Source organism: Marinobacterium sp. MBR-111, from assembly GCF_040547585.1.
Lineage (GTDB): Bacteria > Pseudomonadota > Gammaproteobacteria > Pseudomonadales > Balneatricaceae > Marinobacterium > Marinobacterium iners.
The window spans coordinates 1-57,671 of sequence record NZ_JBEPQA010000019.1 but is presented as its reverse complement, the minus strand read 5'-3'; the positions used below and the strand labels follow the sequence as shown (position 1 = coordinate 57,671).

The 57,671-nt window shown below is 56.7% G+C and carries 49 protein-coding genes and 1 pseudogene (1 of these 50 running past the window's edge); 26 read left to right on the top strand and 24 right to left on the bottom strand.

All coding sequences use genetic code 11. The features are described from left to right. A protein-coding gene (locus tag ABIE61_RS13375) for an NAD(P)H-hydrate dehydratase (RefSeq protein WP_354410281.1) crosses the window boundary here: on the bottom strand, nucleotides 1-1,290 show its 5' portion. Its footprint begins 216 nt before the window's first position; the window shows 1,290 of its 1,506 coding nt (coding positions 1-1,290); it begins with the start codon at nucleotides 1,288-1,290; its stop codon lies beyond the left edge, outside the window. Between the two features lie 71 nt (nucleotides 1,291-1,361). Between ABIE61_RS13375 and queG the strand changes: the two genes are divergently transcribed. After that, nucleotides 1,362-2,492 carry a tRNA epoxyqueuosine(34) reductase QueG gene (gene queG, locus ABIE61_RS13370; RefSeq protein WP_354410278.1) on the top strand — a complete coding sequence of 377 codons (1,131 nt, stop codon included), beginning with the start codon at nucleotides 1,362-1,364 and terminating at the stop codon, nucleotides 2,490-2,492. Between the two features lie 19 nt (nucleotides 2,493-2,511). On the opposite strand, the gene orn is transcribed toward queG, so the two are convergent. Then, the gene (orn, locus tag ABIE61_RS13365) at nucleotides 2,512-3,054 is read right to left on the bottom strand and encodes an oligoribonuclease (RefSeq protein WP_354410275.1); all 543 of its coding nucleotides are present in this window, start codon (nucleotides 3,052-3,054) and stop codon (nucleotides 2,512-2,514) included. A 96-nt stretch (nucleotides 3,055-3,150) separates the two neighbouring features. Here orn and rsgA point away from each other — a divergent pair, with 96 nt between their 5' ends. The 7 genes from rsgA (at nucleotide 3,151) to ABIE61_RS13330 (ending at nucleotide 10,112) form a co-directional block, all read left to right on the top strand. Continuing rightward, complete coding sequence (gene rsgA, locus ABIE61_RS13360) at nucleotides 3,151-4,176, top strand: small ribosomal subunit biogenesis GTPase RsgA (RefSeq protein WP_091827817.1); 1,026 nt, start codon at nucleotides 3,151-3,153, stop codon at nucleotides 4,174-4,176. Between the two features lie 23 nt (nucleotides 4,177-4,199). Further along, a complete protein-coding gene (locus tag ABIE61_RS13355; protein WP_354410272.1) occupies nucleotides 4,200-5,816 on the top strand; it encodes an HDOD domain-containing protein in 1,617 nt (538 codons plus the stop codon). A gap of 71 nt (nucleotides 5,817-5,887) precedes the next feature. Beyond that, nucleotides 5,888-6,718 (top strand): sulfurtransferase, encoded by an 831-nt coding sequence (locus ABIE61_RS13350; protein WP_206835588.1) that lies wholly within the window; start codon nucleotides 5,888-5,890, stop codon nucleotides 6,716-6,718. Nucleotides 6,719-6,730: 12 nt separating this feature from the next. Beyond that, nucleotides 6,731-7,594 (top strand): archaetidylserine decarboxylase, encoded by an 864-nt coding sequence (gene asd / locus ABIE61_RS13345; RefSeq protein ID WP_354410268.1) that lies wholly within the window; start codon nucleotides 6,731-6,733, stop codon nucleotides 7,592-7,594. 76 nt (nucleotides 7,595-7,670) lie between these two features. Continuing rightward, the gene (gene ygfZ, locus ABIE61_RS13340) at nucleotides 7,671-8,672 is read left to right on the top strand and encodes a CAF17-like 4Fe-4S cluster assembly/insertion protein YgfZ (RefSeq protein WP_354410266.1); all 1,002 of its coding nucleotides are present in this window, start codon (nucleotides 7,671-7,673) and stop codon (nucleotides 8,670-8,672) included. Nucleotides 8,673-8,871: 199 nt separating this feature from the next. Further along, on the top strand, nucleotides 8,872-9,540 hold the full coding sequence (locus ABIE61_RS13335) for a hypothetical protein (RefSeq protein ID WP_091827821.1): 669 nt from the start codon (nucleotides 8,872-8,874) through the stop codon (nucleotides 9,538-9,540). A gap of 17 nt (nucleotides 9,541-9,557) precedes the next feature. After that, nucleotides 9,558-10,112, top strand: a complete 555-nt coding sequence (locus ABIE61_RS13330) for a FlgO family outer membrane protein (RefSeq protein ID WP_091827822.1) — start codon at nucleotides 9,558-9,560, stop codon at nucleotides 10,110-10,112. Between the two features lie 152 nt (nucleotides 10,113-10,264). Here the strand turns inward: ABIE61_RS13330 and ung are convergent, their stop codons facing one another. From ung to prfB, 3 genes are all read right to left on the bottom strand, one after another. Beyond that, entirely contained in the window at nucleotides 10,265-10,954 is a 690-nt protein-coding gene (gene ung, locus ABIE61_RS13325) for a uracil-DNA glycosylase (RefSeq protein WP_354410263.1), read from the bottom strand. A gap of 89 nt (nucleotides 10,955-11,043) precedes the next feature. Further along, on the bottom strand, nucleotides 11,044-12,558 hold the full coding sequence (gene lysS, locus ABIE61_RS13320) for a lysine--tRNA ligase (RefSeq protein WP_354410260.1): 1,515 nt from the start codon (nucleotides 12,556-12,558) through the stop codon (nucleotides 11,044-11,046). Between the two features lie 23 nt (nucleotides 12,559-12,581). After that, complete coding sequence (gene prfB / locus ABIE61_RS13315; protein ID WP_091827825.1) at nucleotides 12,582-13,676, bottom strand: peptide chain release factor 2; 1,095 nt, start codon at nucleotides 13,674-13,676, stop codon at nucleotides 12,582-12,584. Between the two features lie 158 nt (nucleotides 13,677-13,834). Between prfB and nhaD the strand changes: the two genes are divergently transcribed. Together nhaD and ABIE61_RS13305 are read left to right on the top strand one after the other, a co-directional pair. After that, nucleotides 13,835-15,283 (top strand): sodium:proton antiporter NhaD, encoded by a 1,449-nt coding sequence (gene nhaD / locus ABIE61_RS13310; protein ID WP_354410256.1) that lies wholly within the window; start codon nucleotides 13,835-13,837, stop codon nucleotides 15,281-15,283. Between the two features lies 1 nt (nucleotide 15,284). Next, nucleotides 15,285-15,962, top strand: coding sequence for a cytochrome b/b6 domain-containing protein (locus ABIE61_RS13305; RefSeq protein ID WP_206835599.1), 678 nt, complete (start codon nucleotides 15,285-15,287; stop codon nucleotides 15,960-15,962). Nucleotides 15,963-16,022: 60 nt separating this feature from the next. Here the strand turns inward: ABIE61_RS13305 and ABIE61_RS13300 are convergent, their stop codons facing one another. After that, entirely contained in the window at nucleotides 16,023-16,466 is a 444-nt protein-coding gene (locus ABIE61_RS13300) for a c-type cytochrome (protein ID WP_091827828.1), read from the bottom strand. Nucleotides 16,467-16,581: 115 nt separating this feature from the next. On the opposite strand from ABIE61_RS13300, the gene ABIE61_RS13295 reads away from it, so the two are divergent. Beyond that, complete coding sequence (locus ABIE61_RS13295) at nucleotides 16,582-17,829, top strand: MFS transporter (protein ID WP_354410253.1); 1,248 nt, start codon at nucleotides 16,582-16,584, stop codon at nucleotides 17,827-17,829. Here the strand turns inward: ABIE61_RS13295 and fldB are convergent. Next, nucleotides 17,802-18,317 (bottom strand): flavodoxin FldB, encoded by a 516-nt coding sequence (gene fldB / locus ABIE61_RS13290; protein ID WP_354410250.1) that lies wholly within the window; start codon nucleotides 18,315-18,317, stop codon nucleotides 17,802-17,804. The genes ABIE61_RS13295 and fldB overlap by 28 nt on opposite strands. 120 nt (nucleotides 18,318-18,437) lie before the next feature. Beyond that, complete coding sequence (locus tag ABIE61_RS13285) at nucleotides 18,438-18,770, bottom strand: phasin family protein (protein ID WP_091827831.1); 333 nt, start codon at nucleotides 18,768-18,770, stop codon at nucleotides 18,438-18,440. Between the two features lie 124 nt (nucleotides 18,771-18,894). Here ABIE61_RS13285 and gloA point away from each other — a divergent pair, with 124 nt between their 5' ends. Next, on the top strand, nucleotides 18,895-19,293 hold the full coding sequence (gloA, locus tag ABIE61_RS13280; protein ID WP_354410247.1) for a lactoylglutathione lyase: 399 nt from the start codon (nucleotides 18,895-18,897) through the stop codon (nucleotides 19,291-19,293). An 11-nt stretch (nucleotides 19,294-19,304) separates the two neighbouring features. Here the strand turns inward: gloA and ABIE61_RS13275 are convergent, their stop codons facing one another. Continuing rightward, nucleotides 19,305-20,933, bottom strand: a complete 1,629-nt coding sequence (locus ABIE61_RS13275) for a methyl-accepting chemotaxis protein (RefSeq protein WP_354410244.1) — start codon at nucleotides 20,931-20,933, stop codon at nucleotides 19,305-19,307. A gap of 257 nt (nucleotides 20,934-21,190) precedes the next feature. Between ABIE61_RS13275 and ABIE61_RS13270 the strand changes: the two genes are divergently transcribed. Next, nucleotides 21,191-21,997 carry a tetratricopeptide repeat protein gene (locus ABIE61_RS13270; RefSeq protein ID WP_354410242.1) on the top strand — a complete coding sequence of 269 codons (807 nt, stop codon included), beginning with the start codon at nucleotides 21,191-21,193 and terminating at the stop codon, nucleotides 21,995-21,997. 92 nt (nucleotides 21,998-22,089) lie between these two features. Then, the gene (locus ABIE61_RS13265; RefSeq protein WP_242530004.1) at nucleotides 22,090-22,575 is read left to right on the top strand and encodes an RDD family protein; all 486 of its coding nucleotides are present in this window, start codon (nucleotides 22,090-22,092) and stop codon (nucleotides 22,573-22,575) included. Between the two features lie 12 nt (nucleotides 22,576-22,587). Here ABIE61_RS13265 and lptG read toward each other — a convergent pair whose 3' ends face one another. Further along, a complete protein-coding gene (lptG, locus tag ABIE61_RS13260; protein WP_354410240.1) occupies nucleotides 22,588-23,652 on the bottom strand; it encodes an LPS export ABC transporter permease LptG in 1,065 nt (354 codons plus the stop codon). Next, nucleotides 23,649-24,767, bottom strand: coding sequence for an LPS export ABC transporter permease LptF (gene lptF, locus ABIE61_RS13255; protein ID WP_354410238.1), 1,119 nt, complete (start codon nucleotides 24,765-24,767; stop codon nucleotides 23,649-23,651). The genes lptG and lptF overlap by 4 nt, the downstream gene beginning before the upstream one ends. 185 nt (nucleotides 24,768-24,952) lie before the next feature. Here lptF and ABIE61_RS13250 point away from each other — a divergent pair, with 185 nt between their 5' ends. From ABIE61_RS13250 to ABIE61_RS13210, 9 genes are all read left to right on the top strand, one after another. Continuing rightward, a complete protein-coding gene (locus ABIE61_RS13250) occupies nucleotides 24,953-26,479 on the top strand; it encodes a leucyl aminopeptidase (RefSeq protein WP_354410235.1) in 1,527 nt (508 codons plus the stop codon). 2 nt (nucleotides 26,480-26,481) lie between these two features. Then, the gene (locus ABIE61_RS13245) at nucleotides 26,482-26,913 is read left to right on the top strand and encodes a DNA polymerase III subunit chi (protein WP_206835626.1); all 432 of its coding nucleotides are present in this window, start codon (nucleotides 26,482-26,484) and stop codon (nucleotides 26,911-26,913) included. Between the two features lie 40 nt (nucleotides 26,914-26,953). Next, on the top strand, nucleotides 26,954-28,084 hold the full coding sequence (locus tag ABIE61_RS13240) for an efflux RND transporter periplasmic adaptor subunit (RefSeq protein WP_354410232.1): 1,131 nt from the start codon (nucleotides 26,954-26,956) through the stop codon (nucleotides 28,082-28,084). Further along, nucleotides 28,081-28,764 carry an ABC transporter ATP-binding protein gene (locus ABIE61_RS13235; protein WP_354410230.1) on the top strand — a complete coding sequence of 228 codons (684 nt, stop codon included), beginning with the start codon at nucleotides 28,081-28,083 and terminating at the stop codon, nucleotides 28,762-28,764. Before ABIE61_RS13240 ends, ABIE61_RS13235 begins: the two co-directional genes overlap by 4 nt. Further along, nucleotides 28,751-29,971, top strand: coding sequence for an ABC transporter permease (locus ABIE61_RS13230; protein WP_354410228.1), 1,221 nt, complete (start codon nucleotides 28,751-28,753; stop codon nucleotides 29,969-29,971). The genes ABIE61_RS13235 and ABIE61_RS13230 overlap by 14 nt, the downstream gene beginning before the upstream one ends. Beyond that, nucleotides 29,958-31,154 (top strand): ABC transporter permease, encoded by a 1,197-nt coding sequence (locus ABIE61_RS13225; protein WP_354410225.1) that lies wholly within the window; start codon nucleotides 29,958-29,960, stop codon nucleotides 31,152-31,154. Before ABIE61_RS13230 ends, ABIE61_RS13225 begins: the two co-directional genes overlap by 14 nt. 703 nt (nucleotides 31,155-31,857) lie before the next feature. Next, complete coding sequence (locus ABIE61_RS13220) at nucleotides 31,858-34,998, top strand: BPTD_3080 family restriction endonuclease (protein ID WP_354410223.1); 3,141 nt, start codon at nucleotides 31,858-31,860, stop codon at nucleotides 34,996-34,998. Then, nucleotides 34,995-38,003, top strand: a complete 3,009-nt coding sequence (locus tag ABIE61_RS13215; RefSeq protein ID WP_354410220.1) for a site-specific DNA-methyltransferase — start codon at nucleotides 34,995-34,997, stop codon at nucleotides 38,001-38,003. The genes ABIE61_RS13220 and ABIE61_RS13215 overlap by 4 nt, the downstream gene beginning before the upstream one ends. A gap of 52 nt (nucleotides 38,004-38,055) precedes the next feature. Beyond that, nucleotides 38,056-40,155 carry a 3'-5' exonuclease gene (locus ABIE61_RS13210; protein WP_354410217.1) on the top strand — a complete coding sequence of 700 codons (2,100 nt, stop codon included), beginning with the start codon at nucleotides 38,056-38,058 and terminating at the stop codon, nucleotides 40,153-40,155. Between the two features lie 345 nt (nucleotides 40,156-40,500). Here ABIE61_RS13210 and ABIE61_RS13205 read toward each other — a convergent pair whose 3' ends face one another. The 7 genes from ABIE61_RS13205 to ABIE61_RS13175 all read right to left on the bottom strand — a co-directional run bounded on the left by ABIE61_RS13205 (nucleotide 40,501) and on the right by ABIE61_RS13175 (nucleotide 47,431). Further along, the gene (locus tag ABIE61_RS13205; RefSeq protein ID WP_354410215.1) at nucleotides 40,501-42,177 is read right to left on the bottom strand and encodes a hypothetical protein; all 1,677 of its coding nucleotides are present in this window, start codon (nucleotides 42,175-42,177) and stop codon (nucleotides 40,501-40,503) included. 250 nt (nucleotides 42,178-42,427) lie between these two features. Beyond that, nucleotides 42,428-43,033 carry a transglycosylase SLT domain-containing protein gene (locus ABIE61_RS13200; RefSeq protein WP_354410214.1) on the bottom strand — a complete coding sequence of 202 codons (606 nt, stop codon included), beginning with the start codon at nucleotides 43,031-43,033 and terminating at the stop codon, nucleotides 42,428-42,430. A 26-nt stretch (nucleotides 43,034-43,059) separates the two neighbouring features. After that, a complete protein-coding gene (locus ABIE61_RS13195) occupies nucleotides 43,060-43,926 on the bottom strand; it encodes a bifunctional methionine sulfoxide reductase B/A protein (protein ID WP_354410211.1) in 867 nt (288 codons plus the stop codon). Nucleotides 43,927-43,954: 28 nt separating this feature from the next. Continuing rightward, nucleotides 43,955-44,548, bottom strand: coding sequence for an ABC-type transport auxiliary lipoprotein family protein (locus ABIE61_RS13190; protein WP_354410209.1), 594 nt, complete (start codon nucleotides 44,546-44,548; stop codon nucleotides 43,955-43,957). Nucleotides 44,549-44,562: 14 nt separating this feature from the next. Next, a complete protein-coding gene (locus ABIE61_RS13185) occupies nucleotides 44,563-45,501 on the bottom strand; it encodes an MlaD family protein (protein ID WP_354410206.1) in 939 nt (312 codons plus the stop codon). Between the two features lie 2 nt (nucleotides 45,502-45,503). After that, nucleotides 45,504-46,292 (bottom strand): ABC transporter ATP-binding protein, encoded by a 789-nt coding sequence (locus tag ABIE61_RS13180; protein ID WP_354410327.1) that lies wholly within the window; start codon nucleotides 46,290-46,292, stop codon nucleotides 45,504-45,506. Further along, nucleotides 46,292-47,431: an MlaE family ABC transporter permease gene (locus tag ABIE61_RS13175; protein WP_502915058.1), complete on the bottom strand. Its 1,140-nt coding sequence runs from the start codon at nucleotides 47,429-47,431 to the stop codon at nucleotides 46,292-46,294. Before ABIE61_RS13175 ends, ABIE61_RS13180 begins: the two co-directional genes overlap by 1 nt. Nucleotides 47,432-47,586: 155 nt before the next feature. Here ABIE61_RS13175 and ABIE61_RS13170 point away from each other — a divergent pair, with 155 nt between their 5' ends. After that, entirely contained in the window at nucleotides 47,587-50,469 is a 2,883-nt protein-coding gene (locus ABIE61_RS13170) for a valine--tRNA ligase (RefSeq protein ID WP_354410203.1), read from the top strand. A gap of 60 nt (nucleotides 50,470-50,529) precedes the next feature. Here the strand turns inward: ABIE61_RS13170 and ABIE61_RS13165 are convergent, their stop codons facing one another. Beyond that, the gene (locus ABIE61_RS13165; RefSeq protein ID WP_206835782.1) at nucleotides 50,530-50,913 is read right to left on the bottom strand and encodes a group II truncated hemoglobin; all 384 of its coding nucleotides are present in this window, start codon (nucleotides 50,911-50,913) and stop codon (nucleotides 50,530-50,532) included. Nucleotides 50,914-51,031: 118 nt separating this feature from the next. Between ABIE61_RS13165 and ABIE61_RS13160 the strand changes: the two genes are divergently transcribed. Further along, nucleotides 51,032-51,496 (top strand): gamma-glutamylcyclotransferase family protein, encoded by a 465-nt coding sequence (locus tag ABIE61_RS13160; protein WP_354410200.1) that lies wholly within the window; start codon nucleotides 51,032-51,034, stop codon nucleotides 51,494-51,496. Here the strand turns inward: ABIE61_RS13160 and ABIE61_RS13155 are convergent. The 5 genes from ABIE61_RS13155 to ABIE61_RS13135 are packed head-to-tail and all read right to left on the bottom strand — an operon-like array spanning nucleotide 51,486 to nucleotide 56,643. Continuing rightward, the gene (locus ABIE61_RS13155) at nucleotides 51,486-52,442 is read right to left on the bottom strand and encodes an Acg family FMN-binding oxidoreductase (RefSeq protein ID WP_354410199.1); all 957 of its coding nucleotides are present in this window, start codon (nucleotides 52,440-52,442) and stop codon (nucleotides 51,486-51,488) included. The two genes, ABIE61_RS13160 and ABIE61_RS13155, sit on opposite strands and share 11 nt — an antisense overlap. Nucleotides 52,443-52,493: 51 nt before the next feature. Further along, nucleotides 52,494-53,201 (bottom strand): ZIP family metal transporter, encoded by a 708-nt coding sequence (locus ABIE61_RS13150; protein WP_354410196.1) that lies wholly within the window; start codon nucleotides 53,199-53,201, stop codon nucleotides 52,494-52,496. A gap of 25 nt (nucleotides 53,202-53,226) precedes the next feature. Then, nucleotides 53,227-53,694 carry a Cys-tRNA(Pro) deacylase gene (gene ybaK / locus ABIE61_RS13145; RefSeq protein ID WP_354410194.1) on the bottom strand — a complete coding sequence of 156 codons (468 nt, stop codon included), beginning with the start codon at nucleotides 53,692-53,694 and terminating at the stop codon, nucleotides 53,227-53,229. Nucleotides 53,695-53,721: 27 nt separating this feature from the next. After that, nucleotides 53,722-55,041, bottom strand: coding sequence for a DEAD/DEAH box helicase (locus ABIE61_RS13140; RefSeq protein WP_354410192.1), 1,320 nt, complete (start codon nucleotides 55,039-55,041; stop codon nucleotides 53,722-53,724). A 15-nt stretch (nucleotides 55,042-55,056) separates the two neighbouring features. Continuing rightward, nucleotides 55,057-56,643 carry an ABC-F family ATPase gene (locus tag ABIE61_RS13135; protein ID WP_354410190.1) on the bottom strand — a complete coding sequence of 529 codons (1,587 nt, stop codon included), beginning with the start codon at nucleotides 56,641-56,643 and terminating at the stop codon, nucleotides 55,057-55,059. Nucleotides 56,644-57,071: 428 nt separating this feature from the next. Here ABIE61_RS13135 and ABIE61_RS13130 point away from each other — a divergent pair. Continuing rightward, nucleotides 57,072-57,571: pseudogene (locus ABIE61_RS13130) on the top strand (HPP family protein). Nucleotides 57,572-57,671: the final 100 nt, after the last annotated feature.

Sequence of the window (57,671 nt, the reverse complement as noted above, 5' to 3'; positions counted from 1 at the left end):
ACCGGCACTGCACAGGTGCATGCCATCACCATCAAAACTGAGGCTACCCGCTCCTTTCAGCACAATCGTACCACCGAGCTGCTGCTGGAGCTCACGTACTGCGTCAAAACGGTTTTGTTGCACCTGTGCGGTTTCCTGTCCCAACAGGCGCGCCGCTTCCCCCGGATGCGGGGTGAGAACCCAGTCGTGACGACCGGCCTGTAGATGTTGGCGCTGCTGTAACAGATTGAGTGCGTCCGCATCCAGAACCAGCGGCTTGCCACTGGCAAGTGCCTTTTGCAGTAATTGATCGGCCCACGCACTTTGCCCCAGGCCGGGGCCTACTACCAGCACATCAGGCCGCTCCAGCAGCGGCTGCAAGTCCTGACCCGAGTTGACCCCTGACGCCATCACCTCCGGTGCCCGGGTCAGCGCCGCGGTTACATGCTCGGGCCTTGTCGCCAGCGATACCAGCCCCGCACCACTGCGCGCAGCGGCCTCAGCTGCCATCAAAGCAGCTCCGCCCATGCCGTAATCGCCACCGATTACCAACACATGCCCAAACAGCCCCTTATGCGACGACCGTCTGCGTGGCGGCAGCAATTTGGCCAGATCGTCGCGATCGGTACGAAAAGCGCTGGGCGATATCTCCTCATACACTTCATCAGGTAACAGCAGCCCATCAAATTTAAGCTCACCACAATGGTCCACACCGGCATGGGTCAACAGCCCCTGCTTGAGGGCAATAAAGGTAACCGTCATATCTGCCCTGACCGCCACCCCCAGTACGGCACCGGTATCACTGCAGAGGCCTGAAGGAATATCCACCGACAGTACGGGCCGATGACTTCGATTGATATGTGTGATCAACTCAGCTGCTTCACCACTGACTTCACCGCTAATACCCGTCCCCAGAAGCGCATCTACCAACACTTCACCGGCCAACTCCATGCCAGGCCGCCAGCACTGCAACTGCACCCCCACCGCGTCCGCCCAGCGCCAGGCGTCCAGCGCCTCACCCTGCAAACGATCAACGTAATCTTCCGCCAGCACCAGCAGTTGAACCTGAATGCCCTGTTGCCAGGCCAGACCAGCCATAATCAAGCCGTCGCCACCATTATTCCCGGTACCACAGACGATGGTCAGACTGCGCACTCCCGGCCAGCGCCCCAACAGTTCGGCAAAGGCGGCATGACCTGCTCGCTGCATCAGCCGAAAACCGGGGACAGCGAACTGCTCTATTGCGGTTCGATCCAGGGCACGACTCTGGGCAGCCGTGTATAATGCACCGGGCAGGTCTGATCTGCTCATGATTCACGAACTCCTTTTTGTTATCAGTTCATTATAGTGGATGGACTGAGCGCCATGGCAACCGGTTCCCCATGTCTGACTATACAACCGCACAACTGCAACAGCTCAGCCTGGCCCTTAAAGAAAAGGCCCGAGAACTGGGGTTTCACGATTGCGCGATTACCCTGCCCGACGCCAGTGCCGAAAGTGAGTCCTACACGCGATGGCTTGAAGCAGGCTACCAGGCCGATATGGCGTACCTGAACGAAAACCTGGACAAGCGCTTCGATCCAACATTGCTGCTGCCAGGCACACGCCGCATCATCATGCTGCGAATGGATTATCTGCCGACAGAAGCCCCGATCACCGGCGTATTGCGCAACCCTGACAAGGCTTACATCGCCCGCTACACGCTTGGGCGCGACTATCACAAACTGATGCGCAAGCGGCTGAAGCAGCTGGGCCAGTGGTTTAACAGCCAGATAGAGGGAATCGAAGTACAGTTCAGACCCTTTGTGGACAGTGCCCCGGTGCTGGAGCGGCCACTGGCTCGCAATGCCGGGCTGGGCTGGATCGGCAAACACACTCTGCTGCTCAATCGCCATGCAGGTTCATGGTTCCTGCTGGGGGAGCTGTTCATCGACCTGCCTCTGCCTGTGGACGCACCTGAGACAGAGCAGCACTGTGGCCGCTGCCGCGCCTGTCTGGATGTCTGCCCAACAAACGCCTTTCCCGAACCTTACGTACTGGATGCCCGCCGCTGTATTTCGTATCTGACCATTGAGCACAAGGGCAGCATCCCGCACGAGCTTCGACCCCTGATGGGCAATCGTATTTTTGGCTGTGACGACTGCCAGCTGATCTGCCCCTGGAACCGCTTTGCCCGCCGCTCCAGCGAACCTGACTTTCAGCCCCGTCATGGACTCGACACGGCATCGCTGCTGGAACTGTTTCTTTGGGACGAGACCACTTTCCTGAAACGTACTGAGGGGTCGGCGATTCGCCGTACCGGTTATGAAGGCTGGCAGCGAAATCTGGCGGTTGCGCTGGGCAACAGCAATGGAGGTGACGCTGTCATGGAAGCACTGCGCAACCGCCGAGCAACAGCCTCAGAGATGCTGATCGAACATATCGACTGGGCCCTGCAGCAGCTGAGCGAACGCCATGCACCACGCTCGCTGCCGCTGCTCGATCACCCCGGCGCAGGCCGCTTGCCCGAGTAGATCGACCACAGCCCCGACATCAAAGGCGGAAGAAATGCCGACGATAGTGGCGCAGCTCTTCGATCGACTCGCGGATATCATCAAGCGCCAAATGCGCGCCCTGCTTTTTGAAGCCATCCAGAATGCCGGGCTTCCAGCGCTTGGCCAGCTCCTTGATCGTGCTCACATCAAGGTTTCGGTAATGGAAGAAAGCCTCCAGGTCAGGCATATGACGCCAGAGAAAGCGGCGATCCTGACCAATACTATTGCCGCACATGGGTGATGCACCCTTTTCACTGTATTGCAGCAGAAATGCCAGCATCTGCTGTTCCGCCTCGGCCTCGGATATAGTGCTGGCACGCACCCTGTCAGTCAGCCCGGACTGGCCATGCTGGCGGGTACACCACTCATCCATGCGCGACAATACGGCGTCTGGCTGGTGTACCGCGATCACCGGCCCCTCCGCAATCAGATTCAGATCCGCATCCGTCACGATGGCAGCCATTTCAATGATCCGGTCTGTGTCCGGATTCAGGCCGGTCATTTCCAGATCCACCCAAACCAGATTTTCCTTCAGCGCCATGCACCCTTTCTCCCCTGGCAATACTGTCAATTTTTCTCGGATTAGAATACCTTAGCACGTCAATGAATAAAGCTGTGAGCGAGTGATACCCGCAGGATGGGAAAACGCAAGGTTAATCGTCGCCAGGCTTGGCGCATCGACAAGATTCAGTCTGAACGGGCTGCCCGCGCAGAGCGTAAAGACGCCCTGATTGAAGATCAGCTGGAAGGGGGTGAACTGGGCCCTGAGCAGCATGGTCTGATCATTTCCCACTTTGGCCGCCAGGTCGATGTGGAGGCACTTGAGGGTGAGAGCAAGGGCGAGATCCTGCGTTGCCATCTGCGTACCCATCTGGGCCAACTGGTCACAGGCGACCGCGTCATCTGGCGTCGTTCCCCTGACAGCGGTGTTGTAGTGGCCGCACTTGATCGTCACAGTGAACTGCTGCGCCCCAACAACCATGGCGAATTGAAACCGGTCGCTGCCAACATCGACTTTATCGTCATTGTTATCGCCGTGGAGCCTTATGCGCATGCCAACCTGATTGATCGCTATCTGGTTGCGGCCGAGGCCAGCGACATTGAGCCGGTGCTGCTGCTGAACAAGGCCGATCTGCTCAATGACGAGAACCGCCAGCGGCTTGAGCCTCTGCTGGAGCAGTACCGTTCACTCGGCTACCGCACGCTGCAGGCATCGACGGCCAGCAGCCATGGCCTGGATGAATTGAAGGCCCTGCTGGCCGATCACATCAGCGTGTTTGTAGGCCAGTCCGGCGTGGGCAAATCATCCCTGATCAACAGCCTGCTTCCCGGTGCCGATCTGCGTGTCGGCGCACTTTCAGAACAGTCCCGCAAGGGCAAACACACTACCACCACTGCACGGCTGTTCCACTTCCCGGATGGCGGGGATCTGATTGACTCACCCGGCATCCGCGAATTCGGCCTCTGGCACATGACTGAAGATCAGGTGCTCAGCGGCTTTCGAGAATTGGCGGATCTGCAGGGGCACTGTCGCTTCAGAGACTGCCGGCACGAGCAGGAGCCCGGGTGCGCATTCCTTGAAGCGGTCGATAACGGCAGTATCAGTGAGCAGCGCTTCAACAGCTACCGCCAGATTCTCAATTCCATGCAGGACAACCGCTGAACGATGGAGGACTCGGCACAGTCATGAGCAGCACCCCATGCCTCTACGGGTCCGAAGCCTGGACCGAGTATCTGGCCGAACGCACCCTGCCGGTCCGGGTCAGCATACTGACCCGATTCAAGCGCCTGCTGCAGGATGACAACACAACGCTGCAACAGTTGTCGCAACTGATCCGTTCCGACCCAGTACTGAGCCTTCAGGTCACGCGCATTGCGCAAAAATTACATGCTGCCAAGGGCTCAAGCGTTACCAGCATCGACCACGCTGTCAACTCAGTGGGGCTCGATCAACTAGCCTTGCTAGCAGAGGGCCTGCAAAGCCTCAAGATCAGCCCACGCAACATGCAGCAAAAAATGTACTTCCGTGCCATCGCCGACAGCCTGCACGCTTCCAGCCAGGCAGCCGAACTGTGCCGGCAACGCGGATTGCCTTTCGTCGAGGAGGTACGGCTGGCTGCTCTGCTGTATGGCTTTGGTCACTGGCTGCTGTGGCTGCATGCGCCGCTACACAAGCATGAATATCAGAAAAAGGTACTGCTGGAAAAAGTGGATGTTGCACTGGCAGAGCAGGATGTGTTTGGTTGCACGGTACAGGCACTCAGTGCCGAGTTGGCAAAACACTGGGGCCTGCCAGAGCTTACTCTGGCTGCGCTGGACCACGACACCTCCCCATCGCGTTCCGACCTGCAGCTGCTGCATCGTCGCGCCTTGAAAGACCCCAGACTGGGCCAACTGGAACAACGCGAAATCAATCAGCTGACTCAGGAGCGCTTTTTCCCGGTCAAACTGGGCAACTGGCTGGCTCTGACCAGCACCCGCGGCTGGCAAAGCAAGAAAACTCTTCGCCTCTACGACATCGCCGCCGACTTTCTGAGCTGGCCACGCGACAGACTGGTCGCACAGCTGCACCAGACCTGTGCCGAGGCCTCACGCCAGTATCATGTACCCGGAACCCTGAGCCCGGCAGCACAGATGCTTTTTCTTCCCTCTGAAGAAACCCTCTCGGGGCTGATCGAGAGCCGGGAACTGCAACAACTTAAGCAGCATTACCCGCCACCCGAGAAACCCGTGCTCAAGAAACCCGAGCCGCCCCACGAAGAGCACCATACACGTGAGCGCCCCGCAGTCACCACTCATGCGAGTGAGGGTCTCTACACACAGATCCTGCAGCGTCTTCAGGATGGCTATTCACTCTATACCAAGCCGGCACACATACTGCAGGCGTTGCTGCAGGGGTTACACCAGGGCCTCGGTATTGGTCGCATAGCCCTGTTGCTGATCAACCCTAAAAAACGGCTTTTACACTGTGCTCGCACGCTGGGGATAGCTGATACGGCGGCGATCAACCAGCTCATAATCGACATCGAAATTCCGAGCCTGTTCAAGCGCCTGACCGACAAGCCTGCCGGCATATGGCTGGACAGAGCCAAACGCAAAACCCTGCGCCCGATGCTGCCGGATCCCTTTATTGAGGCGGCACACAGCGGTGATTATTTGCTGATGTCTGTTTTCCACAAGGGCGAGCCGCTGGCGATACTGTATGCCGATGACGGCGATGATGCCGAGCATCTGTCGGAGTTCCAGTATGAGCAATTCCGCCAGCTCTGCGCCGCGGCAACCCTTGCGTTGAAACGTCTCTAGGCAGAGCCTTTGAGACTTATCGCAGGCTTCGTTATGATCAACTCCATCACATCCGAACGGTCGTCCATACTATGCTGACACTCCCTCTGGTGGTTGAGCCGCTGGCGTTACAGGCTCAACTGAGCCACCCTGACCTGCTGATCATCGACCTCTCCAGCCAGGAACATTACGATCGGGGCCATGTACCCAGCGCTGTTCGGCTGGATGCGGCCAAACTTTTGCGAGGTACTGGCCCCGTCCCCAACCTGATACCGACCGAAGAGCAGCTTACCGATCTGTGCTCAGAGCTTGGCATCCGCCCCGAAACCCAGGTCGTTGCCTATGATGACCAGATGGGCCCCTGGGCTGGACGACTGGTCTGGACACTTAACTGCATCGGTCACAGCCACGCATCGGTTTTGAACGGGCAACTGCCCGCCTGGCAGGCAGCTGGTCTTGAGCTGGAGACATCGGCCAATATCCCAACCCCAGCCATACGCCAGGTCAGTTTCAGCCGTCCCGAACTGCTCATGAGCGCTCAGGACATTGTGGCCGCTCTGGAACAGGAGCGGTTGACCGTGTGGGATGCTCGCTCGGCTGCCGAATTTTCCGGTGAAAAAGTGGTCAATGCCCTCAAGGGCGGACATATACCGGGGGCACGCCATCTGGAGTGGACCGATCTAGTGCAGCCTGGCCCAGTGCCGCGGCTGAAGCCCGTAGCCGAACTGAAGCAACTGTTGCAACAGGCTGGCATCAGCCTTGACCAACCCGTCGTGACCCATTGCCAGACCCATCGACGCTCGGGTCTCACCTGGCTGGTCGGCACCTGGCTGGGCATGCAACAGCTTTCCTGCTACGACGGCTCATGGTTTGAATGGGGCAACCGCCCCGAACTGCCCGTTGAACAATCCACTACTGCATAAGTGAAATTCGCGTTGAAAGATACATTGTTTATTCTGCTGCAACACCTCCTGCCACAGCATCTGCTGTCGCGACTGGTCGGGCGCCTCGCCGAGTGCCGCACCCCCTGGTTCAAAAACCTGTTTATCAACTGGTTCCGCAAACGCTACGGCGTAGACATGAGTGAGGCCCTGCAGCCCGATCCTGAAGCATACGAACACTTCAATGCCTTTTTTACACGCGCCCTGAAACCCGATGCGCGTATTCTGGACACAACACCGGGCGCCGTGCTGTCACCGGCCGATGGCGCCATCAGTCAGCTGGGCAAGATTGAGCATGGCCGCATTTTTCAGGCCAAGGGACGCGGCTATGCCCTGACAACCCTGCTGGGCGGGGATGCAAGGCGCGCCGAACCCTTCATCAATGGCGAGTTCGCAACCATCTATCTGTCACCGCGTGATTATCACCGTGTACACATGCCATTGACGGGGACGCTGAAGGAAACGGTCTATATTCCGGGTGATCTATACTCGGTCAATGGCACTACGGCCGAGGGTGTCGATAACCTCTTTGCCCGTAATGAGCGCCTGGTAGCCATCTTTGAAACTGAGCTGGGCCCCATGGCAATGGTGCTGGTGGGCGCTATGATCGTAGCCGGTATCGAAACCGTCTGGAACGGGCAAGTCGCACCGCTTCCACGTCAGCCATTGAGACTGGACCGATTTGATTCGACCACCCCGCCACAGCTTGAAAAGGGTGCCGAGATGGGCCGATTCAAGCTGGGGTCAACCGTCATTCTGCTGTTCCCCAAAGACAGTATGAACTGGCAGGACACACTCAAGGCCGGCAGCGCGGTTCACATGGGTGAGCAACTGGGTCAGGCAGCGCAGAACCAATAGCCCTGCCAATTGTCGGCTGATAGGCGCTGGCCGATGCATTACACTGCAACCAGATCAGGTCGCAACGGAGAAAAGCATGAATACACATTGGGTTAATCGGCTCAAGCAGCCGGAGTTCGAACTGGAAGGCAACAGACTGATCAAGGTGCCGTCTGCCGAGCACAGTACCCATTATGTGCCCCTGACCGACTACAGCATTATTTCAGTGAAAGGACCTGATGCTCACAAGTTCCTTCAGGGACAGCTGACCTGTGACCTGAGCGAAGTGGACCGTATGGGGGCCTTGCCTGGTGCTCATTGCAATATCAAGGGCCACATGCACAGCCTGTATCAGGTGATGCGTGCCAGCGACTCGGGCTATTGGCTGCGTATTCGAACCGACATGGCTGAAAATGCCCTCACACTGCTCAAGAAATACATTGTTTTCTCCAAGGCAGAGGCCGAACTGGAAGAAGACCTGATCGGCATAGGGCTGCAGGGCCCCAACGCATCCGAGATTGGCGACCGCTTGAGTAGCGCCTTCGGGATTGCACACCTGCTGGTCACGGAGCGCCCCGGAGCCCGGCGTGAATGCTGGTTTGAAACCCGGCTGATGCCACAAGTGCTGGAACTGGTAGAGCAGAGCGCCAGCCCTGCACAGCGCAATGACTGGGAACTTCTTGAAATTGATGCGGGCGTACCCGAGCTGGCACCTCTCACCTCTGAGGCATTCATTCCCCAGATGACAAATCTGCAAGCCCTTAACGGCGTCAGTTTCACCAAAGGGTGCTACACCGGACAGGAGATCGTCACCCGCCTGCAGCATCGCGGTCAGCTAAAAAAACCGATGTACCTTGCTGAGGTCCACTGCAAAGACGCCCCCAATCCGGGCGATACACTGGCTTCTGAACAGAAAGACAGTGTGGGTCAAGTCGTGCGTGCAGCCCATATTCCAGGCGGTTACAGGCTGCTGGCTGTCATCGCCAAGGATCAGGCTGAAAATCAGCCACTGCATCTGGGTAACCCCGAGGGGCCATTGCTCCAACTGCTACCGCTGCCTTACGAGCTGGATCCAGCTTTATTCCAGAGCAAGCGCTGATCAGTACAACTCCAAACTTGGGCGTGCATCACGTTTATTGATGTACACCCAAGTGTATAAAACAGTTTTTTGTTATTCTCACACTGTACTGAACAGATTCACAAAGCCTTAAATCTGGTTTTTTTACGGAACGAGCTTATTTCCTGAGTAAATTTTACGCTATCCTTTGCTCTGGACTCACTAAATAAAGGAACTCACCATGCTTCGGAAGGTATGCCTCCTGGGCATCGGCAGCACTTTGCTTGCAGGATGCTTTGGCACTCACACATCTCAGGCGCCCATCGCCACCACTTACCCCATCACTGAGCAGCAGAAAATGCAGGCAGCCCATCATTGGGATGTGCTTGCACAGCACCAGGCTGACATGCTGATCCAGAGTGACATGATCAAAAGCCAGCCGCTTTATATAAAAGGTGCCGATACGGCAACACCTTTCAGCACGGCGTTTGACAACCTGCTGACCAGCCAACTGGTCTCCAAAGGCGCATACATTAAAGCCAGCCCAAGCCAGGCTGCCGAGGTCAGCTACAAGGTTCAAGTGGTAGAGCACAAAGACCGCGGCCCCATCCGTGCACCTCAAGGCGCCATCACGACTCTGGCAGCAGGAATTGCCGTTGCAACAATTCCGTTCAATCATTGGGCAGAGCCCGCTCTTGCGCTGATTCCGGCCGCAGGGGCTGTAGACCTGTTCAGCGGCAGCTGGACCAGCGAGACAAACCAAGAGGTCGTAATAACCACCCAGGTTACCCTGTCTGATCAAGTGGTCTACTCAAATTCAAGCATCTACTACATCAATCCGGGTGACTTCGATCACTACAAGGTTCCCGCCAAAACCACCAAGACCGTTCAGGTCAACAATCAATGGTAATCAGGGAGGAGCCCAACATGCTTAAACGTTGCAAACACTACCTGACGGCGGGAGCGGTAGCTGTGATGCTGCTCGGCACCGCAGGATGCAGTACCAGCCAGCCAACAGCTTCAGCTCATTCCGCAGAAGTTGACCTGATCAGCGAAGTACGTGAAGCATCCAACCAGTTGATCAGCAAGTCCTCAGGCATCAACAGCCACGATCCTCTACTGGCTGCAACTTTTGCGGATATCGATGATCTTCAGCAGTCTTCCACTTTCGGTCGTGCGCTTACCGAGCAATTTACCAGTGCGCTGACCAGCAAGGGACTGCCCGTCATTGAAGTCAAAATGCGCGAAAGCCTCTTTATCAAAGAGCGTACCGGAGAGCTGATTCTCTCACGCAAACTGAATAGCCTTGTGGAAGCCCACGATGCGCAAGCCGTACTGCTTGGCACTTATGCCATGGGCGGTAATTACGTTTATGTTAACGTACGATTGGTGCGTACCAGCGACAACATTATCCTGGGTTCCCACGATTTCAGCTTGCCTCTGAATCGCGATATAAAGGCCATGCTGCCCCGACGCCGTTAAGCAATGACAACTTTCAAATGGATCGGCTCAAAGGAGCCGGTCTGTTTGAGTTGTACCCCTTAAGACACTCGATCAATACTCCCCCTGTCCTGATCCGCTCACTCTGGCATTGTCCCCGATATTAAAAGCCCGGGGCCTGAAGCACATTCAGGTCAAGCCGCAGGGGATGAAGGCAACTGCCAGTCAATAGGCTCACGTCCCTGCTCCAAGAGCCATTGGTTGGCCTGACTGAAGTGACGGCACCCCAGAAAACCGCGATGGGCAGAAAGTGGTGAGGGATGCGGAGCCTTGAGCACCCGGTGTTTGTTCTGATCGATACGAGCCCCCTTCTTCTGTGCATAACTGCCCCAGAGCATGAACACCACATGCTCACACCGCGCGTTGACCAGTTCGATGACACGGTCGGTAAACTGCTCCCAACCCTTGCCCTGATGCGCGTTGGCATTGCTCTGCTCTACGGTCATAACCGCATTCAGCAACAATACACCCTGCTGCGCCCAATGCTCCAGGTAACCGTGGTTGACCGGCTCGATACCCAGGTCGGACTGCAATTCTTTGTAGATATTCACCAGCGAAGGCGGAATGCGCACACCCGGCTTTACCGAGAAGCAAAGGCCGTGAGCCTGTCCAGGCTGATGATAGGGGTCCTGACCAATAATCACCACTTTTACGCGATCAAGCGGAGTGGCTTCCAGCGCATGGAACCAATCACTGGAGTGCGGAAAAATGACTTTGTGGGCAGCCTTCTCTGACTGCAGAAACCGTTTTAAGGTCTGCATATAGGGCTGTTCAAACTCCTGCTGCAGCCAGGGCTGCCAGCTGGGTGCCTTGTCCAGTGCCATGGGGGTCTCCCGAAAATTCACGCCGTAAACAAACAGGGCCACTTTAAAGTGGCCCTGTGGATAACTCAATATTGCCAGACGTCAGCCATTCAGCCGCGCGGACGCATGGCCGGGAACAGCAACACGTCACGAATGGAGGCTGAATCGGTAAACAGCATCACCAGACGGTCGATACCGATCCCCTCTCCCGCTGTCGGCGGCAAACCATATTCCAGAGCGTTGATGTAGTCGGCATCATAGTGCATCGCTTCATCGTCACCGGCATCCTTCTCTTCCACCTGCTTGCGGAAACGCTCGGCCTGATCTTCGGCATCGTTCAGCTCCGAGAAGCCGTTGGCCAGTTCACGGCCGGCCACGAAGAACTCGAATCGGTCGGTCACGTGCGGGTTGTTGTCATTGCAACGCGCCAGCGGGCTGACTTCAGTCGGGTACTCAGTGATAAAGGTCGGTTGATGCAGGCGGTGTTCGACAGTCTTCTCGAAAATTTCGATCTGTACCTTGCCCAACCCCCAGCTGTCCTTAACATCAATATCCATGCGCTCGGCGATCTGGCGAGCAGCCGCATCATCGGCCAGCGCCTCGGCGGTAATCTCCGGATTAAAGTGCAGAATGGAGTCGAACACGCTCATGCGGGTAAACGGTTTGCCCATGTCGTACTCGAAGGTTTCCAGCACTTCGCCTTCTTCGTTACGCACAGTGTTGACCACTACTGTGGTACCCAATACATCCTGGGCCACAGTACGCAGCATGTCTTCGGTCAGGTCCATCAGATCGTTGTAATCGGCGTAGGCCTGATAGAACTCGATCATGGTGAACTCAGGGTTATGCCGGGTCGAGAGCCCTTCATTACGGAAGTTGCGGTTGATCTCGAACACGCGTTCAAAACCACCCACCACCAGACGCTTGAGATACAGCTCCGGTGCGATACGCAGGTACATTTGCAGGTCCAGCGCATTGTGATGCGTAGTAAACGGACGCGCCGTGGCACCACCAGGAATCGGGTGCAGCATCGGCGTTTCGGCTTCGATGAAGCGTCGATCGATCAGGTACTTGCGAATGCCGGCGACGATCTTCGAGCGCATCTCGAACACCTTGCGCGACTGATCGTTCATGATCAGGTCGACATAACGTTGGCGATAGCGCATCTCCATGTCCTGCAGCCCCTTGAACTTGTCGGGCAACGGGCGCAGGCTCTTGGTCAGCAACTGGAACTCAGCCATGTCCACATACAGGTCGCCCTTGCCGGACTTGTGCAGCACGCCGCTGACGCCGATGATATCCCCCAGGTCTACGGTCTTGGCAAAGGCACGCGCGTCCTTGTTCACGTACAGCTGAATACGACCACTCATGTCCTGCAACACCATAAAGGCGCCGCGATTGAGCATCACACGGCCCGCCACGGCGACCCGGATACCGGCCTGCTCCAGCTCTTCCTTGCTCTTGTCACCATGCGCCTGCTGCAGATCTTCGGCGTAGCTGTCACGGCGGAAGGTATTGGGGAAGGCATTGCCTTCCTGACGCAGGGCGGCGAGTTTTTCGCGACGCTCGGCGATCAGGCGGTTTTCATCTTGCTGCACGGTTTGCTGCACGTTGTTGTCTGACATCGGGGTTACCTTAAAACGAATGCTTACAAGCCGGCCTTGAGGCTGGCTTCGATAAACTGATCCAGATCGCCGTCAAGCACGCGATCACAGTTGGAAGTCTGTACGCCAGTGCGCAGATCCTTGATGCGTTGATCATCCAGCACGTAGGAACGGATCTGACTGCCCCAGCCGATATCAGCCTTGGAGTCTTCCAGCTCCTGTGCCGCTTCACGACGCTTCATCATCTCCATTTCGTAGAGCTTGGCACGCAGCTGCTTCATACAGGTATCACGGTTTTGGTGCTGCGAACGCGCCGACTGACTCTGCACCACAATGCCGGAAGGCTCATGGGTAATACGCACGGCTGACTCGGTTCGGTTAACGTGCTGACCACCGGCACCGGATGCACGGTATACATCCACACGCAGATCAGCCGGATTGATTTCAATGTCCACGTTGTCGTCAATTTCCGGCGAGACAAATACCGAGGAGAAAGAGGTGTGGCGTCGACCACCGGAGTCGAACGGCGATTTACGCACCAGACGGTGAACACCGGTTTCGGTTCTCAGCCAGCCATAGGCGTATTCGCCCTCAAATCGGATAGTGGCAGATTTGATGCCGGCAACTTCACCACCGGACACTTCCAGCAACTCGGTCTTGAAGCCTCTACTCTCGCCCCAGCGCAGGTACATGCGCAACATCATGTTGGCCCAGTCCTGTGCCTCGGTTCCCCCTGACCCGGCCTGTATCTCCAGGAAGGCATTGTTCGCATCGGCCTCACCGGAGAACATGCGACGGAATTCAAGCTGTTCCAACTGTGAGCGCAGACGCTCGACATCTGCTTCAACTTCGGCGACAGTATCTTCGTCGTCTTCTTCTACCGCCATATCCAGCAGATCACGGGCATCGCTGATACCAATGGTCAGCTCGTCGATGGTTTTCACCACCGATTCAAGACCAGAGCGCTCACGGCCAAGTTGCTGTGCATTTTCTGGATTGTTCCACACACCCGGATCTTCCAGCTCACGCTCAACCTCTTCAAGCCGTTCACGCTTGCCATCATAATCAAGGTAGCCGCGCAGCGACTGAGTGCGCTCGCTGAACTCTTTCAGACTGTTGAGAATCGGATTGATTTCCATGGTGGGGCTACAAACTCGCTGCTTGGAAAAAGGGAGGTATTCTAACTGATCCTCGGCCCTGTTTGAACGATTGTGCAACAGTTCCTCAATCTCTGCCTGTATACTCGACTTGCATGCCAAGGTCAGCAAGAATGGCCTGATCGACTCAGGAGGGCCGCATGATAGGGAAACATCTTCTGCCAACAGCATTTATGGCGCTGCTGTCATCGCAGGCTCAGGCAGGTGTGCAGGAAACGCCTCAACTTCTGGATCTGACAGCCAGTGTCTATGGTTATCTGGCACTGCTGATCTTCCTGCTGGCCTACGTCTTCGTGGTCATGGAGGAGCGGCTTGCGTTGCGCAAGTCAAAGCCGGTCATCGTGGCGGCAGGCCTGATCTGGGTACTGGTCGGGCTCGCCTATCGCCAGCAGGGAGATCAAGTCACCGCCGGGGCCGAGCTGAGGCTGTATATTCTGGACTATGCCGAACTGTTCCTGTTTCTTCTGGCCGCCATGACCTTCGTGAATATGCTCGAAGAACGGCGTGTATTCGAGGCCCTGCGTACCTGGCTGGTTTCACGCGGTTTTTCACTGCGCAGTATCTACTGGATCACCGGCGTACTGACCTTCTGCATATCCCCCATTGCCGACAACCTTTCAACCGCCCTGCTGATGGGTGCCGTTGTGCTGGCTGTCGGCAACCATAATTATCGTTTTATTTCAGTGGGCTGCATTAATGTGGTTGTAGCCGCCAATGCCGGTGGTGCCTTCAGCCCATTTGGAGACATTACCACCTTGATGGTTTGGCAGCAGGGACATGTCTCTTTCACTCAGTTCTCGTATCTACTGTTGCCGGCGCTGGTGAACTGGCTGATACCGGCAGCACTGATGAGCCTTGCCATTAAAAATGGACGTCCTGGCGGCAGCCAGCGCCATCAACGCATGAAAAAAGGCGGTGTTACCATCATGCTGATGTTTCTCGGTACCATTATCGTCTCTGTACTGGTACACAGCATGCTGCACTTGCCACCGGTTCTGGGCATGATGACCGGGCTTGGGGTCTTGAAACTGTACGGCTACTACCTGAGCCTGCATGACCCCGTCTTTCGTGAACAGGGTCATATCACTCACCACCATACCGAGAACACAAGCAACCACAGCATGCTGCGTGGCGACCACACCGGCGTAGTGCGTCGGTTTGATATTTTCAAAGTAGTTGAGCGTGCCTCTTGGGACACTCTGATGTTTTTTTACGGCATCGTTTTGTGTGTGGGTGGCCTGGCCACACTGGGCTACCTGGCTGATTTTTCCACGCTGCTGTATGGCAGTCTTGGAATACCCCTGGCCAACAGCCTGATCGGTCTGCTTTCAGCGCTGGTGGATAATATCCCGATCATGTTTGCAGTACTGACGATGGACCCAGGGATGACGCTTGATCAATGGCTACTGGCGACCCTGACTGTCGGCACGGGTGGATCGCTGCTTTCAATCGGCTCAGCCGCTGGCGTGGCTTTAATGGGGCAGGCCCAGGGAACCTATACCTTCATGAGCCATCTGAAATGGAGCTGGGCCATCCTGCTGGGTTATGTGGCCAGCATTTTCTGTCACCTTTGGTTAACTGGACTCTGACATGACCGAACACTCTGCCAAACTGGAAAGGAAACCCGTCTGGGATATTTATGTGCGTCTGTTTCACTGGACCCTGGCCGCAAGCATTTTGTTTGCCTGGTGGACCAGCGAACAGGGCGGCAACTGGATGAGCTGGCACATGTATGCCGGCTATACAGTGCTTGGGCTGGTTCTGTTCCGCCTGATGTGGGGCTTTGCCGGCAGCCACCATGCTCGCTTCAGCGAATTCGTACGCTCACCGATTACCACGGCCCGCTACGCCCTTCAGATGCTGCAACGCCGCGAACCGCACCATCTGGGCCATAACCCGCTGGGAGGCTGGATGGTCGTGGCTTTGTTGCTACTGGCTGCAGCCCAGGCGAGTACGGGGCTCTTTGCCAATGATGAGATTATTACCGAAGGACCGCTGGTACACCTGATCAGTTACGACCTGAGTGTGGAGATCACTCGCTGGCACAAGTGGCTGTTTGATATTCTGCTGATCGCCATCGGCCTGCACCTGCTGGGCGTCATTTACCATCAGCTGTTCAAGCGCGAGAAGCTGGTTCAGGCCATGTTGCACGGGCGCAAGCCAGCCTCAGCAGATGCGCCAAGCTACCCGTTCGCCCCGTTCCTGCGTGGACTGCTGCTGGCTCTCGTTGCAGCTGCCATTGTCTGGAGCCTGCTCAACCTGCTTTGAATACAAACAGGGCGCCACATGGGGCGCCCTGTTTCAATTCAAGTTCTAACCGCTTGCAGTTCAGTCCTTGAAGTTGTCGTGGCAACCCTTGCAGGTCTTGCCCACCTCACCGAAAGCCGGACGAATCTGGTCCATGTCACCGGTTTTGGCCGCAGCCGCCAGCGCATCAGCCTTCTCGGCAAACATGTTCATGCCACCTTCAAACTTGTCCCAGTTCTGCTCAATCGCCGGCAGAGCGTCGGTATCACCCTCATAGGAACCTGCAATAAAACCCTCCAGCGGAAGCTTGCTCAGCTGAGCCACAATGTCTGCACGGCGTGCAAAGTCTTCTGCGTTGTAATCCTGTTTACCCTTGACCACTTCACCCATAGTGCCGAAGTGCCATTTAACAGCGCTGAATACGCCCTGACGGTATTTGATGGCATCTTCCGCTTCTGCCGCCAGCGCAGCCGTGCTGCCCAGCGCCATAACCCCTGCCAATCCAAGCATTGCGATCTTTTTCATATCGATTTCCCTTTTCATTGATGGTCTGAACGCAATTCTATATGAGCGCAACCTAATCAAACAAGTTCCCGATTTAAGGGGTATACTTTGAGTCTTTTGGCAGACAACACGTTTCATGCAGACTTCCACTCTTTTCACCCTGCGACTGTTGATCCCCTTTGCACTGGGCTACTGGCTGTCCTACCTGTTTCGTGTCATCAATGCTGTGGTCGCCCCCGAGATCATGGCTGAGCTGGGTATCAGCGCTGCCACTCTGGGTCTTATTTCCAGTGCCTACTTTCTGACCTTCGCAGCCTGCCAGATTCCGCTGGGCATTCTGCTGGACCGTTATCAGACTCGAGATGTAGCATCCGCCCTGCTGTTGTTCGCCGCCGCCGGCAGTCTCACTTTCGCAATGGCCGAAAGCAGCCTTATGCTTTGGATTGGGCGTGGCCTGATCGGCATCGGTGTTTCGGCCTGCCTGATGGCGGCCTTCAAGTGCTATACCAGCTGGCTGAAGCGGGAGCAGCTTCCCGCTATCAACGGCCTGCAGTTGACCAGTGGCGGACTCGGCGCGCTCACGGCTACCGCCCCTGTCGAATTTGCCCTGACATTCACCGACTGGCGTGGAATTTTCATGGCGACAGCCGTGTTCAGCATCCTGATCGCGGCCCTGGTACGCGGATGCATACCCAAAACGGCAATGAAAAGGCCTTCAGAGGGCATCGTGGCCCTGCTGAGCCAGACTTGGGCCGTCGTGCGCACCCCAGCCTTCTATCAACTGGCACCGGCCAGCATGCTGTCGCAGTCGGTTTTTATCGCGACCCAGTCTCTCTGGGCCGGCCTGTGGCTGCAGCAAGTCAGCGCCCTGAGTGCCAGTGCCGCTGCCGGCGTGCTGTTTGTCTCTGCCGCCAGCATGGTAGCCGGATTTCTGTTACTGGGATTCATCACCGGCCGCCTGAACCGGCTGGGCATCAGCACGCCCAGTGTCAGTTTTACCGGCATGCTGTGCTTCACGCTCGCGTTGCTGTGGATCCAGATTCAGCCCGGTGAGGCCAACCTGCTGGCCTGGGCGGTATTCGGCTTTTTCGGGACGTCAGGTACGCTGATGTTCGCAGGCCTTAGTCAGCAGTTTCCGGTTGCGATCAGTGCACGGGTCAGCACCAGCCTGAACCTGGGCATTTTTCTGGGTGCATTCATTGTGCAATGGGGAATGGGTGCGGTGATCAGTCTGTGGCCATCCGAAGATGGCCAACATTATCCCGCCACGGCCTTTCGCTGGGCTCTGGCGGGGGCAACACTGCTGCAGGTATCTGGATTGCTCTGGTACCTGATCTGTCGCTGGCGGGGAGCCCGTCAGGCCTCAAATGCGGCCAATACCTGAGGCATCCAGGTACGGATTCGCTCTTCACTCAAGCCATGCTCACCGTCTTCATCCAATGCCAGGCCCACAAAGTAGCACTTGTCTTGAGTTAAAGCTTTTGACGCCTCGAAGCGGTAACCGTCTACCGGCCAGGGTACAACCACCTCCCCACCTGCTTCCTGCAACACCTCGTTGAGCGCTCCCATTGCATCCAGAAACCACTCGCCGTAGCCAAGCTGATCCCCCAGGCCGAACAGAGCGATCTTCTTGCCGCTGAAATCCAGTGCCTGCAAGGCAGACCAATGCTCATCCCAGTCCTCCTGCAATTCACCAAAATCCCAGGTCGGAATACCCATGATCAGGTATTGATACTGTGCCATTTCGACCACACCCTCGGTCGCAATGTCATGCAAATGAATTTGTTCAGGCAGCAGCGCCGCAATCTGCTCTGCAATCATTTCGGTGTTGCCCGTGGTGCTGGCATAAAACAGGCCGATGGGGGTACTCATAGCAATTCTCGATTATCAGCTGCCTGCGCGTATCCATATGCGCTCAGGTGGAAAGGTGATCATGTCCTGTACATAAATGAAAAAGCAGCCCTGCGGGCTGCTTGATAACGCTGGTACAGCTTACTTCTTATTGCCGGTCATGGCATCCATGGAGCCTTGTGCCAGCTGCTGCATCGCCTGTTGAGCTGAGGTCAGGGCTTTCAGATTCTGTTCATTGGCCGCTCGCAGGGTTTCTTCCAGCTCCTTGGCATAGGCCTGCTGCAGTTCAATCAGGTCATTCGGCGTCTTGCACTTCTGCAGTTCGCTGGTTTGCTGCATGGTTGCTTCGATGCATGCCTTGGTACACTCCATCTGCTGGCGGGTCAGCTCCTCCAGCATTTTGGTCTGGATGTTCACCAGATCACGGAAAGGTCCCATCGATTCGGTCATCTGCTTTGTCATATCCTGAAACATTGTTTGCCCCCTTGGCACTTGTTGTGAATATACATAATTAATCACTATAGACTGAAAGCCGCAAGTCTGGTGCGTTAGACTTGAGATTCTAATTCAGTTCCACTCTTAAACACGAGGTGTACCGATGCGCATGCTGCACACCATGTACCGGGTTACTGACCTGGAAAAATCGCTTTCCTTCTATACTGAAGTCCTCGGGATGCGTCTGCTACGCCGCAAGGACTACCCGGAAGGCCGTTTCACACTGGCATTTGTCGGCTTTGGTGACGAAACTGACAATACCGTTCTGGAACTCACCCACAACTGGGACACCGATCAGTATGACCTTGGCACCGGCTATGGTCATATCGCTATCGAAGTGGATGATGTGTACGAGGCCTGCGACCAGATCAAGGCAAAAGGAGGACAGGTGGTGCGAGAAGCCGGTCCGATGAAGAACTCAACTTCAGGTACGATTCTGGCATTTGTGCGCGATCCTGACGGGTACATGATCGAGCTGCTCAGCCCCCAGCGCGGGGACTGAGCCTAATAGCATCAGGTACGGAATTTCGCCGTCATGCTTTGTAGTTCCGCTGCCAGCCGTGACAGTTCATGGCTGGCAGTTTCGGTCTGGGTTGCCCCGGCTGCGGATTCCTGAGCGTTGTCGTTGATGGTCACCAGAGAGCGGTTGATCTCTTCGGCAACGCTGCTCTGCTCCTCAGATGCACTTGCAATCTGGGCGTTCAGGTCGGTGATGCGCTTGACCGCTTCTGAAATGCGGCGCAGCGCTTCACCAGCTTTCTCGGCCTGCTCGCCGGTCAGTTCTGCACGTTCCTGGCTCACTTTCATCGCCGTAACGGCATCACGCGTTCCAACCTGGAGACGGCCGATCACCTGCTGAATCTCTTCAGTTGACTCCTGGGTGCGCTGAGCCAGTGAACGAACCTCATCCGCCACCACAGCGAAGCCCCGTCCCTGATCACCTGCACGAGCCGCTTCGATGGCCGCGTTCAGGGCCAGCAAATTGGTCTGTTCTGCAATGCCGCGAATCACATCGACCACACTGCCTATGCTTTCACTGTCCTGCTCCACCACGGCTATCTGTGCTGCAACCTTGCGCACCTGGTCGACCAGATCACTGGTCGCACGAGCCGCATCCACGACAACCCGGTTACCGGAATCGGCCTCGTCATGCGTGGATCGCGCTTCCTGATCCGCCCTTTCGGCGCTGCCGGCCACTTCCTGTACCGTCGACACCATTTCGTTCATGGCTGCCGCAACCTGCTCCACTTCGGCACGCTGGCTGTTGATCGTCTGGCTTGAGTGGCTGCTGATGCTGCTCATCTCTTCAGCTGCAGCCGCCAATTGGGTGGTCGCACCGGAGATATGCCCTACCAGACTTTGCATCTGGGCCAGCATCTTGTTAAAGCTGCCAGCGATATGGCTGAGTTCGTTGTCACCCTCGATTTCGGCACGCAGACGCAGATCAGAATTGGTGGCAACGTTATCCATTACATCCTGTAAATGCTCAAGCGGCTGACGAATGGAGCGGTAAATCAGCAAGCCCAGCAACGCCAGCACTACCACAACGGCAGCTGACAAACCGATCTGAAATGCGCGCTGACGTTCATACCTTTGGCGCAATTCCTGACGCATCTGATCTGCTTCACTCAATTGCAGGTCAACCAGCTCTGCCACCTTTTCGCTGATCGGGTCAACATCGGCGTAGAGGTCCCCGTTAAAACCGTACATGTCACCGTAGGTCAGTCCGCTGAGCGTTTTCATGCGCTCAATCAGTTTTTCAATCGCACTGTCCGCACGCTTGAGCAGACCATCGGCTTCCTGTACCAGCTTCTGCTCCTGCGGGGTCAGGTCAGTGGAAGTGTAGTGTTGCCAGTCCTGCTTGATTTTTTCGCGCGCCTGGATGACAACGGCCAAGCCGTCTTCGGCCTTCATCAGACTCTTGTCGACCTTATTGACCGTATCAATAATGTTAACTGCATAGTTATCCGACACGTTTTTCAGCAGTTCAAGCGGTACGATCCGGTCCACATAGAGCTGATCAATGCCCTGGTTAGCCTTGTTCAATTCAATCAGGGAGGTGATCACAATAACGAGCAGACCGATAATCGGCAGCACCGACCCCAGCACCAGTTTGCTCCTGATGGTCATTCGTTTCAGCATTTCGGGCTCCTGTCAGGCGTTCAGCAGAAGATTCAGGGCAGGTGCCGCTGAGCAATCTTTTCCTGTACAATAGACATATTAGAAGTGGCTTATACGGATGAAAGTTCAAGTTTCAACTCGTACTAAAGTAGAAGCATTATCTTGTACTATCAGTCCGGTCACAACTGTTGTATCCGTCTGTACACCCGATTCGGTGGAAGCCGTTGCAACACGACTTCCTGAAATGCATCAATAACGATGATGAAGGCATGGCTTCAATGAACAAATCTACCCTTCTTGCAGCAGCAGGCCTGCTGTTTTCCCTGCACACCACATCAGCACTTGCCGCCAGCGTCGACGCGGCCCAACGCGCCATCGATGCCGGCGATTACACCAAAGCCCTTTCCGAGCTGGAAAGCCTGGTCAAGAATCAGGACCCAGCCGCACTGAACCTGCAGGGCCAGATGTACGAGAACGGCTGGGGTGTTGAAAAAAACACCGATATAGCCCGTCGCTACTATGAAAGCGGTGCCCGGCAAGGGCATCTGGATAGCGTCAACAGCCTGCGCGCATTGAAGAACCGGGAATACAAGGTCGAATTTGATCGCCTGTTGCCTCAGGCTCAGAATGGTGACGCCGAAGCCCAGAACCGTATCGGCGAAATGTATGAGTTCGGCCAGGGCGTTGCCCGCGACAATGACGAAGCCCTCAAGTGGTATCGCAGTGCCGCCGATCAGGATGTAGTGGCTGCCTGGCATAACCTGGGCCGCAGCTACAACTTCGGCACGGGTGTTGAGCAGGACTATGCTCAGGCCGAACAGTGGTATCGCAAGGCGGCTGAGCAGGGCCACATGGATGCCATGTTCTTCCTGGGCACGCTTTACTCCAACAGTCATGGACAGGACACCAGCATCGATACCAACATTCTGGCCTACGCCTGGATGCACAACGCGGCCGAAATGGGCAACGGCACTGCCCGCGCCATCGAGGCTCGCCTGTTGATGAAGCTGGATGAATCTCAACTGGAGGAAGCCCAGTCTCTGGCCGAGCGCTACAAGGCCAAGTTCGTCACGCCATTCAAGTAATGCCCTCTCCCTGCCAGCACCGCTGGCAGGGTTTCACCCTGATACCGCCCTGGTGCTACAATCCGTCGCCAACCCAACCGATGGATCCGGACATGCCGATGCACCGCCCCTTTGCTGAAGAGTTTACCGACACCCGCCCGGCCTCACTGGTCAAGCGCCTGCTGGCCATGGTGTATGACGCATTGCTGGTAATTGCGATCTGGATGATTGTAGGTGGGGTCGGTGTCATGCTGAACGATGGCGAAGCGATCAGCGCCCAGACCAGTTCACCCTCAGCGGTTGCCCTGTTCAACTCGGCGCTGTTTTGTATCACATTTCTGTTTTTCGGCTTTTTCTGGACCCGCAATGGACAGACACTGGGCATGCTCGCCTGGCGCCTCCGAGTTCAGACACTTGAAGGCGGCCGCCTGAGCTGGAGCAAGGCGCTGGTGCGATTCCTCTGCGCCATCCCATCCCTGGGCCTGTGCGGCATCGGCCTGCTCTGGATGCTGTTCACGGATGAGCGCCTGAGCTGGCATGACCGCTGGTCAGGCAGCTGTATTGTTCAGCTGCCCAAACCCTCACCACAAAAACCGTAATCAATCTGAAGTTTAACCCGCTCGACGCAGCAGCCAGCCACCTGCCACCATGCACAGCAGCACTGGCAGCACTACTGCGATGAAGGGTGGGAAGCCAAACACGGTACTGGCCGGACCAAGCAGGTCCTGTGCAAATTTGAACAGTAAACCGAACACAACCCCCGCAATCACCCGCTGGCCGACCGTCACGCTGCGCAGTGGACCAAAAATGAATGAAACACCAATCAGCACCAGTGCCAAAATTGCCAGGGGCTGCAACAGCTTGGTCCAGAACGCCAGCAGATAGGTATCCGCATTGACCCCCTGGGCCTGAAGATAACTCGAATAGGACCAGAGGCCACTGATCGGAAGATCCACCGGTTCAACCACGATCACCGACAGAAGATCGGGCGTCAGTCCACTCTTCCATGACTCTTGAGACTGCTGCGACGCTTGGGTACGCCCTTCTTCGGTGAACTCGGTCGTGCTCACATCCTCTAACTGCCACCGCTCCGACTCATAGCGCCCAATTCGCGCATAGCTCGCCTCTGCCAGTTGGCGGGACTCATCAAACCGATAGCGGGTGACGCCATGAATCACGCCCCCCGGTTCTACCGCATTGATATGAATAAAGAGGCGATCTTCACGGTGCCAGATACCATAGCGTGAACTCAGCGCACCACCACCGGCCTGTGCAAGCGCCTTGAGACTTTGGGCACGCTGCTCGGTATAGGGCGCGATAAACTGCCCCAACACCAGCGCGAACAGCGCCAACACCAGCACCGGCTTGAACACCGCAACAAGAATGCGTCGGGTAGAAAAACCTGCCGCTCGCATGACAGTAAGTTCACTGTGACTGGCCAGCATACCCAGGCCAATCAGGCAACCCACCAGACTGCTCAAGGGGATAAACTCATAAATCCGGCGCGGAGTAGTCAGCATCAGGTATTCAAGCACACCCACAAAGGTGTAGTGATCATCGACATCATCCAGCTGATCCAGCAGCGCCGAGACAAGGTCCAGACCGACCACCACCAGCAATACAGCCAAAATGGCGCCAATAACATGACGGGCAATGTACCACTCAAGCTTCATCATGCAGACTTCCTCCAACTGACATGCGGCAGACGCTTCCGGACACGATTGATCTGTGCGCCCCAGAAACGCTCCACCAGAATCAGATTGGCAGCCAGTGCCAGGAAGATCGCATGCACCAGCCACAGCAGCCACACGCCAGCCTCGCCATCCTCAACGGCTGAACGCGCACTGGTCAGCAATGATAGATAGAGCAGGTACAAGACAATGGACGGAATCAGTTTGGCAAAGCGGCCCTGACGTGGATTGGTTCGGCTCATCGGCACCGCAATCAATGTCACGATAAAGGCCAGCACCGGCAAAGACAGGCGCCAGTGCAACCGGGCCTGTTCACGCGGCTGCTCGCTGTCTACGAGTGCCAGCGTCGGCTGTGCATCCAGCTCCGTCACCTCACGCGCCAACTCTGCCTCGGGCAGGCTTATGCCGTACTCCCGATAACCGGTGCGGGTATACTCCGCTGAGCCGGGCACACCATCAAAGCGATACCCCTGCTGCAGCACCAGAAAGCGACCACCATATTCCGGCAAAATGACGCGCTCAGCCTGCTCAGCCAACAGCACCACCGGTTCGCCGTTCTCGTTTCGCTGTGCAATAAACACCTCGCGCAGCTGGCCGCTTTCGCTGTCAAACGATTCAGCATAGGTGACCTGCCGGCCGCCCGTCTGAGACTGGAACCGGCCCGGTGTCAGCAGCTCCAGTTCGCTTCTGGACTCTTGAATACTGAAGATCTCTTCCGACTTGGTAGCACCAAGGGGAGCAAGCCAGAGCGTCATCACCGCCACCAGCAGTGCCACCAGCGAAGCCGGCCCAAGTGCATACAGCACCAGCCTTTTTTGACTGATGCCACAGGCCCTCAACACCACCATCTCGCTGTCGAGATAGAGACGTCCGAACGCCAGCAGAATGCCGAGAAAAAGTCCCAGCGGCAGCAAAAGTTCGAGAAAACCGGGAATACGCCAAAGCAGGACCCAGAACACAAAAGCTGCATCCAGCTTGCCGGTCGCAGCATCGGCCAGATATTTAATCAGGCGTGCACTGGTGATAATCAGCAGCAGTACAGAGGTAACAGCCAGAGTTGAAATCAACGCCTCACGGGCGAGGTAACGGAAGATAATCAAAACAGATTCCCTTTCACCGCCATGGTTTCCAATCGGAGAAATGGTTTATAGTGCGCGTTGGATCTAGCTATGAACTGCGCGGCACAACGTTCGGCACCGGACCGGTTACATCACCGGGATGCCTGACATCAAGCAAGCCCCGCATTATCACCCAATCAGTCTGCAATGTCTTGTACGGAGTCGTCATGGATTTTGAGATTATCAACGGCAGTGTCGAAACACTGGAAACCGAATGCATCGTAGTTGCACTGGAAGCCGAGGGTAAACTCTGCCCCTCCGCAGAGGCGATCGACACGGCTGCCAACGGCTACCTGAGCGACCTGATCAACAGTGGCGACATCAGTGGCAAGGCCGGTGAACAGCTGCTGCTGTTCAAGGTACCGGGCATCAAGGCCAATCGTGTCCTGCTGGTGGGTTTGGGCAAGCCTGAGGAGCGCAAGGATCGTCATTACCGCAAGCTGATCAAGGGCATCACCGCCACCCTGAAAAAATCGGGCATCGGCTCAGTACTGTTTGCACTCGATGGCTGCGCCAGCGAACAGGACGATGTGTACCGCGAAACCCGTCAGCTGGTGGAATGGATCTCGGCTGATTTCTATCAGTACGATGAGACCAAGAGCAAGAAAGCCGATCCGATCAAGCTTGAACAGATCATGATCAAGCTTGACGAAGAGGACATCGAACTGGGTGAAGGCGCCCTGCTCGATGGCGTGGCCATCGCCAACGGTGTTGATACAGCCCGCGAAGTGGGCAACCTGCCGGGTAACATCTGCACACCTGTCTATCTGGCCGAGCGTGCACAGGCGCTGGCGGAAGAGTTCGAGGAATTGCAGGTCAATGTGCTGGATGAAGAGCAGATGGCCGAGCTGGGCATGAACGCACTGCTGGCTGTTGGCAAAGGCAGCGCCCAGCCTTCACAGCTGATCGTGATCGAATACCGTGGCGGCGAGGACGATGAAAAGCCCCATGCACTGGTCGGCAAAGGCATCACCTTTGACACTGGCGGCATCAGCCTGAAGCCGGGCGCCGGCATGGACGAGATGAAGTTCGACATGTGCGGTGCGGCCAGCGTACTCGGTACCATGGAAGCGCTGGCCGAGATGCAGCTGCCGATCAACGTAGTTGGTATCATTGCCGCCGCCGAGAACATGCCCGGCAGCAAGGCCACCAAGCCGGGTGATATCGTCACCACCATGTCCGGACAGACCGTTGAGATTCTCAACACCGATGCCGAAGGCCGTCTGGTGCTGTGTGATGCACTCACCTATGCCGGTCATTTCGAGCCTCAATCCGTGGTCGATATTGCCACCCTGACCGGTGCCTGCATCATCGCCCTGGGCCATCAGGCTACCGGCGTACTTTCCAACAACGAAGAACTCGCCTCCGCACTGCTGGAAGCCGGTGACTATGCAGCCGACCGCGGCTGGCCGCTGCCGCTGTGGGATGAGTTCCAGGAGCAGCTGGACTCCAACTTCGCTGATATCGCCAACATCGGTGGCCGAGCGGCAGGCACCATCACCGCAGCCTGCTTCCTGTCCCGCTTTACCAAGGAGTACAACTGGGCTCACCTGGATATCGCCGGTGTTGCCTGGAACAGCAACGGCAAGGAGAAGGGCGCAACCGGACGCTGCGTGCCCATGCTGTGTCAGTACCTGCTGGATTTAGCCGAGCAGGTCGAGATTGACGAGCACGACCACGACCACGGGGAATAAGCGTGTCCCGCGCAGACTATTACATTCTGCCGGACACCGAGCCCGAAAGCCGGGCGGCCTTTCTGTGCCGCCTGTGCGAAAAAATTCTCGGGCTCGGTATGCGTGTGTTCATCAGTACCGAGCACGAGACAGCGGCACGCCAGCTGGACCAGCAGTTGTGGACCGCACGTCCACAGAGTTTCGTCCCCCATGTTCTGCTGGGTGGACTGCCCGCCTCACCGATCGAGATCGGCTGGGGTGAGCAGTTGCCGAATCACCGTGAAGTCTTTATCAACCTGTCTGGCAGGCTTCCCGATACCGCATTCGAATTCGAACGCCTTGTCGAGATCGTTATTCAGACCCCCGAGGTGCTGGCCGCAACCCGCGAAAACTATGCGCGCTGCCGCGACCATGGCCTTGAGCTGCACCGAACCGACATGCGTCACCGCAGCTGAGTTGCCTATACTGCATCCGTGACACAAGGAGCCCCGCCGGATGAAAAAGCTGCTCACCTTCCTGTTATTGTTAATCCTTGCCGGCATGGCCCTTTACTGGTTCAACCGGCCCAAGCCCATTGAAGTCACACTGACCAGCGTTGAAACCGGCGTTGTGGAACAGCTCGCCGCCAACAGCCGTGCCGGCACCGTCCGTGCCTGCCGCCGTTCTCGCCTGTCGATGCCTCAGGGTGGTCGCGTCGAGCGCCTGCTGGTTGACGAAGGCGATCACGTGGAACAGGGGCAGGCCCTGCTGGAACTCTGGAACCGCGATATCAAGGCACGCATGGATGAAGTGGCCGCCACCCTCAGGGCCCGCGAGATTCATGCCAGCGCCCTCTGTGATACCGCCGCTCTGGCACAGCGTGAAGCGCGCAGAACCGAGTCACTGGCCCGTGAGCGCCTGGCTTCTGATGAACTGCTGGATCAGCGCCAGACCGAATCCCGCCGTGCCGCATTGGCCTGCGAGGAAGCCCGGGCGCTGACTGAGCAGGCCGAGGCCACGCTCCGACTGCATCAGGTGCTGTTGGAAGAAACCCTGCTCAAGGCGCCCTTTGCCGGGGTCGTCGCCGAAATCAATGGCGAGGTGGGCGAGTACGTCACCCCCTCCCCGCCCGGCGTCCCCACACCGCCGGCCGTTGACCTGATCGACGACAGCTGCCTGTATGTGCGCGCCCCCATCGATGAAGTCGAGGCCGCACGGCTGGCGATGGGTCAGCCGGTGCGCATCACGCTGGACGCCTTCCGAGGCCAGAGTTTTGCCGGCGAGGTCTCGCGCATTGCGCCCTTTGTCTCCGAGCTGGAAAAGCAGGCCCGCACCGTCGATGTGGATGTTCGCTTCACCCCACCACCCACCGATGCCCACCTGCTGGTCGGATACAGTGCCGATATTGAAGTGATCATCCAGCAGCACGCAGACGTGCTGCGTGTGCCGACTGAAACACTGCTGCAGAACAACCGCGTGCTGCGCTATGACGACGACAGCGGCACCCTGCAGGCCGTGCAACTCAAGACCGGACTGGGCAACTGGACCTGGACCGAGGTGATCGAGGGACTTGAAGCCGGCGATCGCATTCTGCGCTCACTGGACAGCGGCGCGGGCGATGGCGCCCGGGTGGTACCGGCGCCATGATCCGGTTGCAGCAACTGTGCAAGCGTTACCAGTTGGGGGACGAACCGGTACAGGCGCTGGACCATGTGGACCTTGAGATCGAAGCCGGTGAGTACCTCTCCGTCATGGGCCCCTCCGGCTCCGGCAAGTCCACCCTGCTGAACATGCTGGGACTGCTGGACACCCCCGACAGCGGACACTACTGGCTCGACGACACGGACATGATGACGCTGAAAGAGGAAGCCCGAGCCGCCGAGCGCAACCGTCGCATCGGCTTCGTGTTTCAGGCCTACCATCTGATTGACCGTCTGACCGCCCGCGAGAACATTGAGCTGCCACTGGTGTTGACCGGCACCGAACCGTCCGCGCGCCGACCGCGGGTGGACGAACTGCTCACGCGGCTGGGACTGGAACGCCACGCCAACCACCTGCCCCATCAGCTCTCCGGCGGTCAGCGGCAGCGCGTTGCCATCGCCCGTGCCGTGATCCGCAAACCCGGCCTGCTGTTGGCAGACGAGCCCACCGGCAACCTCGACAGCCACTCGGGACAGGATGTGATCGAACTGCTGGAAGAGCTGAACACGGATGGCATCACCCTTGTGATCGTCACCCACGATGCCGCCATGGGCAAGCGTGCCCGGCGCAGGCTCTGGATGCAGGATGGTCGTCTGCTGAAGGATGAGCGAGATGCAGGCCACTGATCTGATCCGATTCAACCTGCGCCTGCTCACGGGGCAATGGTTTCGTACGTTGATGACCCTTCTGGCTACAGCCGTCGGTGTCTCGGCCGTACTGCTGTTGACCGGCATGGGGGAAGGCGCACGCCGCTTCGTGCTGGAAGAGTTCAGTCTGTTGGGCAACGATGTGCTGATCGTGCTGCCGGGGCGCAAGGAAACCACCGGGGGTCTGCCACCCCTGACCGGCGAAGGCACGCGCGACCTCACGCTGGATGATGCCCGAGCGGTACTGGGGCTGCCGGGGGTCAAGGCCGTTGCCCCTCTGGTCGTTGGGCTGACGCAGGCGGAAGCCAACGGTCGCAACCGGGAATTGATGGTGGTCGGCACCAGTGCAGCATTTTTCCAGATTCGTCAGCTCAGCGCCGCCCAGGGACGTCTGCTGCCCACGCTGGAACTGGAGCGGGCCGAGCCGGTATGTGTCATCGGCCAGGGCGTGCGAGAGGACCTGTTCGACCAGACACCGGTACTGGGTCGCTGGCTGCGCACCGCTGACCGACGCTGCCGCGTCATTGGAGTACTGGAAAAGCGCGGTGTCTCCCTCGGCACGGACATGAGCGAAGCGGTGATCATCCCGGTCGCCAGCGCACAGCAACTGTTCGATACCCAGGGACTGTTCCGACTGTTTGTGCAGGTCCGTCATGTTGACATGACCGATGACGTCAAGCCGGCCATTCTTGATCTGATTCAGGCGCGACATCAGGGTGAGCGGGACGTCACCCTGATCACCCAGGACAGCCTGCTGGGTGTGTTCAATGACATTCTGCACCTGCTGACACTGGCGGTCGGTGCCATTGCGGCCATCAGTCTGGTGGTCGCCGGCATTCTGATCATGAACATCACCCTGATCAGCGTCAGCCAGCGCACCTCGGAGATCGGGCTGCTCAAGGCTCTGGGCGCCAGCGAGCGTCAGGTACACCGCCTGTTTCTCAGCGAGGCGCTGATGATGGCACTGCTGGGTGCCGCACTGGGTGTACTGATCGGTTATGCGCTGCTCTGGACCGGTCACTGGCTCTGGCCGCAGTTCCCGGTGTCGGTTCCGGGGTGGGCGCTGATCGGGGCCATCCTGCTGGCCATCGCAGTGGCATTGCTGTTTGCCTGGCTGCCGGCACGCAAGGCCGCCCGCCTGCCCCCCGTTCTGGCACTCAAGGGCATTACCGATGCGCAGCGCTGACTATATCCGCCTGACCCTGACCAGCCTGCGCGCCAGCCGCATGCGCAGCAGCCTGACCATTCTGGGTATCGCCATCGGCATCTGTGCGGTGGTGCTGCTGACGACGCTGGGCGCAGGCATTCGGCTCTATGTGCTGGAAAACTTTTCCCAGTTCGGCACCCGCATCATCGCCATCAACCCGGGAAAATCCCAGACCGGCGGCACCGGGGGCCTGCTCGCCAGCACCCGCCCTCTGCTGGTTGAGGATGCCTGGAGCCTGCAGTCTCTGCCCTTTGTGGAACATGTGGTTCCGGTGGTTCAGGGCAGCGGCGCCATTGAATTCGGCCGGCGTGTACGTCACACCGACATTATCGGCAGCGGCAGCGACATGGCAGCGGCCTGGCGCTTCGAGATCGCTCAGGGCCGCTTTCTGCCCGACAGTCGCAACGGTTATCCACAGCCCTGGGCAGTACTGGGCCACAAGGTCAAACAGGAACTCTTTGGCACACAGAATGCGCTTGGCCAGTTCATCCGCGTAGGGGGCGAACGCTACCGGGTGGTGGGAGTCATGACCGAGAAGGGACAGATGCTGGGCTTCGATCTGGACGACATTGTCTACATCCCGGTGGAGCGCGCGCTGAGCCTGTTCAACCGCAGCGGCCTGATGGAAATCGACGTGACCTATCGGCCCGGGATCAGCGCATCCGCCATGGCTGAACAGGTTCGCCAACGGCTGATTGACCGCCATGGCGTGGAGGACTTTTCCCTCATCACCCAGGATGAGATGCTGAAGAGCCTTGATCGTATTCTCGGTATCCTGACGCTGGCCGTTGGTGGACTGGGCGGCATATCCCTGCTGGTCGGCGCCATCGGCATCGTGACCATCATGGTCACCACCGTACATGAACGCCGCGCCGAAATCGGCCTGCTGCGCGCCGTTGGCGCAACCCGTCGACAGGTAATGTGGCTGTTTCTGGGTGAAGCCGTGCTGCTCTCCCTGCTGGGTGGCATCGCCGGCATTCTGCTCAGCGGTCTGGCACTGGCCGCACTGGCCTTGGGCATCCCCGGTCTGCCCATACAGCTTGACCCGTTTTACCTGCTGCTGGCACTGGCACTTTCCGCACTGGTGGGGCTTATCTCGGGCGTATTGCCGGCCAAGCGCGCCGCCGGTCTAAACCCGGTGCTGGCGCTGCAGAGTGAGTGAGGCGGATGCACAGGTGCTGCGTTTAGATTGGGCGGCGGTGGTTAGCCTCGGCGGATTGAAAAGTTCTGGTGTTGGCCCGTTGCAGACGTTAGGCGTACCGTAGCAAGTCACGAGCGATCGACAAAAGCGGCCATTGAGAAATCTGATGGACCAACGAACGTTTGACAGTGGCCAATCATTTATTGAACTTGTGGTTCCTCACATCGAAACATCATTTGATGTCGTTACCCTTCAGGCATGTTAATGATGATTAACGCGCCTATTTTAAAACACAGCATCAGTGATGTTCCCTAACAACTTCTATGCGGCTGGCTCAAGTGAGGTTGACACGTTCTGTGCATATCTGAATCCTGACGTAGGTTCCGCCAGTACTGCCTGTTGAGATACCGCTGATCACCGTCACTTTTCTTAACACACGGCTAGAGCAAATCTTTACGCCTCCCCAAGGCTAGAAAGCTGGTGAAAACGCAGAGAGGCCTCACCAATCGCCTTCGAAACTGAGTGATAAGTGACTCTAGCCGCGAACACAATAGTCATCTCTGAAAAGGACCCAACACTACAACAAGCAGCGTCATCATGGCAGTATCTGTGTTCTGCTACTTGTGTCTTGAGTGCCTCAGCTGTGTAATCAACATGTTAAGCACCCTCACAAAAACTCTTAACAGCAATAAAAAGCTCATTAGTATTCAAAGGAAGAATGCCTGTGTCAGAAGCCTTTTTCGAAAAGCCTATCCTCAATAGTCCATACGAGTACCCCAGCCGCCACTGGGAACTGGACGAGAGTGGCCAACCGGTAAAAGAAGTTAATCGCAGGCGTTCTGCCAGCTACATCACTCCCGTGCCGAAGGCAAAGCGTCAAAAAGCTCCCAAGGCCCAGGAAGCGCTGAACTTTGGCGCGGACGTCAATTCGGATGCTAGCTATGACCCGATGCCATTCATCAACGATCTGCGCAAGGAAATTGATGCTTGGCGATTGCTCCCCGAGGGAAAATGGGGCGTTACTGCTGAAACTGCTCGTTTGCTCAAGCATTGGCGCGGTGATCACTTCTCCGGCATTCGCCCATTCTTTTGTCAGGTCGAGGCGGCAGAAGTGGCCATCTGGCTAACAGAAGTCGCACCACGCTCTTCGGTGCGGGGCAAATACTTTCTCGATCACCTGCAAAACGCTAACGAAGGCTCCAATCCGGGCCTACTGCGTCTTGCGCTAAAGCTTGCCACAGGCGCCGGTAAAACTACTGTTATGGCCCTGCTGATTATCTGGCAAACCATTAATGCAGTGCGCTACCCAAAAAGCACCCGGTTCACCAAAGGCTTTTTGCTGATCGCGCCCGGTATCACCATTCGTGATCGCCTGCGTGTGCTACTGCCTAACGATCCGGAAAACTACTACGATACCCGAGATTTGGTGCCAAAAGAGTTTTTGCGAGAAATCCAGCAGGCTCGCGTGGTCATCACCAATTACCACGCCTTTAAGTTGAAAGAAAAAATCGAGCTATCCAAAGGCAATCGCGAATTTCTGCAAGGTCGTGGTGAAGAGCTACAAACTCGTGAAACCGAAGGCCAGATGCTCAATCGAGTGCTTAAGCCACTAATGGGCATGAAGCACATCATGGTGATCAATGACGAAGCCCATCACTGCTATCGAGAACGCCCGGCAACAGAAAACGAAGAAGGCGAGCTGAAGGGGGATGACAAGAGCGAGGCCAAGGAAAACAACGAAGCCGCACGTTTATGGATTTCCGGTATCGAAGCGGCCACCCGTCACTTTAAGAACCTGCGTATTATCGATCTTTCTGCAACTCCGTTTTTCCTGCGTGGTTCCGGTTACTCTGAAGGCACTTTGTTCCCCTGGACGATGAGTGATTTTTCACTGATGGACGCCATCGAATGTGGCATCGTCAAGCTGCCTCGCGTGCCCGTGGCCGATAACCTGCCCGATGGTGAACTGCCCAAGTATCGCGAACTCTGGGAACACATCCGAACCAAGATGCCAAAAAAAGGCCGTGGCAAATCCGGTGCACTCGACCCGCAAAAGCTACCGACCCTGCTGAATGGTGCACTGGATGCACTGTATGGTCACTACAAGGCTACCTACGATATCTGGACCAAGGCAAATATTCCCGTGCCACCCTGTTTTATCGTGGTCTGTAACAACACTACGACGTCCAAGCTGGTGTATGACTATATTTCAGGCTATGAGCGCAAAAACACGGACGGCGATATCGATGTAGTGCCAGGTAAGCTGGAGCTGTTCCGCAACTATGACGAAAATGGTAATGCTTTTGCCCGCCCTCGTACCTTGCTGATTGATAGCGGCCAGCTTGAGTCTGGTGAAGGATTGGACCCAACATTCCGTAAGGCTGCATCCAAAGAGATTGAGCTGTTTCGGCGCGAAATTCTCGAGCGCACAGGTGACCAGAAACAGGCGGACAACATCTCTGAAGCCGACCTCCTGCGCGAAGTTATGAACACCGTCGGCCAAAAAGGTAAACTGGGAGAAAGCATCCGCTGCGTAGTATCGGTGTCCATGCTCACCGAAGGATGGGATGCCAACACTGTTACTCATGTATTGGGTGTGCGTGCCTTTGGCACCCAACTACTGTGCGAACAGGTGATGGGGCGGGCACTGCGCCGTCAAAGCTACCAGCTCAATGAGGATGGCAAATTTGATGCCGAATACGCGGATGTGCTGGGAATTCCGTTCGATTTTGCCAGCCAGCCGATCACGGCAGACCCCAAGCCGCCCAAACCAGTCACGCGTATTAAGGCGGTCTCTCCAGACCGTGATGCTCTTACCATTCAGTTCCCGCGCGTGGATGGTTACCGCATTGATATTCCCGAAGCTGGGTTGAAAGCCGAGTATAATGACGACCATAAACTCAAACTCACTCCGGAGCTGGTAGGCCCTTCTCTAGTCGAACAGGCAGGTATTGTCGGTGAAACCGCCGAACTCAGCGTCAAGCACCTGAAGGAAGTACGATCATCAACACTGAACTTCGATTTGGCAGCTAAACTGGTACGCAAACTGGCTAAACCGGGCGAACAGCCACCAAGCAGCCTGTTTCAGACGGCTCGTCGTCTGGTCAAGCAATGGTTAAGGGAGTGCCTGACCTGTGTGGGTGATACCTACCCGGCGCAGTTGCTTTACCCGGAACTTACGGATCTTGCTTGCGAGCGCATTATGGCGGGTATCGTCTACACCGGCCTGCAGCAACAGCGTTCCGTACTGGCTGTAACCGACCCCTACAACCCCATTGGTAGTACAGCTCATCTGGCTTTTAACACCAGTAAGGATGACCTTTGGGAGACCGCAGCGGATAAATGCCATATCAATTACGTCGTGCTGGATAGCAGCTGGGAAGCGGAACTGTGCCGTGTAGTCGAGCGCCACGATAAGGTGAAGTCCTATGTAAAAAACCATAACCTTGGCTTTGAGGTGCCCTACGAGATGGGCGGCCACAAGCGCACTTATGTTCCGGACTTTATACTCAAGATCGATGACGGCAAGACACTGCAGAAACAGGATTCCACTGGCGAGCTGATCGAAGTGCCGGATTACCTAAATCTGATTGTTGAGGTAAAAGGCTACCGGGGCGAAGATGCCAAACAGAAAAAACTCACCATGGACAGCTACTGGATACCCGGTATCAACCAACTGAACAAATATGGCCGCTGGGCCTTTGTGGAATTAACCGATCTATTCGCCATGCAAGACGACTTTGAACAGAAACTCAGCGAAGCCCTGAGCAGTGCTATTGACCAAGGGATTCAACAGGCACAACAGCCTGCTGCCCCACTGATCCACACTCCGGATAGCCACAAGATGCAGGGAGAGCAAGCATGAGCAAGCGAGCAGATAGTGAAAGTACTAGCGTTAGCGCCATCACCCATAGCGAAGCCACTCGCAAGAACAACCCGACCGCAGAGATGGGGCAGCTGATGGAAAAAGACCTGCAGTTGCCAAAGAAAGTCACCTATGAGCGAAACCCGGATCTCGACCCGCAACTGGTCTGGCGTGGCAAAGACCTGACCAACAGCTCGGATCTGGTGATCAATGCGCCGCCGCTCTACATTCAGGAAAAGGTGCATCCCAAGGTACTGATCGACGACCTTAAGCGTCATAGCCAGCAACTTGAAAGTGGCGACCTGGAAGAAGACGACGACCTGCAAGCGGATCTGTTCGCCGACTTTAACGGCCTGCCTAACGCCGACGCCCAGACCGAGTTCTACCAGCACGATCAACACTGGTCGAATCGTATGATCCTTGGCGACAGTCTGCAGGCTATGGCTTCACTAGCCGAACGCGAAGGCCTGCGTGGTCAGGTGCAATGTATTTATTTTGATCCGCCATACGGCATCAAATTCAACTCCAACTTTCAGTGGTCCACCACCAACCGCGACGTGAAAGACGGCAACGCCAGCCATATCACCCGCGAGCCGGAACAGGTGAAAGCTTTTCGCGATACCTGGCGCGATGGCATCCACTCCTACCTTACCTATCTGCGCGATCGCCTGACTGTAGCCAGAGATCTTCTTACCGAATCCGGCTCTATTTTTGTACAAATTGGTGATGAAAATGTCCACCGCGTAAGGGCATTAATGGATGAAGTGTTTGGGGAGGAGAACTACTTAAACACGATTACTTTCTTGAAGACTTCCAGTAGTACATCTGACTATCTAGGTGGAATTGCGGATTACTTGATTTGGTATGGTAAGGATCGTGATCGAACTAAGTTTCGACACCCTTTTTATAAAAAAGAGGTTGGGGCAGGCTCATTCGAGGCTTACAACAAGTCAATGGGAGCAGATGGAATTATTCTGCCCGCGACATCCGATACTAACCCTTTGGAAATTATTCGCATTGACAACCTTACTTCACAAAGCATTGGTCGAGATAAAGGGGAAGGTGCCGCATCTTGGTTTGGGGTGAGTATTAATGGAAAAGAAATCTATCCAAGCCAGAAAGTGCGTTGGAAAACCAATCAGACTGGGATGGAAAGACTGAAAAAATCCGATCGACTTTTTGCATCTTCAAATAGCCTTGGTTACGTGAGAAAACTGCATGATTTCTCAGTCGCCAAATACCAACAAGTCTGGACTGATACTGTAACTTCTGGATCCGCATTAGATAAGAATTATATAGTTGAAACTCTGCCTAAAGTCGTTGAGCGTTGCTTATTAATGACTACTGACCCCGGCGATTTGGTATTAGATCCAACCTGTGGCTCCGGTACCACAGCTTATGTGGCAGAACAATGGGGTCGTCGCTGGATTACTATGGACACCTCTCGTGTGTCTTTGGCTCTAGCGCGTGCAAGGATTATGGGGGCTCGCTATCCTTATTACCTGTTGGCGGATAGCCCGGAAGGCCAGCAGAAAGAAGCAGACATTACCCGTACAGCCAAGTCCACCACACAGCCCCGTGGTCGTATTAACCTCGGTTTTGTCTATCAGCGAGTGCCCCATATCACTCTGAAAAGCATTGCTAATAACCCGGAGATCGACGATATCTGGGAGCGATTTCAGCCCCAGCTGGAAGCCTTGCGCAGCCAGTTAAATCAGACATTGGGCACGGATTTTGAGGATTGGCAAATCCCTCGCGAACCCGGTTTTCCTTGGCCGGAAGCTCAGGCCAAGCTGCACACCAGGTTATTAGGGTTAATGACGGCTGACGAAACCGAGAAGAAACAGCTCACTGCATTGAAAAAACTCAACGAAGCACGCTTTGGCAAGGACAGCGGTCAGTATTACTCACTGGATTCCGTGCCAGAGAAAGCCTTTGACCTGTGGGCAGACGCCGGTTCTGAGGCCAATCAAACAGCCATCAAGCTGCATCAGCAATGGTGGAAGCTGCGTATTGAGCGTCAGCAAGAGATAGATGCCTCAATCGCTGCACGTGCGGACCAGGAATTCCTTTACGACAAACCCTACGAAGACAAAAAACGCGTACGTGTCGCCGGCCCATTTACCGTCGAAAGCCTGTCACCGCATCGCGCCTTGGGTGTAGATGAAAACGACGAACTGATCGACCCACTGGCGGATCAGGGCGAGACCTATTCCGATACCCAAACATTCGTCAATATCATGTTGGAAACCCTCAAGGTAGCCGGGGTCCAGCAGGCTCATAAAGAAGACAAGATTCAATTTAGTAGCCTGGAGATCTGGCCCGGCACCTATATCAGTGCGGTAGGACGTGTAGCTATTGATGAAGACGCCGAAGAACAAGGGCTTGAACAGCGCGCCGCGATTTTTATTGGCCCGGAGTTTGGCACCGTCTCCCGTGCCGATCTAGCCGCTGCCGCACGTGAGGCCGCGGATGGCGGTTTCGATTTGCTGATCGCCTGTGCTTTCAGCTTTGAAGCGCACACAACAGACTTCAACAAACTGGGGCGAATGCCGGTGCTCAAGGCACGTATGAACGCCGATTTGCATATGGCCACCGATCTGAAAGACACCGACAGGGCCAACTTGTTTGTGATTTTCGGTGAACCGGATATCGATATTCTTGAGACTGACAATGGGCAGTACCAGGTCAAGCTGCATGGTGTGGATGTATTTGACCCGTCCACCGGGGAGGTACGCAGTGATAATGCCGACGGTATCGCCTGCTGGTTCATCGACACCGACTACAACGAGGCCAGCTTCTTTGTTCGTCAAGCCTATTTCCTCGGGGCCAGTGATCCATACAAGTCGCTTAAAACCACTCTTAAGGCCGAAATCAACCCGGATACTTGGCAAAGCCTCAACAGCGATCTGTCACGACCGTTTACAAAACCGGCATCTGGCCGTATTGCAGTGAAGGTGATTAACCACCTCGGCGACGAAGTTATGAAAGTGTTCAGTGTTTAAAGCCAATGATTGAGACTACTCGTCTGTAACCATCTTAATGGAGTCGCAGGAGATGGAATTTCGCACCTCAGATACCTTTGCCAACAGCCTTGGCAACCTGACCAATCAGGAACAGAAAGCTGTTAAACAGGCCGCGTTCGATCTGCATATGTACATGGACACGCTGGACACTGCGCCAGCGGGTCTGCGTTTACACAAGGTCGATAAAAGCAAAGATCCGAACTTCTGGTCGGCTAGCGCCAATATGGACATACGGATCATTTTCCACCGCACCGAAGGCAGTATTTTGCTCTGCTATGTGGATCACCACGATAAGGCCTATCGCTGGGCTGCAAAGCGCAAACTGGAAACTCACCCAACTACAGGTGCGGCTCAGCTGGTGGAAGTGCGTGAAGTCCAGCGTGAAGTCCAGCGTGAAGAGCAGGCAGAGCCCGAACCATTTCGATATGCGTCCACTGAGCCCAAAATGTTTGCGCATGTCGCTGAGCCTCAACTGCTTTCCTATGGTGTTCCACAAGGCAGCCTAGCTGCTGTGCTGTCGGTAGCCACAGAGGATGATCTACTAGATCTAATTGATGTATTGCCATCAGAAGCAGCTGAAGCACTGCTGGAGCTATACGAAGGCAAAACACCGAAACCAGCTAGAAAAGCTGCACCCAACAGCAATCCGTTCAACCACCCAGACGCCATGCGTCGATTCAGAGTGCTGGAAGACATCGAAGCGCTGGAGCGGGCTCTGGATTACCCGTGGGATAAGTGGACGCTCTTTTTGCACCCCAGCCAGCAGGATCTGGTCGAACGCACCTTTAAAGGCCCCGCTCGTGTGACAGGCTCCGCTGGAACCGGTAAAACCATTGTGGCGTTGCATCGTGCCATGCATCTGGTCAGCGAAAGTGATGAAAAGCGGGTATTGCTTGCGACCTACTCCAGTTTGTTGGCCAACGTGTTGCGTGAACGCAGCAAGCGTTTGATCTCGGAAAAACGCAAACTTAGTCTGGGCGAACGACTAGAGGTGTATTCCGTTAGGGAAATCGCTGTACGCCTGTACAAAGCCAATCTCGGCAGTTTCAAGTTGGCTACAGAAGAGCAAGTCAAAGACTTGTTGGCGGATGCTGCAAAAGCCGAAAGCTCTCAGTATTCACAACGATTTTTGCAGGATGAATGGAATTACCTGATTGATGCCTCACAACTGCAAGACTGGGATGCTTATCGAGATATCAAACGCACTGGACGCAAAAGCCGCCTGAACGAAGATAAACGCAGACACTTATGGGCGATTTTTGAGCGAGTCTGGCAAGGACTGGATGAACAGCAGTTAATGACCGAGGCCGCCATGTATACTCGTCTGGCGGAAACACTGACACAGCAGCGTCGGATCATTTTTGATCATGTGTTGATAGATGAAGCACAGGACCTGACTATTCCCCAGCTGAAGCTGATTGCCGCGCTGGGACAAAATCGCCCTGACAGCTTGTTCTTTGCCGGCGACCTCGGCCAGCGGATCTTCCAACCAGGCTTTTCATGGAAAGCTCTGGGTATAGATCTGCGCGGTCGCTCCAGCACACTCAAGATCAACTATCGTACTTCCCATCAGATTCGTCGTCAGGCTGATAAGTTGCTCGACAGCAAAATCAGCGATAGTGACGGTAATATCGATGACAGAAGTGGAACAATCTCTCTGTTTAATGGCCCGGCGCCTGTAATCGAGCTATTCGAAGAACAGGAAGACGAAGTTCTGTTTGTCGCTGAGAAGATCCGTTGCTGGATCGACGACAATATCGCACCAGAGGAAATCGGGATTATGGTGCGTAGTCATGACCAGTTTGAGCGCGCGGAGAGGGCTCTGAAAGCTGCTGGAGCCGACTTCAATACCATGAGCCGCGCCATGGAATGGGTCACCGGCAAAGTCTCCCTCTGCACCATGCATTTGGCCAAAGGGCTGGAATTCAAATGTGTGATCCTGATGGCTTGCGACGATGATGTCTTGCCATTGACAGAGCGACTGGACTCAGTGATGGGAGATGATCAAGCGATGAAAGAGGTTGAAGATACAGAGCGACACTTACTGTATGTCGCCTGTACTCGCGCCCGTGATGAACTCGTAATATCCGGCATTGAGCCTGGGTCCGATTACTTAGACGATTTAATGTAGTGACATGCACACAGACCGCCCTCTAAGAGGGCGGTCTGCAAATGGCGCAGTCTTGACTGTCATGTCAGAGCAGAGACACCACACAGTCTTAACTCTCTGCGTATCGTTCTTATAATCAAAGCAAAAACCATGTTAATAACTATTAACATGTCTGAGCACCCAAGCAATAATCCCTTTGCGCACCACCAACTCGCCAGACACACCATCAACATGGAACGTGGCACACAACGAAGCACAGCGTCTGCTTTGGGTCGAAAGCCCCAGCTGACTAAGCCCCTTCCTAATGTCCGGTATGTGCGCAAATGCGCCAGCTGACTGCTCACACCAAACGAATACCTCCCCGCATCACACAACCCCCTGCCCCACCACCCTCCGGCTCTGCTCAATCAGATCTAGCAGAGTGTCCGCGTACCGGCTTGCGCGTTCTGAATCCATCCAGCGGGCGTAGTCGATCTGGCTCAGATTGTCCTGCTTCCCAAGCAGCCAAGAGGAATCAATGTAATCAACAATCAACGGCTCGTTGTCGTTCAGAAACGCCTCAAGCGCTTGCTGTGCAGATGACATGCCGCCTTCAGCCAGCTGGCCGGCAGGTCGGTTGAAGCGGAAGTTGTCGATCAGTTGTTCCAGCGTCATCGTCAGGCCGGGATGCTCTTCGCGTAGCGACATGAACTGTTGCATGAGTGATTCCAGGCGCGCTTTGGCATCGTTGATCAGGTTCTGACGGATATCATCGGGCTGGCTGTTGAGGTAGTCGACACCCTGCCAGGACAGTTCACGCAAGGTGCGACTGTTCGTCCCCTTTTCCCAGGGCTCAAGGCCGTATTGCTGATATACCAGCTGTTCGGCACGCCGGCCATTGGCCTCGATTTTTTGCCATTCCAGACGGCTTCGTGGAAATTCGTCCAGCTGAAGTTGCTTGTTTGCGATGGATTCAAGGCTGAGGCTGTGTTGCGCCACAAAGGCTTCCAGACGATCCTGTTGCGGATGCAGGCTGCCATCAGGCAGTTGGCCAACAGGATCACCATGTTTGATGTTATCGAGCAGATCCTGGAGGTTAACCTCGGGCTCCAGGTCCGACAGAGCATTGTAAAACTGATCCCTCATTGGCTGATACAGGGTTTGATAGGACTGAATCAATGCCTGTTTGTCGCTGTGATACAGCTGACCGGAAACGGCATTTTTCAACATATTCGCGTCGCCGATTCTCAAGCCAATTTCGATCAAGCGGTGTGCCAGATCGGCGTACGCCTGCGGGTCGAATGTATCATTGGCCTTATGGTGTGCAGTGACATCGTTAAACACCATGAAACTGGACAGATCATCGCTCAGACCGCCGGCACCGTCTCGGTCCAGTTGATATACCGCTGTATTGGCCAATGCATCGCTGCGTTCCCGAGCGCCTTCCAGCCCGGCGTAACGATGCATCTCAATGACCTGATCAACCGCTTCAGAGCGGGGTATCTGCTGTTGATCCAACCAATCCCCCAGGTGATCGGGCATCTGTTTCAGGTTCTCATAATGCTCCAGCATCGTTTCGATGTCGGACTGGTTGTCCTGCCAGAATTGATTCAGGCGTTCCTCTTTGGCAAGCCGCGTACCGTCAGCATTTTCACTGGGATGACGCCCGGCCAAAGCGTTCTCGGCCAGTTGATCAAGCTCCACCGAGACGGGAAAATCCTCGTCCAGCGCTTCGGCCAACCGGTAGGACAGGGTGAAATAGTCATCCAGATAAGCACCCGCGTAGCCGCGCCGCTGGGCAACCATCTGTTCAAGATAGCTGGCGGCTTCCACACCGGCGGGACCGGCTTCCATCAAGGCCCACCACTGATTGTTGGCCTGTTCACTCCACTGGGTGATTTCGAAGCGCTGCAGGCCCTCTTCTGACATCATCGCAAGCGTTGTCGTGTATTCCCCGACCAACCCCTGGGAAACCAAGTCATTGATCTCCTTGTGGATTGCCGTCCGCGCCTGAATTTGGCTCGGTGTGCTGTTCGGGATTAACGATGTGATGGAGATACTCACTTTGACGTCCTCTGCCTGCGTGATAAATACTCAAAAGCCGGATACACAGCATTTATCAGCAACGACTGTACCAACCCCGCATTTCCAGAGTGGTTTCAACACGTTCAGCGATGGGTACAGAACGAAGGGATGGGCAGAACCGGCAGACGCTTGCCGATCTATTTCTCTGGTATGACAGCCTGGCGGCAAAACGCAGCCCACGCCACGGACGGGCTCACGCGCCATACCTGCAGCATGACGGCGCTGAGGTTTAGAAGGGCCACCACCAGGGTGAGGATTTCAGACTGTGTCTGCAGCTTCTAAGCTGCTCGCCATACATCCGGGCGTTGGCATCCACCTTTCGGGCAACGCTGACCAGCCAGCCCTTGCTGTTATAGGTTTTGCGTTGCCAGCCACCGTGCCCTTCGTGGTACGCCAGATACTGGTTGTAGGCGTCCCACTTGGAGATACCCAAGGTCTTTTGCGACACGTCGGCATACCAGCCCATGAAATCGACGGCATCGTCGTAGTCATCACGGTCGGCGCCCCAGTTGCCGGTCTTGTCCTTGTACCAGTCCCACGTCTCGTCCTTGACCTGGGCATAGCCGTACGCGCTGGATACTCGCCACCACATGGGGATGCCGAGGAAGCTGTCGCGAGGAGGGGCGGCATTGTGCCTGAAGCTGGACTCCTGTCGCATGATGGCCAGCTGCACCTGAATCGGCAGGCCATACTTTCGTTCAACCGTCAGAGAAGCATCAAACCAGTCGGGCTTCTCGCGAAAGATCCGGCAGGCATTTTCCACATTGGACGGCGGTGTGGTCGCACAGGACGCCAACAGAAGAGGCAACATCAGACACAAACAGATTCTTTGCATACGTACACCAGCAACCGGATGAGCAGTTAAAACCGCTTCTGATACCGGTGGCAATAAGGCGTCTTGCCCGTGCGCACGTAGTAGTCCTGATGGAACTCTTCGGCACGCCAGAACGGTGCCATCGGCAGCACTCGCGTCACCACGTCCAGCCCCTGATTCTCCAACTGCGCAATCAGCTTTTCGCTGATGCCACGCTCTTCGTCATCCTGCACGAAAATGGCAGACGCATATTGAGGTCCGATATCAGGCCCCTGACCGTTTTCCTGAGTCGGGTCGTGAATCTCAAAGAACAGTTTGGCCAGTGTTTCGAAATCAACTTTTGCCGGGTCGTACAGCACTTCCACGGCCTCAAGATGACCGGTCTGCTTGCCGCAGACCTGTTCATAACTGGGGTTATCCACATGGCCGCCCATGTAACCGGACACAACCGACACCACACCAGGGTGCTGCTGCAGCAGGTGCTCAACCCCCCAGAAACAGCCGCCGGCGAAATAGGCGGTTTTCAGGGTACTGCCCTGCTGCTGTGCCAGTTCTTCGGCACTGATGAAGTCCATGGAGATGGAATTGACGCAATGGCGCACGTTCTTGCGTGTCAGCATTTCGCCTTCAAATACGTGTCCCAGATGACCGCCGCAGTTGGCACAGAGAATTTCGGTGCGGCGGCCGTCCGCATCCACCTCTCTGCGAACGGCGCCTTCAATTTCATCATCAAAGCTGGGCCAGCCGCAGTGCGAGGGGAACTTGTCTTCAGAGCGGTACAGGTGCGCCCCACACTGTTTGCAGGCATATACACCGGTTTCAAAATGCTCGTTGTACTGGCCGGTGAAAGGTCGCTCCGTCCCCTTTCTGATGATGACGTACTCTTCTTCAGGGGTCAGCTTTTTGTAGGACATGTTCTACCTCGGCACGGGAAATTGTGTGTTATTTTGCCGTTTCTTTCAGCAGCCACTGCTTGATGACGTCGGCCATCTCGGCACTCAGACTCGAGAACGCGTCGACGACATCGGCCAGCTCACTGCTGTCGGCAGGGCGGCTGAGATCCAGCGAGGTTTCAGCCAGGATGGCACGCCCATTGGCTTCTACCAGCTGCAGGTGGCCGCGGATCACAACCGTGGGCACCCCTTGATGATATTCGGTCTGAAAGGCGTCCAGTCGGGATACCAGCACGCGGTCCGCTGCCAGACGCACTTCGTCTCCGCTGATCTGACTGAAGCGGCTGTCCCGCTGCAGGGCCGAAATCAGCTGATCTCGCCACAGCTCCGGTATCGCACTGTTCCAGCGAGCGCCCGCATATACACTTGGGGGCTTGCCTTGCGGTACCACCAGCATGTGACGGCCATTGAGCAGATCCGGGGTTTGGGGGCGCAGTACTCTCAGGCTTTCCACCTGTACGCTTTGACCCGCGACGGCGGGTGCAGGTTCCAGCGTCCAGCTCTGTACCGGCTCAGTCGAGGGCAACCAGCTACAGCCTGCTACGCCCAATGCCAGCAACCCCGTCAACAACAGATGTTTCATATACACACTCTCCCTCACGGTGTGAACTCAGGTGCAGGCGGGCGCCCGGTCAGGTATGCGGCCGGGTCTTCCTCCAGTCTCGACAGTATGCGGTTCAACGTTCCCAAACTGCGTTGCAGCTCCTGCATGACCGGGCCGATCTCAGCCATTCCCTGCAGGCCGTTGTCCAGTGCGCTCGCATTGCGGCTCAGCAGGCGCTCCAGCTGTTCACCGCTCTGCGCCAGCGACTGCATCGCCCTGCGCCCATCCACCACCATCGGCGCCCCCTGATCGGACAGCAGCCGGTCGGCATGGCTGATCAGTTGGGTCGCGGCCTGCAGAACCTTTTGTGCCTCTTCAGCCGTTGTGCTCAGGTTGTCCAGCGTCTCACCCACCCCCGATCTGGATTCGACCAGCTCCTCGGACACCTGCTCCAGGTTATGGATAATACGACCAATGCGGTCGATGTTTTCCGGTGACAGCAATTCAGCCCCTTGCTCTACCAGTTCGTTCACACCTGTGAGCAGCGCTTCGCCGTTACCCAGCAATGCCCCGATCGGTGATGGATCGGCCTCGATCACCGGCGGTCCTTCCTTTGGCCGCTCCAGTGCGGGGGCCTGCGGGTTGTCGGTACTGAGCAGAATATTGGCTGCTCCGGTAATGTTGGCGATCGCCAGCCGCGCACGTGTCCCCTGGTTGATCGGGGTGACGGAACTGACCTCCATGTCTGCCAGAACGCGGCGAGGGTCAGCCGGGTCCAGCTGAAGCTGTTTTACTTCACCCACGCGCAGGCCGTTGTACTGCACCAGGCTGCCCACGGTAAGGCCTGTTACCGCCTCGTTGAAGACGACGCGATAGCGCCGTGTTTCCTGCTGCTGTCCGGACTGCACCAGCCAGATGCCAAAAAACAGCGCCGCCAAAAGCCCCGCCAGAGTGAACAGTCCAATCAGCACATGATGTGCACGTGTTTCCATGCTTACCTCTCCCCTGCCGCCGCGTAGGCGGCACGACCTCTTGGGCCATTAAAATAGGCCTGTATCCATTCATCGTCATGGCGAGATACACGCTCGGGCGTATCCGCGACCAGCACCCGCTTTTGTGACAGTACCGCGATACGGTCGCAGGCGGTCCAGAGTGAATCCAGATCATGCGTCACCATGAACACCGCCACCCCTAGTGCGTTGCGCAGGGTCAGCAGCAACTGGTCAAAATCGGCGGCGCCGATGGGGTCCAGCCCTGCGGTGGGCTCGTCCAGAAACAGCACATCCGGGTCGAGCGCCAGTGCCCGGGCCAACGCAGCACGTTTCACCATACCACCGGACAGTGAAGCCGGGTACAGATCACCGGCATGTGACGCAAGCCCCGTCAGCGCCAGTTTGACCTCCGCCAGCGCCTCGGCATCGGCACGGCTCAATCCGGCATGTTCGATCAGCGGCAAGGCCACATTTTCCCGAACGGTCAGCGAGCTGAACAACGCGCCGCCCTGAAACAGCACCCCCAGACGCTGCTCAAGCCGGGAGCGTCTTGCCCCTGACAATGCCAGCAGATTCTGACCGAACAGGCGAATCTCACCCGTACTCGGACGGTTCAAACCCACAATCGAGCGCAGCAGTACCGACTTGCCGGTACCCGAACCACCCACCACACCCAGGATCTCACCAGGATACAGATCGAGATCCAGATGCTCATGCACCGTGTTGCGACCAAAACGGTTGCACAGGCCACGCACCTCAATCAGCGGGGACGGCTTGATATCCTTTGTCATCACCACCCCATCTCCATGAAAAACAGCGCCGCCAGCGCATCCAGCAATATCACCATAAAGATTGACTGAACCACAGCGGAGGTTGTGTGACGCCCGACGGATTCGGCGCTGCCACTGACCTTGAAGCCTTCCATGCAGCCGATCACGGCCACCACAAAGGCAAACAGCGGCGCTTTCACCAACCCGACCAGATAGTGCTTCAGCGGTACATCCGCCAGAATGCCGAAGAACTGCCCCAGTGGAATGTCCAGCGATACCAGCGCCACCAGTGCACCACCGGTCAGGCCGGATATAATCGCCACGAAGGTCAGCAGCGGCAATGTAATCAACAGTGCCAACACCCGCGGCACCACCAACAGCTCCATGGGGCTGAGCCCCAGCGTTCGCAATGCATCCAACTCTTCGTTGGCTTTCATGGAACCGATCTGAGCGGTAAACGCACTGGCCGTTCGACCCGCCAACAAGATGGCCGCCAGAATCACACCAAACTCTCGCAAAAAGGCGTAGGCCACCAGATTGACGGTATAGATTTCGGCGCCAAATTCACCCAGTACTGTCGCCCCCAGAAAAGCCACCACGGCACCCACCAGAAAGGTGAGCAGCGCCACGATCGGGACCGCATTGAGTCCGGTTTCGTGAATCTGATTCACCAGTGCGGTCATGCGCCAACGCCATGGCCGCAATACAATGCCGAACAGCGTCTGCAATACCAGTCCGATAAAGCCGCTCAACTCCCAGAAGTGGCGGAATACGATCTCGCTTTGCTGGCCAAGATGCGCCAATGCGGCAATCAGCGGCGAGGGCTTGGGTGAAGGCTCTGCCGGTTCTCGCAACAACGCCTTTATCACCACCTGCAGCAACCCTTTGCGCTCGGGTTGCAGCGTCTGGCTCTGTTCGATCAGAGTGCGCAGTCGATCCGCACCGAACCAGTTTGCCAGCAGCGTTGCGCCAGCCGTATCCAGTGCCTGAATGTCCTCCAGCTGCAGCACACAATCCCACTCGGGGGACGACTGCTGCGCAAGCATCTGCTTCAGATGCCGATAGTGAGACAGCGTCCAGCTGCCACCCAGACACACCCGCTGGCCGTGCCACTCAATCCACCCGGGGGCGGTATCGGTTGTCATCGCCGGTTTTTGCATCCCTGTATGCACCTGAATAGCCTGTTTAAAGGCTCATTTTCCTCCCCCTGCCCCTTTGCTGCAATAGCGAAGGCTCCGAGCCCTGTCACCCGGGAATGCCGCACTGTATAATGGCGGGTTTCGACAGCGCCAACGAATCAGAGATACGGACCCCAATGGACAAGACCTACCAGCCACACGATATCGAGAAATCCTGGTACCAGACCTGGGAAGAGAAGGGTTACTTTGCACCCTCCGGTGAAGGCGACGCCTACTGCATCATGATTCCGCCGCCCAACGTCACCGGCAGCCTGCACATGGGCCACGCCTTCCAGCACACCATCATGGATGCGCTGACCCGCTACCGCCGCATGCAGGGCCGCAACACCCTGTGGCAGGTGGGTACCGACCACGCCGGCATCGCCACGCAGATGGTTGTTGAACGCAAGCTGGCCGCCGAGGAAGAACTGACCCGCCACGACTTGGGACGCGATGCCTTTATCGAGAAAATCTGGGAGTGGAAGGAAGAGTCCGGCGGCACCATCACCCGCCAGATGCGTCGTCTGGGCAACTCCGTGGACTGGCCCACCGAGCGCTTCACCATGGATTCCGGTTTCTACCGTGCGGTACAGGAAGTGTTCATCCGCCTGTACGACGACAAACTGATCTATCGTGGCAAGCGTCTGGTCAACTGGGACCCGAAACTGCACACTGCGATCTCCGATCTGGAAGTTGAGAACCGCGAGGTCAAGGGCAAGATGTGGTATCTGCGCTACCCGCTGGCCGATGGCGTGAAAACCGCGGCCGGTGAAGACCACATCGTGGTCGGTACCACCCGTCCGGAAACCCTGCTCGGCGACACCGGTGTGGCGGTGAACCCGGAAGACGAGCGCTACCAAAGCCTGATCGGCCAATTCGTTGAGCTGCCGCTGACCGGACGCCGCATCCCGATCGTGGCCGATGAACACGCCGACATGGAGAAAGGCAGCGGTTGCGTGAAGATCACGCCGGCGCACGACTTCAACGATAACGAAGTCGGCAAGCGCTGTGGCCTGCCGATGATCAACGTGCTGACGCTGGATGCCCATATCCGTCAGGAAGCTCAGGTATTCAACACCGACGGCAGCCCCAATACCGAGATTGACCCGACCCTGCCGGAAAAATACCGTGGGCTGGAGCGTTTCGAGGCCCGCCGCCAGATCGTGGCGGACATGGAAGAAGCCGGCCTGCTGGTGAAGATCGAAGAAAACAACATGACCATCCCCTACGGCGACCGTGGCGGCGTGGTCATCGAACCGATGCTCACCGACCAGTGGTTCTGCGATGCCAAGACACTGGCCAAGCCGGCCATCGAGGCGGTCGAGAACGGCGACATCAAGTTTGTGCCCAAGCAGTACGAAAACATGTACTTCGCCTGGATGCGTGACATTCAGGACTGGTGCATCTCCCGCCAGCTGTGGTGGGGCCACCGCATCCCGGCCTTCTATGACAACGAAGGCAACGTTTACGTCGCCGCCGACAAGGATACCGCCCGCCAGAAATACAATCTGGACCCGGAACTGGAGCTGCGTCAGGACGACGACGTACTCGACACCTGGTTCAGCTCTGCGCTCTGGACCTTCGGCACCCTGGGCTGGCCGGAAGACACCGAGCGTCTGAAAACCTTCCACCCGACCGATACTCTGGTCACCGGCTTCGACATCATCTTCTTCTGGGTGGCGCGCATGATCATGATGACCATGCACTTCATGAAGGACGAAGACGGCAAGCCGCAGGTACCGTTCAAGAACGTGTACGTCACCGGCCTGATCCGCGACGAGAACGGCGACAAGATGTCCAAGTCCAAGGGCAACGTGCTCGACCCGCTGGACATGATCGACGGCATCAGTCTGGAAGCGCTGCTGGAAAAACGCACTGGCAACATGATGCAGCCACAGCTGGCCGAGAAGATTGGCAAGCGCACCGAGAAGCAGTTCCCGGAAGGCATCGCCGCCCACGGTACCGACGCCCTGCGCTTCACCCTGACCGCACTGGCCTCTACCGGCCGTGACATCAACTGGGACATGAAGCGTCTGGAAGGCTACCGCAACTTCTGTAACAAGATCTGGAACGCCGCGCGTTATGTCCTGACCAACACCGAAGGTCAGGACTGCGCCCAGAATAACACTGAAGTGCTGCTGACCCTGGCTGACCGCTGGATCATCAGCAGTCTGCAGCGGACCGAACAGACCGTGATCAAGCACCTGGACGAGTACCGCTTCGATCTGGCCGCTCAGACCCTGTACGACTTCATCTGGAACCAGTACTGCGACTGGTATCTGGAGCTGTCCAAGCCAGTGCTGTGGGACGAGTCCGAAGGTGAAACCGACGAAGAGAAAGAGCGCCTCGCCGCCCTACGTCGCGGTACCCGCGGTACTCTGGTGCGCGTACTGGAAGCGATCCTGCGTCTGGCACATCCGCTGATGCCGTTCATCACCGAAGAGATCTGGCAACAGATCAAGGGGCTGGCCGGCAAGGAAGGCGACACCATCATGCTGCAGGCCTACCCGAAACCGGTGGCCGAGCTGATCGACGAAGCCGCCGAGGCCGACATCGAATGGCTAAAAGAAGTGATCGTCAGCGTGCGCAATATCCGTGGCGAAATGAACATCGGCCCGGGCAAAGAGCTGGAACTGCTGCTGCACAACGGCAGCGACGAAGACTTCCGCCGCGTACAGGAAAACTACGTTGCCCTGACCAAGCTGGCCAAGCTGAGCGAAGTCAAGTGGCTGGAAGCAGACGATGAAGCCCCCATGTCCGTCACCAAGCTGGTCGGCAAAATGGAGCTGCTGGTGCCGATGGCCGGCCTGATCGACAAGGAAGCCGAACTGGGACGTCTGCAGAAGGAACTGGATCGCCTGACCGGCGAGATCAAGCGTGTTGAAGGCAAGCTCTCCAACGAGAAGTTTGTCGCCAACGCGCCGGCTGACGTGGTTGCCAAAGAGAAACAGAAAATTGCCGACGCACAGGACGCGTTCGACAAGCTCAAGCAACAGTACGCCAAGATAGAAGCGCTCTGAGCTTCAGCGGGGCCGGAACATCACCGGCCCCGCTTAAATTTTTACTATCCTATCCGCTACTCAGTCTCGATTGCGGATCATATCGGCAATCGCAAACATCGGCTCTTTCAACATCTGTTTGAGCTCATCGTCTGCGCCAATCTGCTCCAGTGCCTTGTCCATGCACAGCAGCCATTGGTCACGCTCGTCTGTACCGATCGCATAGGGTTTGTGCGGACTGGTCATGCAGACCGAGCCGTATTTCTCGGCATAACGCTGCGGCCCACCCATCCAGCCGGTCAGATAGTCGGCCAGCCTTTCTTTCATCGGTGTCAGATCCTTGCCATGCATGGCACGAATGCCGGCCACTTCGGGCGCACTGTCCATGTAGTCATAGAAAGCGTTCGTGAGCTGACGGATGCCCTCCTCTCCCAGTGCTTCAAATGGGGTGTTGTAACCACTCATGGGGGTATTCCTCTGTTAGTATCCTGATGCTGAGCCAACATAAATCAGCCAGACTTCAGATAAAAGCCTGTAGGTGCACTTAATATCCATTTTTCAACACAGGGGATATCACAAGAACATGGCTAACTCTAACCGGCGCCGATGGGTGATATGGGCACTGGCTATCATCTTGCTACTGCCCCCAGCCTGGTTCTGGTACAACCTGCTGAGTCCTTGGGGATACACGGCGCCCGCCGGCTTGGCGGCCATTGCCCCTGACCGCCAACACAGACTGTTTGTGTACGGCACGCTGACCCATGGCTGGGTACGCTGGCTGGTAACCGGGGAAAAGATCGTATCGACACCCGCCCGGCTGCCCGGCTTTCGGCGCGAAGGGCTGGACCTGGTTGCGGCACCCACAGCCGTGACACAGGGCGAGCTACTGGAGGTGTCTCCGACCAGCCTGCGCCGGCTTGACCGATACGAGCGACTGGGAATTCGCTACGAGCGAGTCCGGCTGACACTTAAGGATGGGAATGAGGCCTGGGTGTACACGCGCATCAAGCAACCACCGGCAGCGACAGAGCCGGCACCTAATCGATGATGACATCGTCCAGTGGACGGCGCGGCGAGGCAGGCAGACGGTCATCGGGATACCCCAGTCGCAACAGAATCTGGGCATGTCCTTGTGCGCCAATATGCTGCTCCAGCTGAGGCCTTAACTGTGCGTGCTGTATCGGCTGATTCAGGTAGGAAGCCTGAACGCCCTGCTGTTGCGCGACCAGCAGCAGATGCTGCAGAGCCTGACCTGTTTGCAGCCAGTCACGGGGCGTATCGCCATCACTGCTCAGCAGCGCCAGTAACGGAGACTCCTCCGCCAGCAGCCGATCCTGAGATGCCATGCTTTTACCCATGTCAAAGTGGCGCACAACGCCCCTGACCAGTGGTGCCACCAGCCGAGGCACGGTCAGTCCATCGCCGGCTCGTCCCGGATGCATCCACCGCGCCAGCTCCTCACGCCAGGTCTCATCCTGCCACAGCAGGCTGTCGCCCTGTTTAACCAGCTCCACCACCTGCTGTCGCAGCTCGGGGTCCAGCAACAACTGCACATGGCCGTGTTCGGCACGGGCGGCTTCGCATAAAGCGTTCTGCAACTCTGCCGACAAGGCTTCCGGCTTGAAGCGGTTTCGCCAAGTCCGGCGGTGAATCAGAGCGTCTCCCAGACTCGCCAGCGTCGTTTCTTTTTCACCACGCCCAATATGCACCCGAGCCAGCAGATTCGGTGTTTCCGGTTTCGGCAATAGTGTCCAATCCAGCGACAGCCCGGCATCGGCAGCTGCCACACGCAGATTGAACAGCGCACAGCCACAGCTGATATGCAGTTCCCGATTGTCGGGGTCATTCACCGGCAGCGCGCGTTGCCAGTCGGCCAACAGCTCGACCACCTGCTCCGTCTCATTCAGGCGGAACAGCCAGGGCTGAGTATTGTGGCTGGAAGGTGCCAGAACGGCCTGCTGCAGCAAGGCATGGAGAGAGGTGCGCTCGGCCATCAGTCTGGCTCCTTCAGAGTGGGTGTGGCACCTGAGTGTACGACAGCCACTTCAGGCCGTCAGCATGTGGCCTGCAATTCCGAGGGCAAACCCTAGCACAGCCCCCATGGGAGGGCCCCAATGCCGCGCCAGTTTCACCTGGGGGGCGATGTCCTGAAATACCGAGTAGAGGATGCCGCCAGCGGCGAACAGCATGATGGATGACACAACGGCCGGATAGTCTGCCAACCAGCCGTATCCCAACCATGCGGCGGCTGGCCCCATCAGTGCCATCAGCGCAAAAATCAGAATGATGCGACGTGCCGAGTAGCCGGTGTGATGACGCAACTCGCGGAATGCGTTAAAGCCTTCGGGCAGATTCTGCAGGCCGATCAGTAGAGCCAGCAGCAGGCCGTTGCTGCCGCCAAGTGCAAAGGTTGCGCCCAGCGCAATGGACTCCGGCACAAAATCGGCCAGCATCGCCACCAACTGACTGGCAGAGGTTTTGAAATGGTTCAACAGTACATCGATGCACATAAAAATCAGTCCACCCAGTACAAACCAGAACAGTGCTGGTGCTGTATCAAGGTGTTCAAGGCCGTCAGGCACCAGCACCAGGGCCACCGCGGACAGCAGAGCACCGCCACCCAAGGCGATGACACTGTGACGAAATTCCTTTTCCAGCCAGTGCGGGCGTATCCGTTCGGCGCAGGCCAGCCATGCACCCAGTGGCATACTCAGTCCGGCCAATAGCGTTAACGTCAGTATGTGCAACAGCATGGGAACCCCCGAATAGCTAAGACCTCTAGCCTGCAATCGGTGCGAAAACACCCGATGTCAGCCGGGCCAGATCTTGCGGTGACAGCTCAATCTCAAGCCCACGCCGTCCGGCGCTGACGTGTATCGTATCCAAGGCAGCGGCACTGTCATCAATAAAGGTCTTGAGCCGCTTTTTTTGGCCCAGGGGGCTTACCCCACCCAGCACATACCCGGTAACACGCTCGACCTCAACCGGATCAGCCATGGCGGCCTTTTTGGCATTCGCCGCCTTGGCGATCTGTTTCAAATTGAGCTTGCCGACCACCGGCACGATGCCGACCGCCAGTGCCTTGCCATCGAGACTGACCACCAGCGTCTTGAATACCTGTGCGGGGTGCAGCCCCAGCTTTTCGGCCGCTTCAAGCCCATAGGATTCATTTGCAGGGTCATGGCTGTATTCATGAATACGGTGTGCAATACCCGCCTTGCGGGCCTGATCAACTGCGGGTGTCATCCTTTCGACTCCTACAGGTTACTGTGATTAACGCCCAAACAGCGAGGGGCGCTTGCCCGGTCGGTTGGGTGCAACCGGTTCCGGCTGAGCCTGTGGCATCTGCCGGGCCGCTTTTTTCCCCTGTGTACCTTTTTTGCCCGCTGAGGCTACGCGCGTCCGCCCGGTCCGGTTGGCCTTCTTCTCAGCCAATGCGCCACCTTCAATCAGCTTGCCGTTTTCAAGTACCGGAACAGGCTGCAGCTGCAGTGGCTTGCCGATCAGGGCCGATATATCCTTGAGAAAACGTCGTTCCTCCGGCGATACCAGTGACACGGCCCAGCCCTTCAAACCTGCCCGCCCGGTACGGCCGATGCGATGCACATAGGCTTCGGGCTGATTCGGCAGATCGTAATTGACCACTTGCGGCAGCGCTTCGATATCCAGCCCTCGGGCGGCCACATCAGTGGCCACCAGCACTTTAACCTCGCCCGCAGTGAACGTGGCCAGCGCGGCCATGCGCTCACGCTGGGTGCGATCACCGTGAATCGCCACCGCACTGATGCCGTCTTCCACAAGTTGTGCACAGAGCTGATCGGCACGCTTTTTGGTACGCGTGAACACCAGGGTCTGTTGCCAGTTGCCGCCACGAATCAGGAAGCCGAGTACATCCGCCTTGTCGGCATTATCCACCGCGTAGGCACTTTGCTTGACCTGTTTGCTGGCCGAGTTGCGTGCTGCAATCGCAATCCGTTTCGGGTTCTGCAGCAGCTTGTCGGCCAGCACCTCCACCGAGTCATTCAGTGTGGCGGAAAACAGCAGCGTCTGCCGCTGCTCAGGCATATAGGTCAGCAACTCTCGGATCTCGCCGATAAAGCCCAGATCCAGCATGCGATCCGCTTCATCGAACACCAGCATTTCCAGTTGTTCCAGCGACAGCTTTTTCTGCTTCAACATATCCAGCAGCCGCCCCGGAGTTGCCACCAGAATATCGGCTCCGCGTTTCATTTTGCGGATCTGATTGTCGAAACGCACACCGCCGAAGATGGAGATGACCCGCATCCCCAGCAGCTGGCCGTATGCCAGCGCATGCTCACCCACCTGCTGGGCCAACTCACGGGTCGGCGTCAGTATCAGGCCCCGGATCGGGTGGTAATCACCGCTTGCGGGCGTGCGGCCGAGACGCTCGATCATAGGCAGCGCAAAACCGGCTGTTTTGCCGGTACCGGTCTGGGCCTCGGCAATCAGGTCATGTCCCGCCAGCACCAGCGGGATCGCCTGAGACTGGATCGGTGTAGGCGCGCGGTACTCCAGCGCGTCAAGCGTGGCGACCAGTTCAGGGCACAGGCCCAGTTCGGCAAAGGCGGACATGGTATTCACTCCTGCTCACTGTTCCTGCGAGCGCAGGTAATCTTCATAACTGCCGTGGAAGTCATTGATGCCTGTGGGCGTCAGCTCAATGATACGGGTCGCCAGTGAGGAAACAAACTCTCGGTCGTGACTGACGAAAATCAGCGTACCAGGGTAGTTTTCCAGCGCCAGGTTGAGTGCTTCGATCGACTCCATATCCAGGTGGTTGGTCGGCTCATCCATCACCAGAATGTTGGGCTTTTGCAGCATCAACTTGCCGAAAATCATGCGGCCCTGCTCTCCCCCGGAGATCACCTTGACCGACTTGTCGATATCTTTCTGGGAGAACAGCAGACGACCCAGCGTACCGCGAATCACCTGCTCGTCATCACCTTCCTTACCGCAGTAGGCCATCCAGTCGTAGAGGCTTTTCGCTTCGGTGAATTCGTGTGCATGGTCCTGCGCGTAGTAACCGATATTGCTGTTTTCAGACCACTTGACCTTACCGGCGCTGGGCTCCAGATCCCCCACCAGACACTTGAGCAGCGTCGTTTTACCGATGCCGTTGGGGCCGATGATGGCGATACGCTCAGCCACCGGCACGGTCAGATTCAGACCACTGAACAGCTCCTCATCAAATGACTTGGACAGCCCCTCAACCTCAAGTGCGATACGGTGCAGTTTTTTGTCCTGTTCAAAGCGAATGAACGGGCTCTGACGGCTGGACGGCTTGATATCCTCAAGCTGGATCTTGTCGATCTGCTTGGCGCGCGAAGTCGCCTGCTTGGATTTGGAGGCGTTGGCAGAGAAGCGACTCACAAACGCTTTCAGATCGGCGATCTGTGCCTTTTTCTTGGCATTATCCGCCTGCATGCGTTCACGCGCCTGAGTCGACGCGGTCATGTACTCATCGTAATTGCCGTGATACAGACGCACCTCGCCGTAGTCCACATCAGCCATATGGGTGCAGACACTGTTCAGGAAGTGACGGTCATGCGAGATGATGATCATGGTGCAAGTGCGCTGATTGAGCACCCCTTCCAGCCAGCGAATGGTGTTGATATCCAGGTTGTTGGTCGGTTCGTCCAGCAGCAGAATGTCCGGGTCCGAGAACAGCGCCTGCGCCAACAGTACACGCAGCTTCCAGCCCGGCGCCACTTCGCTCATCGGGCCAAAATGCTGTTCCACCGGAATACCGACACCCAGCAGCAACTCACCGGCACGGGACTCGGCGGTATAGCCATCCAGTTCGGCAAACTCGCCTTCCAGCTCGCCGGCACGAATACCATCCTCTTCGGTCATGTCCGGCTTGGCGTAGATCGCATCACGTTCAGATTTGATCTTCCACAACTCCTCATGCCCCATGATCACGGTATCGACCACGCTGAAAGCCTCATAGGCGAACTGATCCTGTCGCAGCTTGCCGATGCGCTCGTTCGGGTCCTTGGAGACGTTGCCGCTGGTGGGCTCCAGATCGCCCCCCAGAATCTTCATGAAGGTGGATTTACCGCAGCCGTTGGCGCCGATCAAGCCGTAACGGTTGCCGTCACCAAATTTAACGGAAACATTTTCAAACAGTGGCTTGGCGCCAAACTGCATGGTGATATTCGCAGTGGTCAGCAATGGAATCTACTCGATTGGTCTTGAATGGGTATGGCGGACCGACCGTCGATACAGCCGGCAGGGGATACTACCAAAGAGGTGAATTATCGCATAAAAGAGGCATTGAGTAGAGGGGCACACAAACACACATTATCAATCAACATTTCGTTTACACCTTAAAGGGTATGATCTCCTATAAGACGCCCGTATCGGGCGTTGCTCTCAAGACCTCAAGTGAATTCAGCCGTGCCGGAACAGTCAGACAGCCGCATCCATCGTTATTGTCAGTGGATGGGCCTGAGTCCCAACACCACCAGTCATACCGAAAAGCTGATCTCGGGCCTGGGTACCGTCATGGGGATCGGGCTGGTGATGCTGGTCTACAGCTGGTGGCTTGATTCAGAAGCAGCAATTTTGCTCACCGCATCAATGCCGTTCTCCTGTTCGCCGTGCCGCATGACGCCCTGTCTCAGCCCTGGGCGGTACTGGGGGGACACAATATCTCTGCCCTCATCGGCGTCAGCTGCCAATGGCTCTGGCCCGGCGAATGGTTTACCGCACCGTTGGCGGTTGGGCTGGCGGTCACCACCATGCACTACCTGCGCTGCATCCACCCGGCGGCGCAACAGCCCTGACAGCCGTCATTGGTGGCAGCAGCATTCACCAGCTGGGCTATGCCTACCTGCTGTGTCCGGTACTGCTCAATGTGGCCAGCATCCTGCTGGTAGCCCTGCTGTTCAACGGCTTGTTTTATTGGCGCCGCTATCCTGCCAGTCTGGCTCAACACCAACACCCGCCACCGCCAACACGAGCGGTCAGCATCAATGCAGATGACCTGAGATCCGCCATGGAACAGCTGGACTCCTATATCGACGTAACGGAAGAGGACCTGCTGGAACTGTTTGAACTGGCGCAGGAGCATGCGGGAGGGCGGCATAAAAACAGGTAAAAAATTAGGGAAGCTGCGAATAAGTCAGCCGCATGGGATAATGCCTGCTGCACACGATTGAGGACGCACCGATGGATCAGCAACTTACATTTGCCGACAG

Bases quoted from the DNA above. Each gene is read 5' to 3' on its own strand.
- ABIE61_RS13170 (WP_354410203.1), top strand. From the start codon at position 47,587: ATGGACAAGACCTACCAGCCACACGATATCGAGAAATCCTGGTACCAG.
- ABIE61_RS13350 (WP_206835588.1), top strand. From the start codon at position 5,888: ATGCTGACACTCCCTCTGGTGGTTGAGCCGCTGGCGTTACAGGCTCAA.
- ABIE61_RS13355 (WP_354410272.1), top strand. From the start codon at position 4,200: ATGAGCAGCACCCCATGCCTCTACGGGTCCGAAGCCTGGACCGAGTAT.
- ABIE61_RS13250 (WP_354410235.1), top strand. From the start codon at position 24,953: ATGGATTTTGAGATTATCAACGGCAGTGTCGAAACACTGGAAACCGAA.
- ABIE61_RS13200 (WP_354410214.1), bottom strand. From the start codon at position 43,033: ATGCAAAGAATCTGTTTGTGTCTGATGTTGCCTCTTCTGTTGGCGTCC.
- ABIE61_RS13190 (WP_354410209.1), bottom strand. From the start codon at position 44,548: ATGAAACATCTGTTGTTGACGGGGTTGCTGGCATTGGGCGTAGCAGGC.
- ABIE61_RS13305 (WP_206835599.1), top strand. From the start codon at position 15,285: ATGACCGAACACTCTGCCAAACTGGAAAGGAAACCCGTCTGGGATATT.
- ABIE61_RS13160 (WP_354410200.1), top strand. From the start codon at position 51,032: ATGGCTAACTCTAACCGGCGCCGATGGGTGATATGGGCACTGGCTATC.
- ABIE61_RS13265 (WP_242530004.1), top strand. From the start codon at position 22,090: ATGCCGATGCACCGCCCCTTTGCTGAAGAGTTTACCGACACCCGCCCG.
- ABIE61_RS13185 (WP_354410206.1), bottom strand. From the start codon at position 45,501: ATGGAAACACGTGCACATCATGTGCTGATTGGACTGTTCACTCTGGCG.
- queG (WP_354410278.1), top strand. From the start codon at position 1,362: ATGTCTGACTATACAACCGCACAACTGCAACAGCTCAGCCTGGCCCTT.
- ABIE61_RS13210 (WP_354410217.1), top strand. From the start codon at position 38,056: ATGGAATTTCGCACCTCAGATACCTTTGCCAACAGCCTTGGCAACCTG.
- lptG (WP_354410240.1), bottom strand. From the start codon at position 23,652: ATGATGAAGCTTGAGTGGTACATTGCCCGTCATGTTATTGGCGCCATT.
- ABIE61_RS13330 (WP_091827822.1), top strand. From the start codon at position 9,558: ATGCTTAAACGTTGCAAACACTACCTGACGGCGGGAGCGGTAGCTGTG.
- prfB (WP_091827825.1), bottom strand. From the start codon at position 13,676: ATGGAAATCAATCCGATTCTCAACAGTCTGAAAGAGTTCAGCGAGCGC.
- orn (WP_354410275.1), bottom strand. From the start codon at position 3,054: ATGGCGCTGAAGGAAAATCTGGTTTGGGTGGATCTGGAAATGACCGGC.
- fldB (WP_354410250.1), bottom strand. From the start codon at position 18,317: ATGAGTACCCCCATCGGCCTGTTTTATGCCAGCACCACGGGCAACACC.
- ygfZ (WP_354410266.1), top strand. From the start codon at position 7,671: ATGAATACACATTGGGTTAATCGGCTCAAGCAGCCGGAGTTCGAACTG.
- ABIE61_RS13270 (WP_354410242.1), top strand. From the start codon at position 21,191: ATGAACAAATCTACCCTTCTTGCAGCAGCAGGCCTGCTGTTTTCCCTG.
- ABIE61_RS13225 (WP_354410225.1), top strand. From the start codon at position 29,958: ATGCGCAGCGCTGACTATATCCGCCTGACCCTGACCAGCCTGCGCGCC.
- ABIE61_RS13195 (WP_354410211.1), bottom strand. From the start codon at position 43,926: ATGTCCTACAAAAAGCTGACCCCTGAAGAAGAGTACGTCATCATCAGA.
- ABIE61_RS13165 (WP_206835782.1), bottom strand. From the start codon at position 50,913: ATGAGTGGTTACAACACCCCATTTGAAGCACTGGGAGAGGAGGGCATC.
- ABIE61_RS13180 (WP_354410327.1), bottom strand. From the start codon at position 46,292: ATGACAAAGGATATCAAGCCGTCCCCGCTGATTGAGGTGCGTGGCCTG.
- ybaK (WP_354410194.1), bottom strand. From the start codon at position 53,694: ATGACACCCGCAGTTGATCAGGCCCGCAAGGCGGGTATTGCACACCGT.
- ABIE61_RS13230 (WP_354410228.1), top strand. From the start codon at position 28,751: ATGCAGGCCACTGATCTGATCCGATTCAACCTGCGCCTGCTCACGGGG.
- ABIE61_RS13155 (WP_354410199.1), bottom strand. From the start codon at position 52,442: ATGGCCGAGCGCACCTCTCTCCATGCCTTGCTGCAGCAGGCCGTTCTG.
- ABIE61_RS13285 (WP_091827831.1), bottom strand. From the start codon at position 18,770: ATGTTTCAGGATATGACAAAGCAGATGACCGAATCGATGGGACCTTTC.
- rsgA (WP_091827817.1), top strand. From the start codon at position 3,151: ATGGGAAAACGCAAGGTTAATCGTCGCCAGGCTTGGCGCATCGACAAG.
- ABIE61_RS13175 (WP_502915058.1), bottom strand. From the start codon at position 47,431: ATGCAAAAACCGGCGATGACAACCGATACCGCCCCCGGGTGGATTGAG.
- ung (WP_354410263.1), bottom strand. From the start codon at position 10,954: ATGGCACTGGACAAGGCACCCAGCTGGCAGCCCTGGCTGCAGCAGGAG.
- ABIE61_RS13295 (WP_354410253.1), top strand. From the start codon at position 16,582: ATGCAGACTTCCACTCTTTTCACCCTGCGACTGTTGATCCCCTTTGCA.
- ABIE61_RS13240 (WP_354410232.1), top strand. From the start codon at position 26,954: ATGAAAAAGCTGCTCACCTTCCTGTTATTGTTAATCCTTGCCGGCATG.
- ABIE61_RS13150 (WP_354410196.1), bottom strand. From the start codon at position 53,201: ATGCTGTTGCACATACTGACGTTAACGCTATTGGCCGGACTGAGTATG.
- nhaD (WP_354410256.1), top strand. From the start codon at position 13,835: ATGATAGGGAAACATCTTCTGCCAACAGCATTTATGGCGCTGCTGTCA.
- gloA (WP_354410247.1), top strand. From the start codon at position 18,895: ATGCGCATGCTGCACACCATGTACCGGGTTACTGACCTGGAAAAATCG.
- lysS (WP_354410260.1), bottom strand. From the start codon at position 12,558: ATGTCAGACAACAACGTGCAGCAAACCGTGCAGCAAGATGAAAACCGC.
- ABIE61_RS13275 (WP_354410244.1), bottom strand. From the start codon at position 20,933: ATGCTGAAACGAATGACCATCAGGAGCAAACTGGTGCTGGGGTCGGTG.
- ABIE61_RS13300 (WP_091827828.1), bottom strand. From the start codon at position 16,466: ATGAAAAAGATCGCAATGCTTGGATTGGCAGGGGTTATGGCGCTGGGC.
- ABIE61_RS13235 (WP_354410230.1), top strand. From the start codon at position 28,081: ATGATCCGGTTGCAGCAACTGTGCAAGCGTTACCAGTTGGGGGACGAA.
- ABIE61_RS13140 (WP_354410192.1), bottom strand. From the start codon at position 55,041: ATGTCCGCCTTTGCCGAACTGGGCCTGTGCCCTGAACTGGTCGCCACG.
- ABIE61_RS13335 (WP_091827821.1), top strand. From the start codon at position 8,872: ATGCTTCGGAAGGTATGCCTCCTGGGCATCGGCAGCACTTTGCTTGCA.
- ABIE61_RS13215 (WP_354410220.1), top strand. From the start codon at position 34,995: ATGAGCAAGCGAGCAGATAGTGAAAGTACTAGCGTTAGCGCCATCACC.